This is a genomic window from Kistimonas scapharcae (assembly GCF_039540975.1).
In the GTDB taxonomy this organism is placed as follows: Bacteria; Pseudomonadota; Gammaproteobacteria; order Pseudomonadales; family Endozoicomonadaceae; genus Kistimonas; species Kistimonas scapharcae.
Genome location: NZ_BAABFL010000464.1, coordinates 1 through 46,758, shown reverse-complemented (window position 1 = coordinate 46,758; position 46,758 = coordinate 1). Strand labels below are relative to the sequence as shown.

The 46,758-nt window shown below is 52.7% G+C and carries 44 protein-coding genes and 1 tRNA gene; 28 read left to right on the top strand and 17 right to left on the bottom strand.

Annotated elements, in window-relative coordinates:
• The first annotated feature begins 729 nt into the window (after window positions 1-729).
• On the top strand, window positions 730-1,491 hold the full coding sequence (locus ABD892_RS22060) for a GNAT family N-acetyltransferase (RefSeq protein WP_345198340.1): 762 nt from the start codon (window positions 730-732) through the stop codon (window positions 1,489-1,491).
• A 58-nt stretch (window positions 1,492-1,549) separates the two neighbouring features.
• On the opposite strand, the gene ABD892_RS22055 is transcribed toward ABD892_RS22060, so the two are convergent.
• On the bottom strand, window positions 1,550-3,070 hold the full coding sequence (locus tag ABD892_RS22055; protein WP_345198338.1) for a fumarate hydratase: 1,521 nt from the start codon (window positions 3,068-3,070) through the stop codon (window positions 1,550-1,552).
• Between the two features lie 198 nt (window positions 3,071-3,268).
• Here ABD892_RS22055 and ABD892_RS22050 point away from each other — a divergent pair, with 198 nt between their 5' ends.
• Entirely contained in the window at window positions 3,269-4,207 is a 939-nt protein-coding gene (locus ABD892_RS22050; RefSeq protein ID WP_345198337.1) for a 2Fe-2S iron-sulfur cluster-binding protein, read from the top strand.
• Here the strand turns inward: ABD892_RS22050 and ABD892_RS22045 are convergent.
• Window positions 4,177-5,718 carry a PhoPQ-activated protein PqaA family protein gene (locus ABD892_RS22045; protein ID WP_345198336.1) on the bottom strand — a complete coding sequence of 514 codons (1,542 nt, stop codon included), beginning with the start codon at window positions 5,716-5,718 and terminating at the stop codon, window positions 4,177-4,179. The two genes, ABD892_RS22050 and ABD892_RS22045, sit on opposite strands and share 31 nt — an antisense overlap.
• 113 nt (window positions 5,719-5,831) lie before the next feature.
• Between ABD892_RS22045 and ABD892_RS22040 the strand changes: the two genes are divergently transcribed.
• Window positions 5,832-6,599: an enoyl-CoA hydratase gene (locus tag ABD892_RS22040; RefSeq protein WP_345198335.1), complete on the top strand. Its 768-nt coding sequence runs from the start codon at window positions 5,832-5,834 to the stop codon at window positions 6,597-6,599.
• A 51-nt stretch (window positions 6,600-6,650) separates the two neighbouring features.
• Here the strand turns inward: ABD892_RS22040 and ABD892_RS22035 are convergent, their stop codons facing one another.
• Both ABD892_RS22035 and ABD892_RS22030 read right to left on the bottom strand, forming a co-directional pair.
• Window positions 6,651-7,283 (bottom strand): DUF2846 domain-containing protein, encoded by a 633-nt coding sequence (locus ABD892_RS22035; protein WP_345198334.1) that lies wholly within the window; start codon window positions 7,281-7,283, stop codon window positions 6,651-6,653.
• Window positions 7,284-7,346: 63 nt separating this feature from the next.
• Window positions 7,347-7,955, bottom strand: coding sequence for a MarC family protein (locus ABD892_RS22030; RefSeq protein ID WP_345198333.1), 609 nt, complete (start codon window positions 7,953-7,955; stop codon window positions 7,347-7,349).
• A 231-nt stretch (window positions 7,956-8,186) separates the two neighbouring features.
• Between ABD892_RS22030 and ABD892_RS22025 the strand changes: the two genes are divergently transcribed.
• Window positions 8,187-9,557, top strand: coding sequence for an MBL fold metallo-hydrolase RNA specificity domain-containing protein (locus ABD892_RS22025; RefSeq protein ID WP_345198332.1), 1,371 nt, complete (start codon window positions 8,187-8,189; stop codon window positions 9,555-9,557).
• On the opposite strand, the gene ABD892_RS22020 is transcribed toward ABD892_RS22025, so the two are convergent.
• Entirely contained in the window at window positions 9,558-9,977 is a 420-nt protein-coding gene (locus ABD892_RS22020; RefSeq protein WP_345198331.1) for a desulfoferrodoxin family protein, read from the bottom strand. It lies immediately after the preceding gene.
• Between the two features lie 133 nt (window positions 9,978-10,110).
• Here ABD892_RS22020 and ABD892_RS22015 point away from each other — a divergent pair, with 133 nt between their 5' ends.
• Window positions 10,111-10,599: a hypothetical protein gene (locus ABD892_RS22015; RefSeq protein WP_345198330.1), complete on the top strand. Its 489-nt coding sequence runs from the start codon at window positions 10,111-10,113 to the stop codon at window positions 10,597-10,599.
• Between the two features lie 104 nt (window positions 10,600-10,703).
• Here the strand turns inward: ABD892_RS22015 and ABD892_RS22010 are convergent, their stop codons facing one another.
• A complete protein-coding gene (locus ABD892_RS22010; RefSeq protein WP_345198329.1) occupies window positions 10,704-10,892 on the bottom strand; it encodes a hypothetical protein in 189 nt (62 codons plus the stop codon).
• 255 nt (window positions 10,893-11,147) lie between these two features.
• Here ABD892_RS22010 and ABD892_RS22005 point away from each other — a divergent pair, with 255 nt between their 5' ends.
• The 3 genes from ABD892_RS22005 (at window position 11,148) to ABD892_RS21995 (ending at window position 13,472) form a co-directional block, all read left to right on the top strand.
• Window positions 11,148-11,720 (top strand): TetR/AcrR family transcriptional regulator, encoded by a 573-nt coding sequence (locus tag ABD892_RS22005; protein ID WP_345198327.1) that lies wholly within the window; start codon window positions 11,148-11,150, stop codon window positions 11,718-11,720.
• Between the two features lie 70 nt (window positions 11,721-11,790).
• Window positions 11,791-12,789 (top strand): nucleoid-associated protein YejK, encoded by a 999-nt coding sequence (gene yejK / locus ABD892_RS22000; RefSeq protein ID WP_345198326.1) that lies wholly within the window; start codon window positions 11,791-11,793, stop codon window positions 12,787-12,789.
• A gap of 38 nt (window positions 12,790-12,827) precedes the next feature.
• Window positions 12,828-13,472: a cytochrome b/b6 domain-containing protein gene (locus ABD892_RS21995; protein ID WP_345198324.1), complete on the top strand. Its 645-nt coding sequence runs from the start codon at window positions 12,828-12,830 to the stop codon at window positions 13,470-13,472.
• Between the two features lie 76 nt (window positions 13,473-13,548).
• Here ABD892_RS21995 and ABD892_RS21990 read toward each other — a convergent pair whose 3' ends face one another.
• Window positions 13,549-13,998, bottom strand: a complete 450-nt coding sequence (locus ABD892_RS21990) for a c-type cytochrome (RefSeq protein WP_345198323.1) — start codon at window positions 13,996-13,998, stop codon at window positions 13,549-13,551.
• Window positions 13,999-14,251: 253 nt separating this feature from the next.
• On the bottom strand, window positions 14,252-15,343 hold the full coding sequence (gene ychF / locus ABD892_RS21985; protein ID WP_345198322.1) for a redox-regulated ATPase YchF: 1,092 nt from the start codon (window positions 15,341-15,343) through the stop codon (window positions 14,252-14,254).
• A gap of 169 nt (window positions 15,344-15,512) precedes the next feature.
• Between ychF and ABD892_RS21980 the strand changes: the two genes are divergently transcribed.
• A complete protein-coding gene (locus tag ABD892_RS21980; RefSeq protein WP_345198320.1) occupies window positions 15,513-17,225 on the top strand; it encodes a DUF3500 domain-containing protein in 1,713 nt (570 codons plus the stop codon).
• Here ABD892_RS21980 and pth read toward each other — a convergent pair.
• The 6 genes from pth to ABD892_RS21950 form a co-directional block, all read right to left on the bottom strand.
• Window positions 17,205-17,807, bottom strand: coding sequence for an aminoacyl-tRNA hydrolase (pth, locus tag ABD892_RS21975; RefSeq protein ID WP_345198319.1), 603 nt, complete (start codon window positions 17,805-17,807; stop codon window positions 17,205-17,207). The genes ABD892_RS21980 and pth overlap by 21 nt on opposite strands.
• 26 nt (window positions 17,808-17,833) lie before the next feature.
• On the bottom strand, window positions 17,834-18,466 hold the full coding sequence (locus ABD892_RS21970) for a 50S ribosomal protein L25/general stress protein Ctc (protein WP_345198318.1): 633 nt from the start codon (window positions 18,464-18,466) through the stop codon (window positions 17,834-17,836).
• A 202-nt stretch (window positions 18,467-18,668) separates the two neighbouring features.
• Window positions 18,669-19,610, bottom strand: coding sequence for a ribose-phosphate pyrophosphokinase (locus ABD892_RS21965; protein ID WP_395184381.1), 942 nt, complete (start codon window positions 19,608-19,610; stop codon window positions 18,669-18,671).
• Window positions 19,611-19,689: 79 nt separating this feature from the next.
• Window positions 19,690-19,764 (bottom strand) — tRNA-Gln (locus ABD892_RS21960).
• Between the two features lie 192 nt (window positions 19,765-19,956).
• Complete coding sequence (gene lolB / locus ABD892_RS21955) at window positions 19,957-20,571, bottom strand: lipoprotein insertase outer membrane protein LolB (RefSeq protein WP_345198317.1); 615 nt, start codon at window positions 20,569-20,571, stop codon at window positions 19,957-19,959.
• A 96-nt stretch (window positions 20,572-20,667) separates the two neighbouring features.
• Window positions 20,668-22,506: a tetratricopeptide repeat protein gene (locus tag ABD892_RS21950; RefSeq protein WP_345198316.1), complete on the bottom strand. Its 1,839-nt coding sequence runs from the start codon at window positions 22,504-22,506 to the stop codon at window positions 20,668-20,670.
• A 258-nt stretch (window positions 22,507-22,764) separates the two neighbouring features.
• Between ABD892_RS21950 and hemA the strand changes: the two genes are divergently transcribed.
• The 7 genes from hemA to hemH all read left to right on the top strand — a co-directional run bounded on the left by hemA (window position 22,765) and on the right by hemH (window position 30,429).
• Window positions 22,765-24,135 (top strand): glutamyl-tRNA reductase, encoded by a 1,371-nt coding sequence (hemA, locus tag ABD892_RS21945; RefSeq protein WP_345198315.1) that lies wholly within the window; start codon window positions 22,765-22,767, stop codon window positions 24,133-24,135.
• 1 nt (window position 24,136) lies between these two features.
• On the top strand, window positions 24,137-25,225 hold the full coding sequence (gene prfA / locus ABD892_RS21940; protein WP_345198314.1) for a peptide chain release factor 1: 1,089 nt from the start codon (window positions 24,137-24,139) through the stop codon (window positions 25,223-25,225).
• Entirely contained in the window at window positions 25,225-26,058 is an 834-nt protein-coding gene (prmC, locus tag ABD892_RS21935) for a peptide chain release factor N(5)-glutamine methyltransferase (RefSeq protein WP_345198313.1), read from the top strand. Before prfA ends, prmC begins: the two co-directional genes overlap by 1 nt.
• Complete coding sequence (locus ABD892_RS21930; RefSeq protein WP_345198312.1) at window positions 26,024-26,806, top strand: HesA/MoeB/ThiF family protein; 783 nt, start codon at window positions 26,024-26,026, stop codon at window positions 26,804-26,806. Before prmC ends, ABD892_RS21930 begins: the two co-directional genes overlap by 35 nt.
• 86 nt (window positions 26,807-26,892) lie before the next feature.
• Entirely contained in the window at window positions 26,893-27,867 is a 975-nt protein-coding gene (locus ABD892_RS21925; RefSeq protein ID WP_345198311.1) for a polysaccharide deacetylase family protein, read from the top strand.
• 253 nt (window positions 27,868-28,120) lie between these two features.
• Window positions 28,121-29,308, top strand: a complete 1,188-nt coding sequence (nhaA, locus tag ABD892_RS21920; protein ID WP_345198310.1) for a Na+/H+ antiporter NhaA — start codon at window positions 28,121-28,123, stop codon at window positions 29,306-29,308.
• Between the two features lie 113 nt (window positions 29,309-29,421).
• On the top strand, window positions 29,422-30,429 hold the full coding sequence (hemH, locus tag ABD892_RS21915; RefSeq protein WP_345198309.1) for a ferrochelatase: 1,008 nt from the start codon (window positions 29,422-29,424) through the stop codon (window positions 30,427-30,429).
• Between the two features lie 27 nt (window positions 30,430-30,456).
• On the opposite strand, the gene ABD892_RS21910 is transcribed toward hemH, so the two are convergent.
• A complete protein-coding gene (locus ABD892_RS21910; protein WP_345198307.1) occupies window positions 30,457-31,035 on the bottom strand; it encodes a YajG family lipoprotein in 579 nt (192 codons plus the stop codon).
• 201 nt (window positions 31,036-31,236) lie between these two features.
• Here ABD892_RS21910 and ABD892_RS21905 point away from each other — a divergent pair, with 201 nt between their 5' ends.
• The 12 genes from ABD892_RS21905 (at window position 31,237) to dtpA (ending at window position 45,386) form a co-directional block, all read left to right on the top strand.
• Entirely contained in the window at window positions 31,237-31,821 is a 585-nt protein-coding gene (locus ABD892_RS21905) for a hypothetical protein (RefSeq protein ID WP_345198305.1), read from the top strand.
• Window positions 31,822-32,120: 299 nt separating this feature from the next.
• Complete coding sequence (locus ABD892_RS21900) at window positions 32,121-33,668, top strand: 2-isopropylmalate synthase (RefSeq protein ID WP_345198304.1); 1,548 nt, start codon at window positions 32,121-32,123, stop codon at window positions 33,666-33,668.
• 128 nt (window positions 33,669-33,796) lie between these two features.
• The gene (locus ABD892_RS21895; RefSeq protein ID WP_345198303.1) at window positions 33,797-34,591 is read left to right on the top strand and encodes a uracil-DNA glycosylase family protein; all 795 of its coding nucleotides are present in this window, start codon (window positions 33,797-33,799) and stop codon (window positions 34,589-34,591) included.
• A complete protein-coding gene (gene rimI / locus ABD892_RS21890; RefSeq protein ID WP_345198302.1) occupies window positions 34,588-35,076 on the top strand; it encodes a ribosomal protein S18-alanine N-acetyltransferase in 489 nt (162 codons plus the stop codon). The genes ABD892_RS21895 and rimI overlap by 4 nt, the downstream gene beginning before the upstream one ends.
• 90 nt (window positions 35,077-35,166) lie before the next feature.
• Entirely contained in the window at window positions 35,167-37,092 is a 1,926-nt protein-coding gene (locus ABD892_RS21885) for a bifunctional metallophosphatase/5'-nucleotidase (protein WP_345198301.1), read from the top strand.
• A gap of 164 nt (window positions 37,093-37,256) precedes the next feature.
• Window positions 37,257-37,895 (top strand): carbonic anhydrase, encoded by a 639-nt coding sequence (locus tag ABD892_RS21880; protein WP_345198300.1) that lies wholly within the window; start codon window positions 37,257-37,259, stop codon window positions 37,893-37,895.
• 121 nt (window positions 37,896-38,016) lie between these two features.
• On the top strand, window positions 38,017-38,787 hold the full coding sequence (locus ABD892_RS21875; RefSeq protein ID WP_345198299.1) for an outer membrane protein: 771 nt from the start codon (window positions 38,017-38,019) through the stop codon (window positions 38,785-38,787).
• A 191-nt stretch (window positions 38,788-38,978) separates the two neighbouring features.
• Window positions 38,979-40,475: a discoidin domain-containing protein gene (locus ABD892_RS21870; protein WP_345198298.1), complete on the top strand. Its 1,497-nt coding sequence runs from the start codon at window positions 38,979-38,981 to the stop codon at window positions 40,473-40,475.
• A 72-nt stretch (window positions 40,476-40,547) separates the two neighbouring features.
• Complete coding sequence (locus tag ABD892_RS21865) at window positions 40,548-41,582, top strand: HlyD family secretion protein (protein ID WP_345198297.1); 1,035 nt, start codon at window positions 40,548-40,550, stop codon at window positions 41,580-41,582.
• Entirely contained in the window at window positions 41,557-43,077 is a 1,521-nt protein-coding gene (locus tag ABD892_RS21860) for a DHA2 family efflux MFS transporter permease subunit (RefSeq protein WP_345198296.1), read from the top strand. The genes ABD892_RS21865 and ABD892_RS21860 overlap by 26 nt, the downstream gene beginning before the upstream one ends.
• Window positions 43,078-43,100: 23 nt before the next feature.
• Complete coding sequence (locus tag ABD892_RS21855; protein ID WP_345198294.1) at window positions 43,101-43,598, top strand: FUSC family protein; 498 nt, start codon at window positions 43,101-43,103, stop codon at window positions 43,596-43,598.
• A gap of 297 nt (window positions 43,599-43,895) precedes the next feature.
• Window positions 43,896-45,386, top strand: a complete 1,491-nt coding sequence (gene dtpA / locus ABD892_RS21850; RefSeq protein ID WP_345198293.1) for a dipeptide/tripeptide permease DtpA — start codon at window positions 43,896-43,898, stop codon at window positions 45,384-45,386.
• A gap of 66 nt (window positions 45,387-45,452) precedes the next feature.
• Here the strand turns inward: dtpA and ABD892_RS21845 are convergent, their stop codons facing one another.
• Both ABD892_RS21845 and ABD892_RS21840 read right to left on the bottom strand, forming a co-directional pair.
• Entirely contained in the window at window positions 45,453-45,953 is a 501-nt protein-coding gene (locus tag ABD892_RS21845) for a YbaK/EbsC family protein (RefSeq protein WP_345198292.1), read from the bottom strand.
• On the bottom strand, window positions 45,953-46,573 hold the full coding sequence (locus ABD892_RS21840) for a LysE/ArgO family amino acid transporter (RefSeq protein WP_345198290.1): 621 nt from the start codon (window positions 46,571-46,573) through the stop codon (window positions 45,953-45,955). The genes ABD892_RS21845 and ABD892_RS21840 overlap by 1 nt, the downstream gene beginning before the upstream one ends.
• Window positions 46,574-46,758: the final 185 nt, after the last annotated feature.

Sequence of the window (46,758 nt, the reverse complement as noted above, 5' to 3'; positions counted from 1 at the left end):
TTCTTTTCCGACATGCTCACACACCTTAATAGGGTTTCAAGATTACCCTTGTTTGTGTGTCCGGAAAACTATAACCACTTCACACCTTATTTAAAACCACCGACAACAAGCTGATCCGCAGAAACGCCCACTTCACTTTTTGATATACACTCAATCTATTATAAAACCAAAACATTCAACGTATTCTGCGCATATATGACAAATGCTAAAAATCCACTTATTATGCGCAAAGCATACTCTAACACCAAAAGAAAAAACATATAACTGTATTTACCGAACACACAGAGAAAATAAAAACCATATCACACTCAAACAAAAACAACATTACATCCATAACTAACAAAAACTGCCATTTACTTTTTCAAGATCGTATACCCAAGCACTATTAATCGCACGTTTTTTCTATTTACATCATAAAACCTACTTTGAATAGGTTAATATGAGAACAAACGTACATTAACCGAATGTCGGCGTCACACTGACGTTTGTATATAAAAATCACTATTTAACGGGCGTCTTTGAAGCAGAAGTCTATCCTTATATAACCTTGGCATTGTCCATGGTTAAACGTAATTTTTTGGGCTCTCCTTTAAACACTCGGAGAGAAAACCATGACTATCACTAACGAAACGGTACTGTGTGAATGGTAATAGTAATCAGGACAGCGTAATAAATCAGGTACTTTATATATTACTTCTGATGGCCATGACTAAAGACAGGTAGAACTCAATGCCGACGACAGTCAGAAAAAGCAGAAACAGCAATAGTACACCGTTTGAAGCCCGTATGGCTGTCACTCGTGATGACATGGAAGCCATCATGAGGCTACGGCACAGTGTTTTTAATCAGACCTTTGGCGCACGGTTTTCACATTGTGAAAACGGCATGGATTACGATAGCTTTGACCCCCTTTGCCGCCATCTTATTGTGAAGGATAGGAGTAACAACCAGACCATTGCCACAACCCGCCTGCTGACCGAACAGAAAGCCCAGTTAATTGGCTCTTTTTACAGTGAAAATGAGTTTATCTTACCGGGTCTTAAAGAATTACCAGATCCCATTCTTGAGCTGGGGCGAGTCTGTATTCATGAAGACTATCGCAATCGAAGTGCCATTCTCAGCCTTTGGCAGGCGCTTTCCAAGGTACTGACAACAACCGATACCGAGGTACGATTCCTCATTGGCTGTGCCAGCATCAGCATGGATGATGGAGGCATTCAGGCGGAAGCGATTATGCGTATACTTCGTGCAAACTATATGGATACCAGCCGCATCAAGGCAACGCCCCTTGTGCCATTACCGCAGGTGGATCTTCCCGACAATGTCGTCACATCTATCCCCCCCTTTCTCAAGTTTTGCCTTCGACTGGGCGCAAAAGTTTGCGGGGAACCCAGTTGGGATCGCGATTTTGGTGTCGCTGATGTGTTTACTCTTCTGGATCTGCATGAGCTTAATCGGCATACGCATCGTTACGTCAATCGGTTTCTCTGAAAGAAGAAGACATTAACTAAAAAAAGGGGGATTCCTCCCCCTTTTTTTAGTAACGTGATCAGCTGATTTTCACCGGCTCAAACTGTGCAATTTTGTCACGCCACTCTTCAGGCCCCGTCTGGTGAACAGATGTTCCTTTGCTATCAACAGCCACCGTTACTGGCATATCTTCTATATCGAATTCATAAATTGCTTCCATGCCAAGATCATCGAATGCTACCACCTTGGCCTGCTTAACTGCCTGCGCAACCAGATAAGCCGCACCACCGACCGCCATCAGGTACACCGCTTGATTATCGCGAATCGCCTCAATCGCAGCAGGGCCACGTTCAGCCTTACCGATCATGCCAATCAACCCCGTTTGCTCGAGCATGGTGCGGGTAAATTTATCCATTCTGGTTGAGGTCGTAGGACCGGCAGGTCCGACCACTTCATCGCGTACAGGATCAACTGGCCCAACGTAATAGATGAAACGGTTTTTCAGATCAACAGGCAATGTCTCACCGTTGGCAAGCATATCCACCATACGTTTGTGCGCAGCATCACGACCTGTAAGCATTTTTCCTGAAAGCAATACGGTTTCACCAGGCTGCCAGTCACGAATATCTTCTGCCGTTATCGTATTGAGATTGACTCGACGAACACTGTCTCCAACTTCCCAGGTAATATCCGGATAATCATCCATGGAAGGAGGTGTCAAAACGGCTGGACCGGAGCCATCCAGGGTAAAATGTGCATGTCGGGTAGCAGCACAATTCGGAATCATGGCCACAGGCTTAGAGGCTGCATGGGTTGGATAGTCCATGATTTTGACATCAAGAACAGTCGTTAAACCGCCTAATCCCTGCGCCCCGATACCAAGCTTGTTAACCGCCTCAAAGATTTCAAGACGAAGCTCTTCAACTCTGCTCTGAGGGCCTCGGTCACGGAGTTCATGAATATCAATGGGATCCATCAAGGACTGCTTAGCCAGTACGGCTGCCTTCTCTGCCGTCCCTCCAACGCCGATACCCAACATACCCGGCGGGCACCAACCAGCACCCATTGTAGGGACAGTCTTGACCACCCATTCAACAATATCATCTGACGGATTCAGCATGGCCAACTTGGATTTATTTTCAGATCCGCCGCCTTTGGCAGCCACCTGAACATCCACTATGTCACCGGGTACCAGACTAGTGTGAATAACAGCCGGCGTATTATCTTTGGTGTTTGTCCGTTTTCCCGCAGGATCGGCAAGAATGGAAGCACGCAGCACATTATCGGGGTGCATATAAGCACGCCGAACCCCTTCATTGACCAAGTCTTCTACCCCTTGCTTGGTATCAAAGCGAACATCCATGCCTATTTTAAGAAAAACCGTCACAATACCGGTATCCTGACAGATAGGACGTCGCCCCGTTGCACACATACGAGAGTTAATCAGAATTTGCGCCATGGCATCCTTGGCAGCCTGCGACTGTTCTTTCTCATAGGCATCGTGGACAGCCTTGATGAAGTCAACCGGGTGGTAATAGGAAATGAACTGTAAAGCGTCGGCAATGCTCTGTATAAAATCTTCTTCTCGTATAACAGTCATCGTTTTCCGGACTCCTTTGACTGGCGTATCCGCTCGCCTTCCGACGAACAAATCCATCGCCACGGCTGAACACGGTAATGCATTATTGTAAAGGTGTGGTCGGAGTATACCACTATCCATAAAGAGGGGGATTCTTTGTCCAACACAACTCGGTTACACTCGAAAAAATTTTAACAGACGGCTTCAATGAGAGAGGCGATGGTACAAATCGTTTTTGGTGATAGAGTTTTTCAAACAGCGCCAGGGAACTCACTCCTTGATACACTGCTGGAACAGCACTGCCGCATCCCATGGTCCTGCAGGGCCGGGCTATGCCACTCATGCCTGATGCAGACCACCCACGGCTCAGTACCTATAGAGGCCTGTTCCAACCTCTCACCAGACCAGGTAGAAAGTGGCTTTTTCCTAGCCTGCCAATGCTACCCCACCAGCGATATCACCGTTCGCTTACCTGAGCGCCACCTTCAACCACAACCAGCGGTGATCACCGGGAAAGACCTTCTCTCTCCAACATTGCTCGCGATTAGGCTGGCACCACGCCTCCCGCTGCAGTATCGCCCTGGACAGCACATCCTGCTGTGGCGTAATGCAACCGACAGCAGCCGTTACTGTCTTCTGTCACAACCCGAACAGGACAGCGAATTGCTGATTCATGTGGAACGGCGGGTCGGTGGCACATTCAGCCGATGGCTGTTTGATGAAGCGGCTTGCGGCACCCAAGTGACACTCAGTGAGTTGGCCGGCCAGTGTCATTACCAGCCAGACCGGGATGACAAACCCACCATCCTATTTGGCAGCGGCGTTGGTATTGGTGCCGCTATGGCGATCACCCGCGACACACTCTTGCACAATCCATCATCGATTCTTGTAACACTCTTGCACGCAGACACCGAATCACCCGAAACGTTTTACCTCCGCCATAACGATCTGCCTGAGTCACTGCTGCAGACGATCACTCTACAAGCGCCTATAGAGAAGATTGATGAACTCCTGGCAGAACGTCGCTTCCAAAATGCACAGATCAAGTTGATTGGTCAGAGTGACAGTGTGCTCACCTTAGAGCACACACTAAAAAAAAGAAGGTATCCAGACACCCAGCTCGTCACTCAACCCTTTGCCCCCATACTACCCGACTGATTATCGCCGGTATACGATGACCCTGGGTATAAATCAGGAATAACGGAAACACTGGATGTCACAACCATGTCGGGATACGGTGCATTATCAAAAGCCAGCTCAACAAACCACGCCGTCCACCCAGACTTGGGCGACTCAATATCAATGCTGAACTGGCAAGGTTCTACTCGCTCAATCTCCACGTTTTCGGGTTTATACTGCAACCCGTTCTGAGAAAGCGCTGTCATTCGAAAATCGCGAGCCTCAGGATTGGTCACCTGCCATAAAACAGCACGTTTTGGGCAAACCGGCATACTCGCAGCCAGCCGACCCACCCCTGGACGCCTCCAGTTCACATCCGGCAATGTCCGGTTTTCAACCCTTGCACCGAAAAACGCTTCAAATGTATCCGTAGCCCGCGCCAAGCCACCGGGATCCCTGAAAACATAATGTCGACTATTGGGAAACGTTCGTATCCACGTCGGCCCCACAAGTTCTTGCACGTAGAGCTTCGCTGAGTCTGGTGGAAAAAAATCATCACCTGACGCAGTCACAATATATTTGGGCATGTTCAGGCGATCACGGTAGCGATAGGGGTCCACCAACATCAGCAAACGATACATTTCAGGGGTATGAACATAAGAAAAGACATCATGTTCAGGTGCATAATAATCACTGAGTGCAGGTATCGGCCCCTGATGCGCTTTATAGACATGATCAATAAACGCCTCGCTTTTGAGGATATCAATCACGACAGGTATGAGAGAATCAGTTCGCTTATCAACAGCGGCAGTAAGCCATGCGGTCCATCCCCGCTTGGAAGCTCCCGCCAGCACAAAACGCTCAACATCAATGCCTTTATACGACAAAACGGCCTGAACAGTATCCATCGCCCGTACAGCGGACTTGACCATCGGAAACTGCAACAGCAATGCTGCACTTTCCTCAGAATCCTTGAGGTAGTGATACCAGGTCCAGGCAATAAGATCATCTTCCTTTCGCGGCTTACCATCAGCAAAGCGCAGATACTGATTCGGTACATCTTTCAGGTCCACAACGACCGCGCCGGTAGTGGCTGCAATTTTGGCGAAATCAACCTGATTGAATACATCGTATGTCACATCACCATGTTCAGGGTCTCGAGGGTATCGAGTCCCCCCATCGATGAACAAAAACGCCTTTTCTGAGCGAACAACCTCCGGGCGGTAAATCATCAGGCGATGACGCCAGACCGGCTCAGAAACACCATATTTCATCGCCGCAGACCAGGTCTGTGAGACCATACTGACCTGGTAAAGCTTTACTTTGGCGCTGGGAACATCGGCAACGTTTTGCCACGCTTCCCCTTCCAGCGTCCATTCCCAACTATTATCCGGTTGCTGAATATAGTCATCCAACGCAGTCCTGTGCACAGGGCTACCCCCATCCTTTCTCATCCCGCAGGCAGACAATACGGGCATCACCGCCAGTACGCCAGCAAGTACAAGCACCACTAACCGACCGCTGTTAAACATGAAACTTGCGCAAGCCATGCCATTATTCCTGGTTTATACCTTGTCAGAGTAGTCATATCGTGCCCCTACAGGGTATGACATAATGCCCCGGCCCACTGACAAAATGACGATAACAGGGCGGGTGCCTGAACATGACCGAATCCATACAAACAGAAGTCGTCGAACATATCCTGCAAATCCGGATTGTTCGTCCTGAACGAAAGAACGCCTTGACGCACACCATGTATGATGCCATGACAGCCGCATTGCAGCAGGCGGATGACAAGAGCGACATACGAGCGATATTCATCACCGGTACCGAGGACTGTTTTACCAGCGGGAATGATGTGCAGGACTTCCTGTCCCACCCTCCATCCGGGCCGGACAGCCCGGTATTTCGTTTCATGCGCACACTGCAGCAATGCCGCAAGCCGGTCATTGCCGCCGTGAACGGTGCAGCTGTCGGCATTGGCGCGACACTGCTACTGCATTGCGACCTCGTTTACCTGGGACCTGCCGCCAGACTCCAGATGCCCTTTGTCAAACTGGGGCTTTGCCCAGAATACGCTTCCAGCCTTTTACTACCTGCGCTGGTCGGTCATCGTCGGGCAACAGAACTGCTATTACTGGGTGAAACCATGAGTGCCGAGGAAGCCGTCAACACAGGCATCGCAAATGCCGTTTTTGATAAGGATTACCAGGAAAAAGCGCTGGACAAGGCACGAAGAATTGCCGCTTTACCACCGGCAGCCATCCGCATGGCTAAGCAGCTCATGAAAGAACCACTGGAAGAACAGGTCTCTCGACAAATAGCCCGGGAAGGCGCAGCCTTTGTGGAGCGCCTTTCGTCACCGGAGGCTCGGGAGGCGATGATGGCGTTTATGCAGAAACGTCCAGCAGACTTCAGTCCATTTGAGTAAACGTTTATCGTAAATGGGTCAGGCAGTATGCGCCGCCTGACCATTCAACAACTAGAACCACCACCAGGATTTATTTCCCACTACCTGAGGTGCTGTATCCTGAACCGGTATTGACAGCTTAACAACAGGATTCAATTGCCGGGTCTGCTCCAGCTCTGCTTTAGCCGATGCGTGAGAAACAAACTGCATGGGTCCATCGCCAAGCGGCATATCAACTGCTGCTGGATCCAGTCTTGGCGAGGTTAACTCTGCGTAACGCAGATAATAAGTCGCCCCTCCAGCCACATCCAGGGAAAAGCTGGCGATGCGATTGAAGTTGATAGGCTGCTCAGCTAGAAAGGAATCTTCCAGAAAAAACAGATCCAACCCAAAAAACGGACGTTTGAGCATAAACTGATATTGACCCGGTGTCAGCGCCAGCATTTGATAGCCATTACTGCTGATATTCACGACAGGCTCACCGTTAACATAAACCGTCGGCGCTTCCAGCTCTTCCTCGGCCCACTCACTGTAGGGGCGATAGATAATGACATGCGCATTATCAAGCTCAGGAACAGCCTGCGCCCTATACAACTCCCCTTCAACAGGTTTCAGGTAGGCCCCGAACGTCCTGTCCCAGGAGCTGCAGGCAGTCAGCAGATAAAGAGCACACAGCACAGCGCTGATTCGGCTGAGTAATTTCATTATTGTTATTCTCCACACAGTCGCGTGCTCATTCTGCCTGTTTTTTTCAGGCTGTGCTATGCATCAGGTAGTCATCCATGGCGCAACACCGATTGCGGTCATGATGAGTTCAACCGAAAGTGCCGCCAGTATCATGCCCATGATACGGACAATGATCGCTGAACCGTTATGACCAATCACCTTGAAAATACGGTCAGCCATCAGCATCAAACCACAGGTCACCAGCAATACCAGCATAAGAACCGCCGCCGTTGCCGTCTGTTCATAAAGCGTTTTTACATGATTATCCGTTAATGTAATGACGGCCATAATGGCCCCTGGACTCGCGATGGAAGGTACTGCCAATGGAAATACGGCAAGGTCATGCCCGGGTTCTGTTTCCCCGGATTCCTGAATATGCGTAGAAAAGATCATTTGCAGACCAAACAAAAACAGGATGACACCACCGGCCAGCTGTAACGAGATCAGCTTGATATCCATGGCTGTCAATATCAGCTGACCAAGAATCAATGCCGCAATAAGCACCATGCTCGCATACAGTGTCGCTTTGATCGCGGTTTTTCGTCGTTGCTGGGCAGACAATCGTGCGGTGAGTCCGGTGAACAGTGCCAGCGTTCCTACCGGGTCAATCGTCGACCACAACATCATGAAATCTTTAACTAAATTCTCCATTGGGTACCACCTGAGGTTATTCCGTTACTGTCGGCGCGTTATGTATCAGAAATCACTCATTACCACCAACCCCTTTATGTAGCGTATTGTTTGTAAAACGAAAATCTGGCAATGACCTTCTGACGGAAGTCCGCAGCCAACCGATACAGATCAATAATCGCCCATGCCAAGAGGCATACTATTAAGCGGGAAGAACACCCTGATCGTTTCCAAACGGGGGAAGTAATAAGCATGCAACTGTCATTTCTGGGGGCTGCCGGTACCGTCACCGGTTCGAAGTATCTGGTGACATTTAACGGTTTCCGGCTGTTGGTCGACTGCGGGCTTTACCAGGGACTAAAAGACTATCGTCGTCGAAACTGGCAACCCTTACCCATACCGGCAGAAGATATTGATGCCGTTGTCCTGACCCATGCACATATTGATCACAGTGGTTATCTGCCCGCCCTGGTCAGACAGGGCTATGATGGCCCTGTCTATTGCAGCCAGGGAACCAGAGACTTATGTCGTGTACTGCTCCCTGACGCCGGCTACCTTCAGGAAGAAGATGCCCGTTTTGCCAACAAACATGGTTTTTCCAGGCATAAGCCAGCACTGCCGCTCTACACCGAAGAAGACGCCCGCCGTGCATTGAAACTGTTTCGCCCCCTGTCTCTCGACAGCATCAACGATATCGGCAACGGTTTGACCTTAAGGCTCAGGCCAGCAGGCCATATTCTGGGCGCCTGTACACTGGAGGTGTTTAACGGACGACACCTGCTCGCTTTCAGCGGTGACCTTGGCCGTGCAGATGACCCCATCATGTACCCTCCCGATCCGATGCCCCGGGCCGATTACCTGGTACTGGAATCCACCTACGGTGATAGACTGCATACCGAAACCGATTCGCTGTCGACTCTGGAGCAAATCATCAACAAAACGGCCAAACGGGGCGGCATTGTCCTTATGCCCGCATTTGCGGTTGGCAGGGCACAACTGGCCTTGCACATGATCAGCCAGCTCAAGCGCCAGAACCGTATTCCCCGTGAATTACCGGTCTACCTGAACAGTCCCATGGCCATCAAGGCAACAGAGCTGTTCTACCAGCACCCGGAGAAACACCGGTTGACCCGTGAAGACTGCGAGCGCATTGATGCCGGCACTCTTTATGTACGCACCATGGAAGAATCCATGGCGCTGAACCGGCGCACGTTTCCTGCCATCATCATCTCCGCCAGTGGTATGGCCAGTGGTGGACGCGTCCTGCATCATCTGACCACCCTGGCACCCAATCACCGTAACAGTATCGTATTCATGGGATTCCAGGCGCCCGGCACTCGCGGTGAAAAAATGGTGAATGGCGCACGAGAGGTGAAAATCCACGGCCGGCAGGTGACGATCAATGCGGATGTTCATAACCTGGAAGGCTTGTCCGCCCATGCCGATTACCAGGGGATTCTCGACTGGCTCACAGCAGTACACCAGCCCCCCAGAAAAGTCTTGATCACCCACGGTGAACCCACGGCATCGGTGTCATTGGCAGAGCATATTCATACACGCTTTGGCTGGTCTGCTGAAGTACCGGAACTGGGCACAACGATTGAGATTCCTGATCCCGATTGATCAGACACTGAAACGTTTCATCCAGAGCCCGTGGAGATTGCAGTCACTCACCGCAAACAGGACACTGCCCGGCGGCAGGCGCAGCACAAACAGCCCTTCAGCCACTGACAGGGCGGCATGAAATGACATGCCGCACAGCTCCTGACGCTGATGATCATAAAGACGAATAGCGGAAATATGGTGCGCAACGGTCTGAACATGCCGAACCACAATGCCGATGCGCACCAGTTCCCCTTCCCGGCAGACCGTCACATCCGGAATGTGAGCATCACCACCCGCCCGGCTCTGCCAACCACCGGTCAGCGTAATCGGTTGTACAGCCTCTGCCAGGGTATCCCGTCCCAGCCCCAGCGCCATTGATGCCGTGCCAGCCATCAATCCGTAATGCAGGAACGTTCTTCTCATCATGCCTTCAGTCATTGCATCGCACCTCTACCTCCCGGGTCATGCTGCACAAGCCTAGCAATGAATGCACCTGAGAGAGTGGCCACGCCCCCACAGAGATGGCAGAATACATCGACAATCAATAACAACAATAATGATAAGAAAAGCCATGAAGTTGACCAGACAACTTTACCTCTTACTGCTTCTGCCCGGCGCCATCTTGCCTGTACACGCCGCCGACAACGAGACAACAGAGCCAGCCGGCCAGATTTACGATATGGGCGATGGCTACCATAATTATCCGCCCGGACACACCGAGCCGCCCGCAGACGCCCCCTTACGTTATGGCCGAACCACGTCCAGCACCTTCCCGCTGCCCAGCATGGCCAGTGAAGATATGGCCGATACCTCAGTCCCAGGCGCCCTTCAGGCAACTGCCGCAGGCCAGACTGACGATGATGAGCGGGAAAAACATAACGTCAATGTAGGGATCACGATCGACGAACTGGAAGATACCATTGATTTTGCACTGCCTGATGACAATCTGGCCAACCAGGGGCAACAACGGCCAACCACCATCAGCATTGACGTGACCTACAGTAATGACAGCTCAACGGATGTGCATGTTACGGCAACGACCACGTCGTACAATGAATAGCCTTAAATAAAACAGCGATATCAATTAGAGCAAAGCTTAAATATAAAAGAAAAAAATTAACAACATTTAAATAGCCTTATTAAGCATGACTTTAATAAGGCTATTTAATGAATGACCTTTTTCCCGGGTTCATCACTTTCCCGAAACCAGGCTTTTAATTGCTCCCTGACCGTTTTCGACTCCACAAGAAACTCAGGGTGTAGCGAGTGCCTGACCGATTTCACCTTACCATCCAACTCTTCAAGGCGTTCTATGGCAATATCGATATTATTCTCTTTAATGAAACGAACCATTTCAGAAGTTGGTCCACAAATCGCCTGCCGGTATTCCTTGTCCATAAAAACCCCCAATTTCAACGGAACAATAACAACGAGCAGCTCTAATTCGCCTTATTTGTGAATTTTTTTATATGAATTAAGCATTTTTACTAACTGTGTATATACTGGAAGCCTCACAGTCAGGAAGAGGACGTTCCCTGACTATATCGTCTACGGACGAAAAAGGTTTAACCGCCAGGGTTGGCATAAATAGAACGGCAGAAACCAGTAATGGGCAGGCATACAAGCTTTGAACTGACGGAAGTACTGAGTCAGGCGATGGATTTATTCTGGCGCCTTGGCTATGCCAGTACATCTATGCGTCATGTCGAGGAAGTTACGGGCTTAAATCCCGGCAGCCTCTACCACCATTTCAGCAGCAAGGAAGGCCTCTATAAAGCGGTTATAGAGCATTACTATACCGCCATACTTCAGCCCCGACTGTATCACTACCGCCATACCGCCCCCCCCAGAGAATGCCTTCGGCGCTTTTTCACGACCAGCTATCGCCATTTCCCGGCCAAAGAATACCGTGGACACTGTCTGTTGTTGCTGGCTGTAGTGGAAACCAAGCACCATGACGATCTAAGCCCACAGTTCCAGCAATATATTTCTGAGTTAAAACAGGACTTTACCGCTATTCTGACACAGGATACTGAACTGCAAGTCCCGGCGGTCAGCGCAGATTATCTCTTTGAATGCTATATTTCGCTGCAGTTCTATGCCTGCCTGAATCCCAGCAGGAAGTTCCTGGATAACAAGGTACGCATGTTCTTTGAAAGATTAGTCCTGCTGGATCGCTAGCTCACTGTAATTCACGGCTCCCTGTGCAATAATCCCGCTTCTGATCCGACATGTCTGAAGTGCAGTACTTATGGCCATTAGCAATATTATTGTTCACCATCTTGAGCGCAATCCGGATGCTGACAGCTCTACTGTTCATCCCCGGTCAACCCCGCTGCCGGTGACACCGGCGACAGAAGGCCTGCTGCAGGATCTGCTGCAAAGCTACAACCAGAAATCCGACAAGGCCCATGGCTGTTTCCCGGAGTCCGATGGTGAATCTGGGCTGCAGGACTGGCTCAAGGCCTACCTGGATGAACAGCTGCCCTTCGTCGACTTCAGCCTCAAGACCACAGAAAGCCTGAAAGAAACGCTCGATGCCGCCGGCATGTTTCCGGGTGGGTTTGTGCTGATTGCCCATTACCGCAGTGGACTGACCCAGTATCTGCTGATAACGCTGATCAGCCCGGCCAGCAGCGTCACGGTCACTGACCAACTGGATATTATTGATACTGCCTACCTGGATATGGGGCGTCTCAACCTGGCCGCCCGCATCAACATTACGGAGTGGCAGAACAACCCTCAGGCTCAACGCTACATTTCCTGGATCAAACCCCGTGGAGGACGCCGCCTCAGCGACTGCTTCAGGGATTTCCTGGGTGGCACCGAAACGGCCAATACCAAGAAAGATACCGATACCCTGATGAACGCCGTCGAAGCTTACTGCGATACCAGTGAAACACCGGCAGAACAGGGCGGCGTCAAGAAACGGGTCTATGAATACTGCAATGAGCAGCTCCAATCCAGCGAAGCGATTTCCCTGAACGAGTTATCAGCCTTCCTGAACGAGGCGGAACCTGACAACTTTGCCCGCTTCGTCAATACACGGGATTATGATGTTGCCCCGGAAATCACCCCCAGCAAAAGCCAACTGAAACGACTGGTTCGCTACTCCGGGCGCGCCAAGGGATTCAATATCGCCTTCGAGGCAGAGCTATTGGGCAGTCGCATCATCTATAACCGGGAAACCGATACCCTGACCATTCAGGGCATCCCCGACAACCTCAAGTCCCAACTTGAAAAAGCCTGAGAATCACTGACCGCCGCTTGTGCATGAGGACGTGACCTATGAAGTCGATCAGAATATGGGATATACCGACTCGTCTGTTCCACTGGTTTCTGGTGATGGCGATTGCCGGTCTCTGGTATACCGGTACCGAAGGGGATATGGACAGGCATCTGCCACTGGCCTATTTCACGCTGGCACTGCTGTTGTTTCGGTTGATCTGGGGATTTGTTGGTGGTTTCTATTCGCGATTCTCTGCGTTTCAGCTGTCGCCAATGAATGCGATTCGGTATATCCGCAGCGGTCTCAAGAGCGATTACCCTGGCCACAACCCACTGGGTAGCTGGAGTGTGGTGGCGCTACTTCTCTGCGTCGCTGTGCAGCTGACCACCGGACTGTTTGCCAATGACTCCATTCTCACTGAAGGACCTCTGGCACACTATGTATCCAGTGATCTCAGCGATCAAATGACCAGCTGGCATGCCCTGAATTTCAATATCCTGTTGGGACTCATCGCCCTGCATATTGCAGCTGTAGTGTTTTATACCGTCATCAAACGGGATGATATTCTGCCGGCAATGATTACCGGTAAACGCTCAGTGTCGGAAAATATGGACGAACCTGCCCGGAAAAACCCGGCCTATAGCCTGATTGCTATTGCTGTTTCCGCAAGTATCGCATGGTTAATCACGCAGTTAGGTTATTAAATATTCGACAGACTATTGATCAATAAAAAAGCAGCAATCGCACATTCCATTGCTGCTTTTTTATTAGCACAAGACCTTACTTGTACTTGTAGGGTTTATGGCAGCTACCACAAGTCTCTGCTGTAGCTTTAAACTGGGCTCGAACGTCTCCCATATCCCCTTTCGCGGCAACTTGTTGCAACTTCAGTGCTTGATCATGAAACGCTTTCATTTTCTGATCAAAATCGGCCTTTTTCTCCCAGATAGCGGGTTTTGACTTTGAATCCTCTGTCAAACGCTTTTCTGCAAACCCCTCATGTGACCAGCTACTCAGTGCAGCCAGTCGATCCGCATCCGCAGAGAAGCTTGTCGCATCATAAGGCAGCTTACCCTTGATCATGTCGCCCATCTCACCAAAATAGGTACCGATCAAGTGCATATGTGCCTTACGCAAAGCAACGGCATCTTCATCCTTATCAAAATTGACAGAATGTGCTGACACATTAAATGCTATTACCGCCAAACTCATCAAGGCTATCTTTTTCATCAGCTTATCGACTCTCTCGTTCTGTTGTTGTTCAGAGTAATCTCACGGTGACGCGTTGGCTCGTCATAAGCCAGGAAAGGGACCGTTATCATTAAATTACGCGCGAGAGTCTAGCATAGCCCCCTTGCCAGAACAGCGAAAAAGAGCCACGAGTCGCGTAAAGAAATGAAAATTATTTACATTTGCAGGAGGGATATGAAAAAGCAGAACACCTGCCACAATCGATACTCGTGACTGTGGCAGGTCTTATCAATCAGACGTTGAAGCGGAAGTGCAGAACGTCACCGTCCTGGACAATATACTCTTTACCTTCAACGCGCAGGCGACCGGCTTCCTTGGCGCCCTGTTCACCATTGTACTTGATGAAATCCTCATAGCTGGTCACTTCGGCACGAATGAAACCACGCTGGAAATCAGTGTGGATAACACCGGCCGCTTCCGGTGCGGTTGCGCCAACCTTCACAGTCCAGGCACGCACTTCCTTCACACCAGCCGTGAAGTAAGTCTGCAGACCAAGCAGCTCATAGCCCGCACGAATAACGCGATCCAGGCCCGGTTCTTCCATTCCCAGATCAGCCAGGAATTCACCTTTCTCTTCGTCATCCAGCTCGGCGATTTCAGCTTCCAGCTTGTTGCAGATCGGCACCACGATAGAACCTTCCGCTTCAGCCAGCGCATACACTTTGTCCAGGTGAGGATTATTCTCAAAGCCATCCTCATCCACATTGGCAATATACATGGTCGGCTTACTGGTAAGCATGTGGAACATTTTGACCAGCTTCCACTCTTCCGGCGTAAAGCTCAGGCTACGCACCGGACGCCCTTCTTCCAGGGCCGGAATCATTTTTTCCAGCAACGCCTTCTGGGCCAGCGCTTCCTTGTCACCTCCCTTGGCGGCACGGGAGATACGCTTCTCCTGCTTCTCCAGGCTGTCCAGGTCCGCCAGAGCCAGCTCGGTATTGATGATTTCAATATCAGAGATCGGATCAATCCGGTTGGCAACGTGAATGACATTGTCATTTTCGAAGCAACGCACGACGTGGGCGATGGCATCGGTTTCCCGGATATTGGCCAGGAACTGGTTACCCAGGCCTTCACCCTTGGAAGCACCTTCCACCAGACCAGCGATATCCACAAATTCCATGGTGGTTGGCAATACCCGCTGGGGCTTCACAATCGCAGCCAGCCTGTCCAGACGGGGATCCGGCATAGGCACTACGCCTGCATTCGGCTCGATAGTGCAGAAAGGGAAGTTTTCCGCATCAATACCCGCCTTGGTCAGGGCGTTGAAGAGAGTGGACTTACCAACATTGGGCAGCCCAACTATGCCGCATTTAAAACCCATGCTTGTCTACCTTATTCAGCAGAATAATCGTCAATAAAACCGGCGGATTATACGGGCTGGAAAGACGCTGCGCAAAAATGCTGAAAATCCATCCATTCTCCAGGTGAGCAGCGGGCATTTACACGCTAGATTTTTAACAGGGACTGCCGGAAAAGAGAGCCAAAACACCATGGATTACCGGGATTTGCGTCAGGGAATCATCACTCCGATGTTGATGGCATCGTTGTTGGGTGTGGCAGGCGTCAGTCCGGTGACGGCCAACCAGGAAGCCGAGGCAAAACAGGATATTCTGGATTTTGTCCAATCCCGCAACCAGCAGCACTATATGCAAACCCTGAATGCACGTGTCAAAGAACTGGTCACATTATTTTCCAGCAAATCATTACAGCAGCTTCAAAAAAATAATGACCGAACCATCCAGGGTAAACCGCTGACAGGGCTGGATTCAGACATCGGCATAGCACTTGATAAGCTCACCGATGATCAACGCACCTATCTCCACCAACTGCTCGCCACTGCGCTGGACACCGGTGGTTACCAGCGCCTGACCGCCATACTGAACCAGAAATTCCTGCACCAGGAAATGGCTGGCCATGACAGCGACCTGCTGACGGATCGCCTGCCCGGAGAACGACTCCTGCTGACCGGTAATCCGGGCAGCCACGAATGGGGTATCCGTCTTGGCGGTCCATGGCTCAACATTGATTTCTTTTTCGATATGGCCGAAGGACGAGGCCGTGTCAGCACCGGCCCACTGTTCATGGCCAGCTATCCGACCCAGGTGCCACCGGCCCCCACCATCGATCTCAGCCAGAATTCAACTGAAATCCACTATCCCTATCTGCGCTGGCATGAGCAGGCCGGTCAGACGGTACTCTGGCAGGCAGGCCATTTTGCCCGTACCACGGTTAAGGAACTCCGATCCGTTGTACGCTACAAAACCTGCCTGAATCGGCAGACGCTCACTGACGAATGCCAGATGATTCCCAAACTGCCAGACTCAGCGACATTCCTGGCACCGGCCATGCCCACCGTCCGAATTGACCAGCTGACGGTGGCGGAGCGCTATTACTTCAAACGTTTTGTGAAAACGGTTCTTGAAAACTGGCAGCCAGAGACCCGCGATCCATCCGATACCATGGAACAACTGAATCTGGCCAGACTGGCCTGGGCGGGTAACCCTGATGAACAGGATCAGGGGTTTTATCTCCGCATCCAGTCAGAATCCCTGCTGATTGAACTTTTACAGACACCCATGACGCTGACCACTGACACCATGGGCCTGCCCAATAATGCAACCTTTATGGTCTTCCGAGATCTCAGTTCACCGCATGATTTTGACCCACTCAGCAATACGCTCAAACTGCTGAATCAAGCCCGAAAGGAAGCAGCAGCCGAAAAATCATCAGCAATGACGCAAAACATGGAAGCAGTCAGCCCTGCACTGATGATGGGTGAATCGACTCAAAACCCTATGCGATCCAATGATGCCATTACCTGGCTCAGGGATTCTGCCTACCTGGAAGGGATTGAAATAAAAATTGGCTACGAAGGCGGCCAGGTCGCGACGGGTACACCGTTTTATCCTGTCGTACGGACACGTTTGAACGGCAGTTTACACAAAAACATGCGCGTCAGCGTGACACTACAGGATCAGCATGGTCAAGCCCTGATCGTCGGGCATCCGCTCAAATATGATAATGAAAGAGGGATCTATTCCAGCGTCTTAAACCTGCCGGAAACCCTGAGTGGAACCCCAGTGATTATCACCTATTCAGTACATCAACCGGGTAGTCAGTACGAAGGGATATACGACGCGACACTAAGGCCGGATATGCCGCTGGATAACGCGCCAGGCAGCTCAGGCCGAAAAGGTATGTAACGTCTGTACAGCCTTGGCCCATGAGCCATCCAACACCTCAGGCATCAGGCGAACCGACTCATCGATGACGGCACGGATTTTGTCATCATCCTGCCTTGAAGGCTTGTTCAGCACATAACCCACAACCTTGCTGCTGTCACCGGGATGCCCGACCCCGATTCGCAAACGCAGAAAGTCCCGGTTATTGCCCAGACGGCTGATGATATCCCGTAATCCATTATGACCACCATGGCCACCACCCTGCTTGAGCCTCGCGGTTCCGACCGGAATATCGAGCTCATCATGGGCGACAAGAATGGACTGGGGAGGAATACGGTAAAAGTTCGCAATTGCAGCCACGGCCTGGCCACTGCGATTCATGAACGTGGTGGGATAAAGCAACCGGATATCACGTCCGCCCAAGTAGATTTTGGCGGTTAAACCATGAAATTTCTTTTCCGGCTGAAGGCTGGCACCGCAGCTACGGGCCAGCGCTTCAAGAAACCAGACGCCGGCATTATGGCGGGTATCTTCATATTCTGCACCGGGATTACCCAGGCCAACAATCAGTTCGACAGCCTCATTCGGGGTTGTCTGCGCCACAATGTCGTCTCCGTCCGTGTCAGGGCTTACTCAGCGCTGCTTTCGCCTTCAGCGGCTTCATCCGCTGCGTCTTCCTTGGTTGCACGTACTGCCTGGACACCGGCTACCGGCAGGTCGTGGTCTTCACCGTGCATCAGGTGAACCAGCTTGACGCCTTCAGCAACCTTCAGCTCAGACAGGTGAACACTGCCACCCAGCTCAACGGCTGCCATGTCAACTTCGATGAACTCAGGCAGATCCTTCGGCAGGCAGCGAACTTCTACTTCTACCATGTTGTGGGTGATCGCACCACCCGCCTTTGCACCGGCACATACGTCTTCGTTGATGAAGTGCAGCGGTACGTTGGTGGTGACTTCAGTGGCCGCATCAACACGCAGGAAGTCCATGTGCATGGCGAATTCTTTGGCAGGATGACGCTGGATATCCTTCAGGATAGCCTGCTCGGTCTTGCCTTCAACGTTCAGGGTAACGATCTGAGCGTAGAACGCTTCGCTTTCCAGCGCTTTACGAACGTCCTTGGCCATCAGAGTGATCTGGGTGGCTTCAGCATTGGCACCGTAAATGATGGCAGGCAGTTTTTCTGCGTGACGCAGGCGGCGGCTCGCACCTTTCCCTACATCCTTACGCAGTTCAGCATTCAGAACGATTGCTTCAGACATGGTTTTCTCCAATAAAAATAAAAACCGTGACAGACGGCGACCAGCCTGCCACAGCGGATAACGAAGCGGCGTATCATACCTGCAACAGGGACTTTGTCAAAGCCGTTTCATCCGGAACATAACAGGATAGCTGTCGGTAGATATACAACCCATAAAAAAAGCAGCCACTAAAGGCTGCTTTTCTTTCAGAGCATCTCGCTAATCAGCGAAACATGGCGCTGATGGATTCAGCATTGCTGATACGACGCACGGATTCGGCAACCAGCGGAGACATATCCAGCTGACGGATACGATCCACGGCACGGGCAGCCGGGGTCAGCGGGATGGTGTTGGTCACAACCAGCTCATCCAGCTCAGAGTTGGCAACGTTTTCCAGTGCACGACCAGACAGCACCGGGTGAGTCGCATAGGCGAACACCTTGTTGGCACCCTTTTCTTTCAGAGCAATGGTAGCCTGGCACAGTGTCCCGGCAGTATCGACCATATCGTCAACCAGAATACAGGTACGGCCATTCACATCACCGATGATGTTCATGACTTCTGCCTTGTTGGCTTCCGGACGACGCTTGTCGATGATCGCCAGTTCAGCGTTCAGACGCTTGGCCACCGCACGGGCACGGACAACACCGCCATGGTCAGGCGAGACAATGACCATGTTGTCGAGATTTCTACGCTCGATATCATCCAGCAGGACCGGAGAGCCGTAGATGTTATCAACCGGAATATCAAAGAATCCCTGAATCTGGTCGGCATGCAAGTCAACAGTCAGCACACGGTCAACACCCACGCTTGCGATCATATCGGCAACGACTTTGGCACTGATGGCTACACGGGTTGAACGGGGACGACGATCCTGGCGGGCATAACCGAAATAAGGAATAACGGCGGTAACACGGGCAGCAGAGGAACGGCGCATGGCATCGGCCATGACCAGGAGTTCCATCAGGTTATCATTGGTCGGTGCACAGGTGGACTGGATGATGAAGACATCCTTGCCGCGCACATTTTCCTGGATTTCAACAGAGACCTCTCCGTCACTGAAGCGTCCCACACTGGCTTTTCCCAGTGGGATATGCAGGTGATCGACGACCTTCTGAACGAGTTCCGGGTTAGAATTACCGGCGAACACCATCATCTTCGACACAGTAGCACCTTGAGTCTCTTTGCAGTTTGGAAAGCGTTATCAAGTACGCGGGTACAATTGATGCCTATGCTTGAAAGTCTGGCTGGGGTGGCAGGATTCGAACCTACGAATGACGGGATCAAAACCCGTTGCCTTACCGCTTGGCGACACCCCAGTTACGGTCATCATTTTATAATCTACCCGGCTCCCTGCCAGCGTTGCGATTATCCCCGATGGCCGGATCTTTCGCAATATCATCAGCCTTCAGGGCTCGTTCACTGAGTCACCGTTTGAAGGCGGCGCTACTCTACAAAGTGACACAAAAACTGTCAAACGCGGAATATGCATACTTTATGCGGGATTTACGCTAACGCGACAACTGCCAGCGTCGAATCAGCAGCGTGACTTTAATGTCGCCTTTCTGCAATTTAAGTCGTCCTGGCAATTCGTAGCCAGACGTGACGCCAAACCGGTCGAATACGATCATCCATCCCGCCTGATTCAGTGATTGCAGCCGATTCATGTCGTTCAACTGCAAATCCGCATAGCTTCCCGGGGCAGGCACACCTTTGACCCAATACTGCAGCAAACGAAACGGTATCACCCAACCGGTCTGCTGATAAACCAACGTTTCGAGCGAAGGCCCCATAAGAACGCCTTCATCAGGCACGGTCATAACGACATGGCCCGGGGCTCCCTCAATACTGGCAAGACTCTGCCCAAAGGGGCCGGTCAAATAAACGGTATAACTGCCCGCCTGTTCTTCCCACTCCAGCGTGGCACTACCGGCTTCCGAGGCCGTTCTGACGCCCAGCTTTCCCGACAGTTGCCAGTGATCCAGCGCAGCCATCGCCTCAACATGCTCCTGCCAGGATCGCTGTTCCACATCCTGCGACAACGGGGCACGGCCAGCACATCCAGCAAGAACCAGCAGAAACAACAGACCGGCCCAATACCGGACAGCACCCAACAGACGACACATTTGCTGAACACCCTTCAATAAACAGGCCCGCACCAACAGGCACGGGCCAAGTCGAATATCAATAAAAACTTCACTTAACAAAATGAACGCAGAGACTTATTGTCCGCCCTGAAGACGTTCCATGGTTTCCTTGAGTATTTCACTATCAGGCTGCCTTTCCAGTGCCTGCTCCCAGAGCAGCGCAGCCTCCTTACGGCTGCCCTTGACCCAAAGAACCTCACCCAAGTGTGCCGCCACCTCTGCATCGGGCATTTTCTCATAAGCGGCACGTAGGTAGCGAAGCGCCTTCTCATAGTCCTGCTGCCGATAGGCTACCCAACCCATGCTGTCGATGATGGCCGGATCATCCGGCTTCAATTCATAAGCCTTGCCGACCAGCTCTTCCGCCTCATCAAACCGTTCGGTACGATCAGCCAGGGTATAACCCAGTGCATTCAATGCCGCCGCATTCTCGGCATCAATCGCCAGAATGCCTCGCAAATCTTTTTCCAGCAGTGCCAGGTCGCTCATTTTTTCAGCCAGCATCGCACGGGCATAGAGCAGGTTAATATTGTCGGGATAGGTTTTGATCGCCTTATTCAAAACCTCAGCGGCCTGCTCATAAGCCCGCTGCTCAATCAGCACATCCCCTTCCATCAGGTAAAACTGCGGCACAAACGCCGGATAAAGCTCACGGGCAGCCCGCAAGTCTTTTACCGCCTGGGGCCACATTTCGTGATCCGCCAGCATTTGCACCAGTGCAGCATAAGCCGGGATCAGCTGTTTGCCCACACCCACATTCAGATAGTGCTGACGCGCCAGCTGCCAGTCATCCTGCTGCTGAGCCAACCGTCCCAGGTAGAACTCAGCCAAGCTTTTGTGGCTATTAAATGCCGCCAAACGTTCAAAATAGCCCACTGCTTCTTCCGGCATATTATTTTCAAACGTGATTAATCCCAGCGATAGCAAAATATCCGGTTCATTCGGTGACTGGAGCAGAAGAATCTCAAACTGTTCCTGAGCCTGATCCAACTGCTGTGCATGCACAAGCACCCGTGCATAAAGGAGGCGTAAACGGGTGTTATCCGGTGCATCTTCGATATAATCCGCCAGGAAGCGACGGGCATCGTCGGGTCGCTCCATGGCCATTAACACCCGCCCCTTGAGCATAACGGCCTTGAGGTTGTCCTCACGCTTCAAAATACGGTCGCAGAGCTTAATCGCTTCGGCATTACGGCCGTTGTATTGCAGCAATATGGCTTTCCCCAACAACACCTGGCTATTGTTTGGATAACGTTTGAGGGCCTGATCAAAGGTCGCGATTAACATGTCGCGCTCTTCCTGCCCCTGATCAGCCGCACTGACAGCGACAAATTCAAAACTCGCATCGCCGGCCATTTCCAGCACCCGCAACATTTCGTCGGCTGCGACCTGGTACTCACCGGCACGGGCCAGTTCGATGGCACGGGCCTGGAGTGCTGCAGGGTTTTCTGCATCCACACTCGCCCACAATTCAGCCGCATCTCTGGAAGCCTGCCGTGCACCAATGTAGGCAGCAATTTGATAAGCGCGCTCCGCCAGACCAGGATCACCGGTCTTGTGGGCCTGCTGCAGGTAATTCCCCAGCGCCAGATCAAACCGCTGGTTATGTCCGGCCACTTCGGCCACCAGCAGATCGTAAAGGGTATCCGGTTCAAACGAGGCGACAGGCTCGCTGCTTTCCTCGACGGTTGCCTGCCCGTCGTCCGTCCCCGGGGGTGACATTGAGGCCAAATGGGCGCAACCGGCAAAGGCTACCGTCGCCAGAAGTAACGGAAGATAACGCAGGCGGGATCTGATCTTTAACAACGTGATATTCTTCTTTCCGGGAAACCGAGCCTGGTGCAATAATGACACAAGCGCTGTAACAAACACATCCCGCCCCAAACACAAGATTTGCAGTTGACGTATATCCATAGGAAAATTCTGCTTTCTCCATGCTTCCCTGTGAGGCTGTCATTCCCGGTGTGAATCGGTTATACGACGATAGGACAGGTGACAATCAGGGCTCAGTAATTTTAATACTAGCCTGAGTTACCGGAGAAGAGGGTGGCAATATCAGAAGTTTGCAGTACAGCGAAAAAAGCCATTCTGCAGACTAGGCTGGAAGGCTACTACCGTGAAGCTTTAGCCAGCTTGTGAGTAGAGACAAGAACAAGGTACCTGACGAATTTTATGGGATTCCTGGCAGTCGGCATCAATCATCAGACAGCACCCGTCGGCCTGAGGGAACAGATTGCGTTCTCGCCTGAGCAGCTGATTCCAGCCCTGCAGGATGCCTTGCAGCTGGAAACGGTCAGCGAGATCGCGATACTGTCAACCTGCAACCGCACAGAGTTGTACTGTTTCGGGGATGTCAAACCGGAACGGCTATACCTGTGGCTGTCTGACTTTCACCAGATTAACAGTCACACACTGGCACAATACGCCTATGCCCACACTGAAGAGGCGGCCATCCAGCACATTATGCGCGTGGCCTGCGGACTGGATTCTTTGGTTCTGGGTGAGCCCCAGATCCTGGGACAAATGAAATCTGCCTACGCAGTCGCTCGCGAGGCCGGGGCAACAGGCACACACCTGAGCCGTCTGTTCCAGGGCACCTTCACCACCGCCAAACAGGTACGCACACACACGGCGATTGGCGAAAACCCGGTATCGGTGGCTTACGCTGCCGTCACCCTGTCACGCCAGATATTTGCCGACCTGTCTGATAACACGGCCCTGCTGATCGGGGCCGGAGAAACCATTGAACTGGTGGCTCGTCACCTGAAGGAACAGGGCATTGGCAATGTCATTGTCGCCAACCGGACACTGGAGCGCGCTCTTAAACTGGCTGAGAGTGTCAACGGCCATGCTATTTTGCTGTCTGATATCCCTGAAGAACTGCACAAGGCCGATATCGTCATTGCCTCCACTGCCAGCCAGCTGCCCATCCTGGGCAAGGGTGCGGTAGAGCGAGCCCTGAAAAAACGTCGCCATGCGCCAATCTTCATGGTGGATATCGCCGTACCCCGGGACATTGAACCGGAAGTCGGCGACCTCGCCGATGTCTACCTCTACACCGTTGATGATCTGCGCGAAGTCGTGGAAGACAACCTCCGCAGCCGTCAGGAAGCGGCACAGGCCGCAGAAGAGATCATAGCCGCAGGGTGTGACGCCTTCCTGAAGCGCATCCGCGCCATGGACGTGGTGGATATTCTCAAGTCCTACAGGGAACAGGCAGAAATCATCCGCGACCACGAAATCAACAAGGCGCTCCGCCTGATCCAGAGTGGCCGTCCTGCCGATCAGGTTCTGACCCAGCTGGCCCGCGGCCTGACGAACAAACTGATTCATACGCCCTGCGTCCAGCTCCGCAAGGCCGGCAGCGAAGGGGACACCGCCTCCATCGCCTTAGCCAGGGATTTTTTTGATCTGCAGATTGCCGACACCCTGGAACCTACCCCTATCAAGCCTGCGCCACTACAATCACGCCAGGCGACTGTATGGGCCGTCGACCCAACGCCGTTGAGCGACGTCCGCCCTCCTAAGGTAAAGAACCACTGAAATGAAAGCTTCTATCAGTACCAAGCTTGATAACCTGCAAGACCGCTTTGAAGAACTGAGTGCACTGCTCAGCGACCCGGAAATCATTTCCGACCAGAACCGTTTCCGCAGTTTCTCCAAGGAGTACGCCGAGCTGGAACCGGTCGTAAAATGCTATCGCGAATACCGCCAGGTTCAGGACGACCTGGAAGAAGCCCGCACCATGCTGTCAGACGCGGATCCTGACCTGCGCGCCATGGCAGAAGAAGAAGTTGAAACCGCACAGGCCCTTACCGAGTCATTAAGCCAGGAGCTGCAGGTTCTGCTGCTCCCCAGGGACCCGGATGACGCCAACAACGTTTTCCTGGAAATCCGCGCCGGCACTGGCGGTGATGAAGCGGCCATTTTTGCCGGCGACCTGTTCCGGATGTATTCCCGCTATGCCGAAAGTCAGCGCTGGAAAATTGAAATCCTGAGCGAAAACCTCGGCGAACACGGTGGTTACAAAGAAATCATCACCCGGGTTGTCGGCCAGGATGTGTATGCCCAGCTCAAGTTCGAGTCCGGCGCCCACCGGGTGCAACGGGTACCGGCAACCGAATCACAGGGCAGAATTCATACATCAGCCTGCACCGTCGCCATCATGCCGGAGCCGGACGAACAGGAAGAGATCAACATCCGCAAGGAAGACCTGCGGATCGATACCTACCGCTCCTCTGGCGCAGGTGGCCAGCACGTCAACACAACCGATTCCGCCATCCGTATCACCCACCTCCCATCAGGCATCGTGGTCGAGTGCCAGGATGAACGTTCACAGCACAAGAACAAGGCCCGCGCCCTTTCCCTGCTGAACGCCCGTCTGAAAAACGCCCAGCAGGAAGCCCATGCCAAAGAGATGGCCGACCAACGGAAAAGCCTGGTTGGCAGCGGCGACCGCTCGGAGCGCATTCGCACCTACAACTATCCGCAGGGACGGGTGACTGATCACCGTATCAATCTGACGCTCTATAAGCTGCCGGAAATCATTGAAGGTGATCTGGCTCCGGTGATCGAACCGCTACGTCAGGAACACCAGGCTGAACTGCTGGCCTCACTGGCAGGCGAGAATTAATGCAGGTCAGGGATATTCTTCAGCGCGCCAGGGAATTAACCTCTTTGAGCAGCACGCCGGCACTGGATGTTGAACTCCTGCTCTGCCATGTACTGAACAAACCACGCAGCTGGCTGTTTACCTGGCCGGAATATGAGTTAACAGCAGATCAACTGGCTACAGTAAACCAATTGATTGATCAACGTCTGACTGGTCACCCTGTCGCGTATCTGATCGGCACTCGCGATTTCTGGAACCTGACACTGAACGTCAGCCCCGATACGCTCATACCACGTCCCGATACCGAGCTGTTGGTCGAACAGGCACTCGCCCGCCTCGACCCATCGCCCCACAAAGTGGCCGACCTGGGCACCGGCACCGGCGCCATTGCCCTGGCACTGGCGGCAGAACGGCCAAACTGGCAGGTGATAGGCACCGACCGGATTGAAGCCGCCGTCCAGCTTGCCCGGCACAATGCCGACATGAACGGGCTACGCCATGTGCAGTTCTACACTGGCACATGGTGTGATGCCTTACCTGACAAGGATTACGATCTAATTGTCAGCAATCCGCCCTATATCAGGGCAGATGATCCTCATTTACACCAGGGCGATGCTCGCTTTGAGCCCAGCTCAGCCTTGACATCAGGCATCGACGGTTTGGACGACATTCGAATCATTGCAAAGCAGGCATTGCAACACCTGAACCCCCGCGGATGGCTGATTCTGGAGCATGGCTATGACCAGGGGAATGATGTCAGAAACATCCTGAAGCAACAGCATTATACCGACATAGAAACCCTTCGTGATCTTGCCGGACATGAACGCATTACCCGGGGACGACGCCTTGACTGAAACACTCAGTGACCAGCAACTGTTACGCTACAGCCGCCAGATCATGCTGCCTGAACTGGATATCGCCGGTCAGGAAAAACTACTGAACAGCCGGGTGCTGGTGATTGGCGCAGGAGGCCTCGGCTGCCCGGTGGCCATGTATCTCTCTGCCGCCGGTGTCGGCACTCTCGTGATTGTGGATCATGACGAGGTGGATGAGAGCAATCTTCAGCGCCAGGTTGCCCACACGACACGTGACATTGGCAAACCCAAGGTTTTCTCCGTTACGGAATCACTTCATGCACTGAATCCCGATACGCGCGTGATGGCCATTGCCCGAAAACTCAGTGAGCCCGAATTGCTGGAAGAAGCCGGCGCCGCCGATGTCGTGCTGGACTGCACAGACAACTTTCAGACCCGCCACGCCATTAACGAGGCCTGTATCAGAACGGGGACCCCCCTGGTTTCCGGTGCGGCTATTGGTTTCAGTGGCCAGGTGGCAGTATTCGGCCTTGCCGATGGCCCCTGCTATCACTGCTTGTATCCTGACACGGACGACCATCAACAGACTTGCAGCGAATCCGGTATTTTGTCACCCGTAACCGGCGTGATCGGCTCCATTCAGGCGACAGAGACCATCAAACTTCTGACGAATGTCGGACAATCGCTGTCTGGACGACTCATGTTGTTTGATGCACTGAATATGGCCTGGCAGACATTGAGTCTATCTCGCAATGCCAGCTGCACAGTCTGCGGAACCTCTGCATAATCGTTTTATACAAAGACTCTTTTTTGCCAGAACAGGGACGTTAGGCTATATCTGAATGGCATTTCAGACCGTCGCGGTGCCGTTCGATGCAGGAAGATTACCCCCGCAATTTTACCGGCTATGGCGGACAACCGCCGAAGGTCCAGTGGCCCAACAATTGCCGTCTTGCCATTAGCTTTGTATTAAATTACGAAGAAGGCGCTGAGTCCTGTCGCCTGGATGGTGACCCTTCCTCCGAATCCTTTTTAACGGATTTACCGGGCACACGCCCCCTCTCATGTGCCAGACATTACAACTGTGAGTCTCTCTTTGCCTATGGTGCCTCCAGTGGCGCCTGGCGATTACTCAACCTGTTTGATGACTTTTCTCTGCCTGTCACCGTATTCGCCTGCGGTATGGCTCTTGAGCGCAATCTTCCTCTGGCACAGAAACTGGCCGAGTCCGACCATGAGATTGCAGGGCACGGTTATCGCTGGATTGATTACCGGGTGATCCCGATAGCCATTGAGAAAAGCCATATTCGCAAGACTCTGGAGGTCATCGAAAACCTGACCCACAAGGAGGTCGTTGGCTGGTACACCGGGCGACACAGTGAAAACACCCGTCGACTGATACAGGAGATGGGGTTGCTATACGACTCTGACGCTTACAATAATGACCTGCCTTACTATATTGATGTCGCCGGTCAGGCTCACCTGATTGTTCCCTATAATCTGGTCACCAATGATTTTCGTTATTCCACATCACCCGGCTGGAATAGTCCGGAGGACTGCCTTCAGAATCTGCGAGCAGCCTTTGACTGCCTTTACCGTGAGGGTGAGGAAAGCCCGAAAATGCTGTCGATAGGGCTACGTGGACGCCTGTCCGGGCAGCCTGGCCGAACAGAAGCTCTCCGTCGTTTTCTGGACTATGCGCTGAGCCACGAGGATGTCTGGGTTTGTCGCCGTATGGATATCGCCCGACACTGGCTTTCACACCATTCCAGCCATCACGATCAGGATGCTGGCGGCAATGAGCAGTTGCCTCAGTCAAATGCGCTTGACCTATCGATCACCGAATAAACGACAGAATCACCTTTATCGCTTTCCGGAGACAGCCCCTCTCCTGATGCCTATAATGCCCATCGGTTATGGGAAGCACTCAAACGGCAAACCGACAGAAAACGACGCTATCCGCCATCTTTGGCTTGAATCCTGCGTATAAGTACTATTCAGGAATTACAAAAGTTGAAAGATTCCAATATAGTTCACTTTTTTTATCAACTTTAGGGGCGTTCGTGTCATGATACATGGCACGGCAATTACTGGAGGCTGCATGGTCGAAGCCATTCGCCGATTTTTGAAGCACGAAACATCTGTTGGCATTCTGTTGATCGTGGCCGCCACGCTGGCGATGATCGCAGCCAATACACCACTGAATGTCTATTACGACCTGCTTCTGTCCGTTCCGATTACCGTGGCTGTCGGCTCTCTGGCCATTGCCAAGCCTATCCTGCTGTGGATTAACGACGGTCTGATGGCATTGTTCTTCCTGCTGATCGGCCTTGAAGTCAAACGTGAATTCCTGGTCGGTGAGTTATCAAGCCGTTCCCAGGTGATACTGCCTGCGATGGCAGCACTGGGCGGCATGGCGATACCCGCACTTTGTTATGCGGCGCTGAATTATGATGATCCCATCGGCATCAAGGGGTGGGCAATTCCTGCCGCCACCGACATTGCTTTCTCCCTGGGGGTTCTGGCCCTGCTGGGTAAGCGCGTGCCGCCTTCACTGAAGATTTTCCTGCTGGCACTGGCCATCATTGATGACCTTGGCGCTATCGTCATCATCGCACTGTTCTACACCACAGACCTGGCCATTGAGTCCATCGTTCTGGCGTCTATCTGTTTGACATTGTTGATTGCCTTTAACCGCTTTGGCGTATCAAAACTCGGCCCCTATATTGTTGTTGGTGTCATCATGTGGGCTTGTGTCCTTAAGTCCGGCGTACACGCCACACTGGCGGGTGTAGCCCTGGCATTTACCATTCCGATCCAGACCCGGAATGAATATGGCCGTTCCCTGCTGATCGACCTCGAACACAAACTGCATGGCAGCGTGAATTACTGGATACTACCGATCTTTGCCTTCGCCAACGCCGGTGTAGGCCTGAGCGTCGCCCAATTCCAGAGCCTGCTGAACCCGAGTCCCCTCGGCGTCATTATCGGACTGTTTATTGGTAAGCAACTGGGTGTCTTCGGATTTACCTGGCTGACCATCAAGGCCGGCATTGCCAAGTTGCCAACAGGAACCTCCTGGTCGCACATCTATGGCATGTCGATCCTGTGCGGTATCGGTTTCACCATGAGTCTGTTCATTGGCACGCTGGCCTTTGAAGAAACCGGCCCTGAATATTTGATCGCCGACCGTGTCGGGATTCTGGTGGGTTCGTTCCTTTCTGCTATTGTGGGCTATATCGTCCTGCGTTATTTCACGCCCAAGCCCGCAAGTAATCAGAGCAATTAACATCAATCCCCTACCTGAAGCTGGTCCGCCAGTTTCAGGTGAAACAATGACTGGCTCAATTCAGCCGACGCCTTATAATCCCCACCAACAATAAACTGTCTTCGGAGAGAAGCATGCAAGGCCGCGCGGTATTACTGGTCAACCTGGGATCACCCGACTCCCCAGAAGTCAGCGATGTCAGGCGTTATCTCAACGAATTCCTGATGGACAAGTATGTTATCGATCTGCCCTGGCCCCTTCGTCGTCTGATTGTCAGCGCCTTCGTGTTACCGAGCCGACCGAAACAGTCTGCTGAGGCCTACCAGTCAGTCTGGTTGCCGGAAGGCTCACCGCTAAAAGTCATCAGTGAAAAGGTCAGGAAAAAACTGCAGGCACAAACCGACATTCCGATTCGACTGGCAATGCGTTATGGCTCACCTTCTATTGAGCAAGAGCTACTAGCACTGGCAGGTCAGGCAGAGGTTAAAGAGATACTGCTGCTGCCCATGTATCCGCACTATGCCATGTCTACCGTAAAGACATGCATCGAAGAAGCACAGCGGATCATGCAAAAGCATGGCATCCGAAAAACATTAAATATCCATCCGGTTTTCTATAACCAGCCGGATTATATTCATGCACTGGTAGAAAGCGCCCGCCCTTGGCTGGAACAGGAATTTGATCATCTGTTGTTCAGCTATCACGGTGTACCGGAACGGCATATCCGCAAGGATGACACCACCGGCAACCACTGCCTGACACCTGACTGCTGCCAGAAACCTTCAACGGCTCACGCAACCTGTTATCGCCATCAGCTGTATGAGACCACTGCCGAGTTTGTGCGTGCTGCCGGTATTCCTGGCAACCGCTACTCCGTTGCCTTTCAATCAAGACTGGGCAAAGCCAAATGGCTGGAACCCTATACCGACAAGACCGTTGAGCAACTGGCCCGCCAAGGGGTGAAACGTCTGCTGGTGATGTGTCCGGCTTTCACGGCGGATTGCCTGGAAACCCTTGAAGAAATCGCCATGCAAGGACAGGAAATCTTCGAGGCTGCCGGTGGAGAGACATTAACGCTGATTCCCTGCCTGAACGACCATCCGGTCTGGATCAGTACGCTCAAGCAGTGGATTGAAGCGTAAGCCCAACAACATGACAACACCGGCTCATCAGGAGCCGGTTGTACCACTCAGGAAATTCAGCAGCGTCTGATCATCCATTGCACGTGCCAACACCTTGTTAATGATGGCATTCACCATTTCCTCATTCTGGCTATCGGATGGCGCCTTGATGGTACGGTAATGATCTTCTGAGACATAGCGTCCCGCATAACGCCGACCATCCTTCAGGATTTCAACCCGTATGGCCGCTTTCAGGTCAACGCCGGAGATATAATCCCCGTATGGCACCGCGTATGACAACTCGTCCATATAAACCTGCACCTGAGGAACTTCGGTGCTACTGACAGGCTCCATTCCCATGGATCGCAAGGCATTATCAACGGCAACTTTGATTGACTGGGCAAAATGCTCATCCAGGTAAATGAAATTGGTTGTTTTATAAATCCCACCTCGCGTACCGAGCTGCGGTGTCGTCCGCTCATCGTAGACGGTGACCGCCACAGGTCCGCTCAACTGAGCCGTACGCTCTGCAACCTTAATATCGGGAACAACCTCAACCGTCTGAGGTCCCAGGATACAGCCACCCAAGAGTACCGTCAGACTCAGGGGTAATAACCATTTTTTCATAAACTTTCCTTCAGCAATTCCATATTCACCTGATCGGTACATGAAATAAGTCGACGAATGTTCTGTGCAGAAAGGCTGTCAGAGTCCAGCATGGGCCAATATCGTAAAGCAATAAGGCTCTCGCTATCTATAACCTCTTTACAATTAGTCCGATATCAACTGCTTTATACTTCAATAAGTAGCGTTTTTCAGGGACAGAAAATGGATTTACGGATTTCCAACACCCCCAGTTCACCATCGAACAGGGGAGTCAATCAATCCTCACGCGCGGTGAGAACCAATGACGGCCGAATGCTAAAAAGTGCACATGTTACCGCGATGATGCCTAAACAACGGGGGAACACGGTTGCTGTCAAACCACTTAACGAGTGGCAGATTAATACAACACATGAACTCAACGCATTGATACGTCAAAACCAGCAAAAATCAAAGCCCTCCGTATTCAATGAACTGGCCTCCATAGGGCGTAGTATTGATCCCAAAAGGGCAGATGCTCTGGCACTTATCAAAGGTCTGGATGATGCCATTCGGAAACAATATTCCAAAAAGACCATCACACTTGAACAGACATTTCAAATACGCAGCATTATGACCGGAAAACTACTGCTTATTGCCAAAAATCCAGACAAAGTCAGTGAACTTAGCAAACCGCTTGTCACTAAACTGATTGGCCCTGAGCGAGCTAAAGACGTGATCAAGGCCATGGAGAAAACCATCGACAGGAATCTTGAAGCCCGCCTTATAAATCTGAAAATGCCTGATGTCCCCAATCACAAGCCCAAATAACAACTTTTGCTAAAAATCACAGGGTTGGAAAACACAACAATGGACGTTATATTACGCCAAACAGCCATCAACATACGTAGAAAACACTAATGGCATCACCAAGGCACAACAATCCGCCCACAGGGATCAGCAAAAAGACCTTCTTCGCTCCCGCACGCCTGCTTCTCCTACGGCCTTAGGGCAGCATAATTTTCTTCACCCCGGCCCCGCTGAGGCGCATCCAGAAGCATCGGACGCCTGAAACAGCACACAACACAGACCTGTATTCCAAATTCCAATAATTGTCTGGAGTGTTTGCGATGAGTGAGAATCGCGTTGTAATTTTCGACACCACCCTCAGGGATGGCGAGCAAAGCCCTGGCGCATCAATGACCCGAGATGAAAAACTGCGCATTGCCCGTTCCCTGGAAAAAATGCGGGTGGATGTCATCGAAGCAGGATTTGCCATGGCCAGCCTGGGGGACTTTGAGTCTGTCAAAGCCATTGCCGAAACCATCCGGGAAAGCACTATCTGCAGCCTGTCCCGGGCACTGGACAAGGATATCGATCGCGCTGCCGAAGCTCTGAAACCGGCCTCCCGTGGACGAATCCATACCTTTATCGCCACCTCGCCCATCCATATGAAATACAAGCTTCAGATGGAACCTGAGCAGGTGATTGAACAGGCCGTCCATGCGGTCAAGCGCGCCAGGAATCTGGTGGAGGATGTTGAGTTCTCCTGTGAAGACGCTGGCCGTTCCGAGCTGGATTTCCTCTGCCGGATTATCGAGAAAGCCATTGATGCCGGTGCACGCACCATCAACATCCCGGATACCGTCGGCTATGCGCTGCCCCACCAGTTCGGGGAAACTATCCGGCAGCTGATCGAGCGTATCCCTAATTCCGACAAAGCCATTTTCTCCGTGCATTGCCACAATGACCTCGGACTTGCTGTGGCCAACTCACTGGCAGCCGTCGTAAACGGCGCCCGACAGGTAGAGTGCACCATTAACGGTCTGGGTGAGCGGGCAGGTAATGCCTCACTGGAAGAGATCGTCATGGCGATTCGCACACGCAGTGATTGCCTGCAGGTCGATACCGCTATCGATACTCGCCAGATTGTGCCTGCCTCTCGCCTGGTGTCCGGTATCACCGGTTTCCCGGTGCAGCCCAACAAAGCCATCGTTGGAATCAACGCTTTTGCCCATGAAGCCGGCATCCATCAGGACGGCGTACTCAAGCACCGGGAAACCTATGAAATCATGAAGGCCGAGGACGTCGGCTGGAATGCCAATCGGATGGTATTGGGCAAACATTCCGGCCGGAATGCGTTCAAGAGTCGCCTGCAGGAACTCAACATCACGATCGCGGATGACGAAGCGCTCAACAAGGCCTTCATGCAGTTCAAGGCGCTGGCGGACAAGAAACACGAAATCTATGACGAAGACCTTCAGGCCCTGGTCACCGATGCCAGAAACCAGGACATTGCCGAGAAGTACAGCCTGTTGCAGATGGAGGCCAGCTCGCGGATGGGCATCACCCCAGAAGCTCGCCTGACCATGACAGTGGATGGCAAGGAAAAACAAATCACCAGCGAAGGCGATGGCCCGGTGGATGCGATCTTCAAGGCCATCGAAACCGTGGCAGAGTCCGGTGCCAAGCTCGAGCTTTACTCCGTCAACGCGATCACGGAAGGTACCGACTCCCAGGGTGAAGTCACCGTCCGCCTCGCCAAGGACGGACAGATTGTCAACGGTAATGGCGCTGACACAGATATCCTGGTGGCATCCGCCAAGGCCTATATCAATGCGTTGAACCTGCTGACATCAGGCATTCGCAAGGCAAACCCGCAGACAGGCAGCGTCTGACCAACGTCCGTCAATCCAAAACGGGCAGTAACCATTCTGTTACTGCCCGTTTTGCTTATCCGCGGTTTTGCATACAATAGGAAGGTGCCAGTCAACAGCCCCTCCGGGGCGGGAGCCACCGGAGCCGCATGAACGAACAGCAACGCCAGCAATACCTTGACGCCATGGGCATCCAGCCTTGGTATCCCCGCTATATCCTGCCGGAAGCCAAACCCTCGACGACCTGTGAATGGGACTGGGAAGCCTGGGAGGCAGAACATCCACCAGCAGCCGTAGCAGAACAACCCCAGCACAGCGCTGAGCAGGCAGTCACACCTGCCCCCTTTAAGCCTGCCGGTAAACCGGTTATGCGACCTGCGGATATTCTGGGTGAAACACCGGAACAAGCCGTTGAAACGACTACTGAAACGCCAGCAGAAAACGTTACCGTCCAGAGCAAACCCGTCAAACCTGCTGAGCGGTTTCGTCTGGTCACGCTTTCAGTTGACGACGATTGCCTTGTGGTTTCCGAATTGCCCAGCACGGGTATGAACCAGTTCACCCGATTCCATGAAAGGCTCTTAAGGAATCTTCTCTTTTCCGTTGGCATTCCTATTGCTCCAGCATTACAACCCGCACTGTTTGACTGGCCCATCGCCGGCAATCGGGCTGATCAGGATGAGCAGGCAGCCCACGACGCCGTGCACGGTTACCTGACCAACCAGTTTGGCCTGCGACGCAGGAAAACGCTCTTTCTACTGGGTCGTAACTGCGTACGTTATGCCTTGGGCCCGGAGACCGATTTTGATGAAGTCCGGGGTATACAAGACAAAGACCAACAAATCACTGTGATAACCCACAGCCTGGATGCACTGATGAAACTGCCCGCCATCAAGGCTGACACCTGGCGCGATATTTCTCCTCTGTTAACCCGTAACTCATGATCACGTCTGAAACATTTTCCGAGCTTTCCCCGATTGTGCAACGCGCCATGACGCTTGAGGACCTGGAGTCCGTATTTGCCATCGAATGCCTTGCACATTCCCACCCCTGGTCCATTGGCAACCTCAGAGACTGTATTACCTCCGGCTATCACTGCCAGGTACTGGAACAGGACGGCGATATTGTCGCCTTTGGCGTTATCTCCGCGGCCATCGGCGAATCACACCTGCTGAACCTGGTCGTATCACCCAACCACCAGCGCCAGGGGCTAGGCCAACGATTACTCAACCAGCTTCTCAAAGCCGCTGTCACCCTGGATGCCGAGGTTATGTTCCTGGAAGTCCGCGCCTCGAACCAGGGTGCCATTACGCTTTATCTGGAAAACGGTTTTTCGGAAATCGGCCGCCGCAAGGATTACTATCCCGCCAAACAGGGACGAGAAGAAGCCATCGTCATGGTCATGGATCTCACCTTTCTTGACGATTGATATCACCTTCTGTCAATCGCTCCCTTCACATGCGTGGCGCAGGCCGATAGACTGCGGCCACGCCAACAACAACGATGACAGGCTTTGCCCATGGCCACACTGCTCCGAGCATGCTTCACGCTATTGCTGTTACTGCCCCCCCTGATTGCACAGGCAGATGATAAGCACTTCACCCTGCTGCATACCAATGACTGGCAGTCCCGCCTGCTGGGTTTCGGTCCCAACCTTGAGTACACCCCCCAAACGACCCACGATGACAAAACCACCGGTGGCATCGCCCGTCTCGCCACCAAGATCAAGACGATCCGCGCGCAACAAGCCGCTGGTGAACCGCTGATGCTGCTTGATGGTGGCGACTTCAGCATGGGTACCCTATTTCACACCATCACCCGGGAAACCGGCGCCGAACTGCAGCTGATGCAGAAACTGGGCTATGACGCCATCACCCTGGGCAATCATGAATTTGATTTCCGTCCGGATGGGCTGGCACAGATGATCCGTTCTGCGCATCAGGCACAAGGTGCCATTCCGCCCATCGTGATCTCCAACCTGTTTTTCTCTGAATCAGGTAAGGGCGATGCATCGCTGAAAGCGGTATACGATGACCAGCTGATCCGTCGCAAGCTCGTGCTGGTTAAAGACGGCATCCGGTTTGGTTTCTTTGGCCTGATCGGTGTCGATGCCCGCAATTCAGCCCCGAATGCCAAGCCTGTGCGGATTGACCGTCAGATCGACGTGGCAAAATCCATGGTGACTGAACTGAAGCAGCAGGATAAGGTGGATGTCGTTATCCTGCTCTCCCACAGCGGCGTGGTGCAAAACAGTGATGGTCTCTGGACAGGCGAGGAGGTCGAATATGCCCGCCAGGTGCCGGGTATCGATATCATCATCGGCGGCCACAGCCATACCCCGATTTTTGAACCCATCATGATCAACGGTACGCCGATTGTGCAGGCCGGTTCGGATGGCCAATACCTCGGAGAAATGTCGGCCAGGCTGACCGACAACGGTATTCGCATGACCGGCTATAAACTGCACCCGATCAATGACAAGATTCCCGGGGATCCGGAAATCAGCAAAATGATTGCCGGTTTCAAGGCACAGGTCAGCGAAAAAATGCTCACGCCCAGGGGATATCACTTCGATCAGCCACTGGTGAAAACGCCTGCAGACCTGGGTCGCGATTACGATGATCCCCGGCTCGGCAACCTGGTCACCGATGCCATCCGCAAAGCCACCGGCGCCGATATCGGCCTGACGGGTAATGGAACGCTGCGTGACGATATCCTGCAGGGCGAAACCGGCGTACAGGCTGTCTCTGATATCTTCCGGATTCAGCCTCTTGGCATCGGCGAACACGATGATGAACCTGGCTACCCACTGATGAAAGCCTGGCTGACCGGCCCTGAGGTCAAGAGCCTGCTGGAAGTACTGTTACTTGGTTACCAGACACGTAGTGACGCCTATTACCCCCGTCTGTCCGGCATTCGTTTTACCTATAACAACTTCCGTCCCCCGTTTGACCGGGTGACCAGGGTGGAGCTGGGCGATCCCGTCAATGGCTACACCATGATGGATCTCAGTGATAAAAGCGATCGCCTTTACAGCATTGGCGGAACCAGCTACGTCGGCAGCTTTACCTGGATTATTCCCGATATCAGCCATGGTCTGCTGAGCGTCACCCCGAAATACGCCAACGGTCAGCCCATTGCCAATATCCGTGACGCTATCCTGGATATCAGCCCGGAAACCCCCGGCATTCAGGAAATGAAAATCTGGCAGGCCATGCTGGATTACCTGGGATCACTGCCGGACCTGGATAGCGATGGTCTGTCCGACATCCCGCTGGACAGCACGACCACCGAGCAGCGCATGATTGCAGATCATAGCCTCAATCCAGCCAAACTCTTCAGCAACAGCACCTGGATTCTGTGGACGACACTCGGCCTGCTGATTATCCTGATCAGCCTGCTGGGATGGTTACTGACCGCTGTGGGACGGCGATTACGGCGTTAATACGCGTCATCAAGCGGTATGACTTGCGAATGCGAGCATACCGCGCCTTTCTCTCCTCCAAGCCTTGCTGCAAACTACACTTAGTACAACAGATTGCATGTGTCTGCCGGTAATCGACAGACGCTATGTTCTCTTAAACGATGACCTGAAACGCTAAAGATTCAATGGATTCCTTAAAACCACTACTGACCAACAATCGCACCTGGGCACAGGAAAACAAGACGCAGGATCCTGACTTCTTCAGCCGCCTGAGCGCCGGGCAGTCGCCCCAGTATCTCTGGATCGGTTGCTGTGACAGCCGGGTGCCTGCCGAAATGCTCACCGGCGCCCAGCCGGGTGACCTGCTGGTACACCGGAATGTTGCCAACATGGTGCTGCATGACGACACGAACTGTCTCTCCGTACTGCAGTTTGCGGTGGAAGCGCTGAAAATCAAGCATATCGTGGTGGCTGGCCATTACGACTGTGGTGGCGTGAAAGCGGCACTTAACGGTGGGGTTTCCGGAAAGTTAGGCTGCTGGCTTCATCACCTTGAAGACATTTACCAGCAACATAAAGCGCAGTTTGATTTACTGACCGATGAAGAAGAACGTATCAATCTGCTCTGCGAGCTCAATGTGGCTCACCAGGTCGTCAATGTCGCCAACACCACGACCGTTCGAAAGGCATGGCAAAATCACTTCCCCCTGACCATTCACGGCTGCATTTACGATATTGGCGATGGCTTGCTGAAAGAGATCGGCGTCTCGGTTAACGGTCCGGATGCCATACCCGCGCAATTTCAGAGTGCTGACCACGGCTAGCGGTTGTACGCGACGATCGCCGTCAACTTCCCGACTGATTCTGACGGGAATTATATTGACTATCATTGCTTAGTAACAAGCGTGCGGTTTTAGTTGTCGCTTTTCAATCAAACCTCAAACCATGGAATGGTACGTGATGATTAAAGTCCGCAATGCATTGCTGGCAGGTATGATCTTTTGCCTGCCCGCGACCAGTCAGGCTGTCGATATGTATGCCTTTGCCCGCGGGGGAATGGCCTCAACCCAAATTACCAATACCGACGCAACCAATCCGATTTTAGTATTAGGTGATCCTGGATACCCTTCCGTGTCTCAAAACGGTAGCTTGGGTATCGTCAATGAAAATAACAGCGATGACGCATCAACAGCAGCCTTAGGCATAGGGTTCGTTCTGAACAAACATTTCAGGCTAGAGCTGGAAGGTTCGCTGCAACGTGAATCAGATTTTCAAATTGATCTGCAAATTGGTGGAGATCAATTTGGAACCGGAATCACTCAGCCCCTTGGAACCGGCTTCAATAAAATCAGCATAGAATCCGAGATTTACCTGCTCAAAGCCTATTTTGATATGCCTATCAATGAGACCGTGGTCCCTTATTTCATGGCAGGTATCGGCTATGCGCGCAATAAGGCATCCGGTGTGCAGACATTTTCCGCCAACCCCAGCTGGAATGAAAAATGGGATGACACCACCAGCAACGATACTGCCTGGACCCTCGGCATCGGCCTGTCCTACCAGTTCGACCAGAACCTGACGTTCGACTTTGGCCTCGAACACCGAAACCTGGGCAACTGGGAACTGGACAATCTGCCGGCTACCGGTGATGAATCCTTCAAGGGCGACCTCGAATCCACCACACTGCTGTTTGGGGTACGCTATCTCTTTCATTGATGCACCTGTAACCCCACTGCACTGGTGACACCCAGTCCCAGTGCAGTCTTTCAGTAATACTGCGCCTGCCGGGAAAATCTTGCGAACAGAGAGGCCTGTGCTAACTTCCATAGGCGGATTGTTACTATCCCATCCGCATAATCGCCAGTACACCTGCCTTGATACCATTCCCAGTCACTGAGTCTGCCCGCATGAAACCCTGCCGCGCCCTGCTGTTCCTGACCACTCTGTGGTGCTCTTTCTCTTTCGCCACCTCGCTGCCAGCCCCCAGGCTCAACAACAATCCCCAGTGGGACATGGTGCTCACCAATCCCCAACCGGTCCTGACGTTCTCATTGGCCGGTTCCGATCCGTCCTGGGTCTACGAGCTGCAGATGGCCAAAGATGCCAAGTTTCGACAGACCGTGGCCACCTATAGCGACATCAGGCCATTTAACCAGTACTACGCCCAGATGCGGATTCCTGCTCGTGATGCCCTGTCGGACGGACGCTATTACTGGCGTGTGCGCACCCTCACCCCAAAGGGGATGAGCAGTGACTGGGTCGTCAGCCGGTTCACTCTTGATGTCGCAGGCTCACGCACATTCAGCGGTTATGTACGGGCACCGGTCAAACAGGTACTGGCGTCCTCCGGTGAAAATCCAAACAATATCATCGACTGGGATGATCAGGGGCAGCTGACGTATTGGAACAGCGCACCACTCGGAGTGGGGGACAAAGACAACTGGATCGTTCTGGACATGGGGAAGCGTACTACGCTAAGCCGTTTCTGGATGTTGTCAACCCGCAGCATCACACCGGCACCCGGCTGGCTGGTCGATTTTTACTGGCAAAGCAGCGATGACCTGAACCAATGGAAAACCATTGAGGATACCCGCGTCACGGGCAACGATACCTACCGCAACATTATTGATTTCAAGCCAGTCACGGCACGGTTCTTCCGCCTGATGATCAACAAGCAAAATGCTCTGCAGGCCCAGATCAACGCCATCATTCCCTATAGCCGTGGCAAACCCGCCATTCCTGACGTTCCGGATGGTCGTTATGTCCTGCTGGTCGGCAACCAGATGGATGGTTACACCTATACTCACCTCAAACGTTTTGTGGAAAGCAAAGGCTACAAGACGGTACTAATCCCCCACTATGATTTCTCATTGGATGTCCTGCGTCGCTTGAAACACCGCCCCATGGCGATTATGTTCAGTGGCAATAATGCCGACTGGCAATACCTGCCCATGTTCGAGTACTACGGCGAATATGAGGTCATGCGCGATGTCGATAACATCCCCATGATGGGAATGTGCGCCGGTAACGAATTCTTTGCCATGGCCCATGGCATCAGCTTTGCCCACTGGATGGAATGGTTTGATGACTCCATCTTCAGGCGATACATGGGCTTACCGGTGGATAAGGTCGAGATCCTGCCCCAGTTTTCCAGTGACCCACTCTTTGACAAGGTACCCAACCCCTTTCAGGCCGTTGAAATTCACAGCTGGGCCGTCAGTCAGGAGTTCATCAAGGAACATCAGGATTTTGCGGTCATGGCCCGGTCATCCTATATCCAGGTTATGCGCAACATGAACCGCCCTGTCTATTCCACCCAGTTCCATCCCGCCGCCGTGGTGCCTTACAACCAGTCTGAGCCCATCATGGCCAATTTTCTTGAACTGTCATCACGCTGGCACTGATCCCATCCCCCGGCAACAACAGGCGTACCCCGGCCTTTGCAGGGAACAGTTTCACACTTCCAGGTCAATGCTATGCAGGAAAACGGAACCCATGAACACATACGACGCAACTGGCTGATCACCCTGGCCATCGTCGTATTACTGGTGGCTGCCGGATACCTCTATCTGCAACACCAGAAAAAATACCCGGATACCGATGATGCCTACATCCATGCCAGCATTATTTACATTGCCTCCCAGGTCGCGGGCAAGGTAAACCGTGTCAATGTCGTAGATTATGAAGCTGTCGACAAAGGCGACCTGCTGGTTCAGATTGACCCGGCCCCTTATGAGGCGGCACTCGACAAAGCGCGGGCCGTCTATGAAAACGCTACCCAGCAGAACCGTGCTGCCGGGGAAGCCATTCTCGCCGCCAGTGCCGATGTTCGCAGCAGTAATGCCAAACTGACCGACGTACAAACCCATTACTCCCGCACCATGGCCCTTGTGGCGGAAGGTGTATTGCCCAAACAATCCGCCGATGACGCCAGGGCCGACCTCTCCGCGGCACAAAACGTCCTGGATGCGGCTCGGGCAACCCTCTCTCAACTGGTAGCTGAGCAAGGCGCAGATGGCAGCAAAGCACCTTCGGTGAAGGAAGCCGCGGCCGCATTGACCCAGGCCAGCCTAAACCTGTCATATACCAACATTACGGCGCCAACTTCCGGCCTGTTGGGAAAAGTCAGCATCCATCCCGGGAGTATCGTTGCTGTAGGTCAGGCCATGACGCCGCTGGTTGTCGACGGCAGCTTCTGGATGCAGGCCAATTTCAAAGAAGACGACCTTGGTCGTATTCGTCCCGGCATGCCGGTGGATATTGATCTGGACATGTACCCAGACACCACCTTCTCCGGCCGGGTAGAAGCCATTTCGCCCGCCAGCGGCTCCGCCTTTTCTCTGCTTCCCCCGGAAAATGCAACGGGCAACTGGGTCAAAATCCCCCAGCGCTTTCCGGTCAAGATCAGTATTGTGCAACAGGCCGGACAGCCACCTCTGCGGGTCGGCGCCAGTGGTACGGTGACAGTGGATACGGTTGCCCACAATGACACATCAGACGGCAGCCCGTAACATGAACCGGACGACGGTCACCCTGGCGATCATGCTCTCCGCCATTATGGTGCTGCTGGACATGACGATCGCCAATGTCTCCCTGCCCCATATGATGGGTTCGTTGGGCGTCACCTCCGAACAAATCACTTGGGTGCTGACCGCCTATACCATGGCAGAGGCGATTTGTATTCCACTGGCCAGTTACCTGACGCTGCGCTTCGGGGAACGCAACCTTCTGTTGATTTCAATTACCGGGTTTGTCACCACCTCAGCCCTCTGCGGACAGGCTGACACACTCGCGGAAATGATCACCTTCCGGATTATTCAGGGCGCCTTTGGCGCTTCGGTGATTCCACTGGCACAGTCCATCCTTGTGCAGATTTATCCGAAAGAAGAAAGAGGCAAGGCAATGGCCCTGTTCAGCGTGGGTATCCTGCTGGGTCCCATCCTTGGCCCGACGGTTGGCGGCATCATCACCGAACACCTGGACTGGCGCTGGATTTTCTATGTCAACCTGCCGGTGGGCATTCTCTGCCTTGGCCTGCTGTGGCGGTATGTGCATATCAGTAACCGTGGAAGCACCAGCGTCGACTGGATGCTGGTTATCAATATGGCCATCGGTATCGGGCTGCTGCAGATGGTGTTGTCGCGGGGCAACGAGGAAAACTGGTTCAGCTCCAACCTGATCCTGTTTGCCAGCGTTATCAGTGCCGTCACCCTGCTCCTGTTTATCATCCGCTCCTTTATGACCCGGGGAGATATTGCCCCCATATGGTTGCTGAAAGACCGTAATCTGGCCGCGTCATGCCTGATCATGAGCTGTTTCGCACTGGGCATGTTTGGCATTACCCAGCTGCAACCCATGATGCTGGAACAGTTGCTGAATTACCCGGTCGAAACCACCGGCTTTGTCATGGCACCACGGGGAATAGCATCTGCTGTCGTCTTGATAGCGATAGCCCGTTCTATGGATCGACTGGATGGCCGCATGCTGGTCGTCATCGGTTTACTGCTCAATGCACTGGGCACCTGGCTGATGACCCATTACTCCCTGAATATTGATCTCTTCTGGATTATTTTCCCCAGCCTGATCCAGGGGGCGGGCATGGGGCTGGTCTTTGCCCCCCTATCACAAATGGCCTTTATGACACTCAGCCCACAACAGGCGACCGGCGGCGCCGTTGTCTACAACCTCTGCCGCACCATCGGCAGTTCATTCGGCATTGCCATTGTGAACACCTATTTTTCCCGTGTACAACAGTCTGAATGGCACAGCCTGGGAGGTGCCCTGTCACCGGATAACATCACCCTGCAACACTATGCGGCCGCGCAAAACACATCCCTGGTCAACCCGGATTTCATGGCCAGCATCGCCCACATGCTTCAGCAACAGTCATCACTACTGGCCTTTGTTTATACCTTTGTCTTTATCATGGTGACCTACCTGGTACTGATACCGTTGGTGCTGATGTTCAGGAAAACATCAGCACCAACGGTAGCCCAAAACACCTGACGCTGTGGAGGCCGTTCAGCACCATGGACAGAATGGCTATTCGTTCGACAATCCGCTTCACCTGCATTGCGTTTATTGCGTACATTGCCGGCTACAGCTTCACTTGGCTGTGGCATGAACCCACGGCCATGATCGGTGGGCTGTGGGCCGTTATCTCCGGTTTGATTGTGTCGGAGCCCGCCACCGTCAAGGAAAGCATTGCCACCGCCAGAACACGGGTTACCGGCTCAGCCATCGGCTGCTTTTTCGGCGCGATTTATCTGCTGCTCATCGCGTTTGACCCTTTCACCTATGCACTGTTTATTGGCATCAGCTCATTGCTCTGCTACTTGCTGAACTACGGCCAGCACGTAAAACTGGCTGCGATCACTATGTCCGTGGTCATTGTGGTTTCATCCGTCTCCGATATTAATCCGGTCAAAAATGCCATCCTTCGACTGCTGGAATCCTGCATAGGCGTCGGTGTTGGCGTACTGGTTTCCTGGCTGCTGGATAAGGTGAACCACCACTTTGAACAATAAATAAACGAAAAGCACACAGGAAATAGAAGTACTAACGCACCAAAATCATTGAATAATTCGACAAAACATCGCACACAACATTTTTTACAACCAACCAAAAAAGAAATAACGCCTTTTTTCTGGTTAAAAACTCTTTTTCAGAGGTTTTTCCTGACAACCTCTGAAAAAAGTGACATAAGTCACAACTACAGACATTCATCGCATTGTAGGGTGTCGTTTAGCTGACTGCCCTGTGTCCCTGTCTAGAAACACTCGCGCCTGTTATTGCTCCCTTATCGTCACATGTCTGGAGTCTTGATGTCTCAGTCGACCAATGTCTTACGACAGCCGAAACCGTTTTACATGATTTTCTTCCTGGAACTCTGGGAACGATTTGGTTACTACGGCCTTCAGGCGCTGCTTGCCGTCTATTTCGTCAAACAGCTTGGTATGGACGACACCACCTCCTTCACCACCTTCGGCGCCTTTAGTGCCCTGGTGTTTGGTCTTGTAGCCATCGGAGGTTTCATTGGTGACCGGGTAATCGGCACCAAACGCACCATGGTGCTCGGCGCACTGGTTCTGGCCAGCGGCTACCTGCTGATGGGAATGGCGGATCATGACCATCACCTGGTCTACCTGGCATTGGGCTGTATTGCCGTCGGAAACGGCCTGTTCAAGGCTAATCCTTCCAGCCTGTTGTCCAAATGCTATGAAGAAGGCGACAAGCGCCTGGATGGTGCGTTTACCATGTACTACATGGCCATCAACATCGGCTCCTTCATCTCCATGGTTCTGGTGCCTGAACTGACCGATCGCTTTGGCTGGAGTGTCGGTTTCTTCACCTGCACACTGGGCATGATCCTTTCAGTCGGCAGCTACTGGTTCCTGCGCAGCTGGGTAAACGGCATTGGTTCTGCACCTGACCTTGCCCCTGTCGATATGAAAAAGATGGTTCTGGTGCTGGCGGGCACTGTCGCGGCGATCTTCCTCAGCGCCTGGATGCTCCAGAACCTGACCGTTGCCCACGTTCTGTTGGCGGCCGTCAGTAGCCTGGTTGTCGTGATATTCCTGAAAGAGATCATTGCCAGCAAAGGTACAGAACAGAAAAAGATGATCGCCGCATTGATCATGATGCTTCAGGCAGTGGTCTTCTTCGTGCTCTACATGCAGATGCCGACATCTCTTAACTTCTTTGCCATCAATAACGTTGAACACAACATCCTGGGCATTGCGATCAACCCGGTCACGTTCCAGTCCCTGAACCCGTTCTGGATCATGCTGGCCAGCCCCGTACTCGCTTACCTCTACAACCGGATGGGCAATAGCGGCCGAGACCTTTCCATGCCCATGAAGTTTGCGATTGGCATGACCCTGTGCGCCACCAGCTTCCTGATCCTGCCGCTGGGCGCCCAGTTCGCCAACGCCATGGGCATTGTCTCTTCCGGCTGGATTATCGCCAGCTATTTCTTCCAGGCGATCGGTGAACTGCTGATCAGTGGCCTGGGACTGGCCATGGTGGCTCAGCTGGTTCCCCAACGTCTGACCGGTTTCATCATGGGCGCCTGGTTCCTGACCTCTGCGGCAGCCTCTGTCATCGGCGGTTTTATCGCCTCAATGACCACGGTACCGAGCAGCAATGGTGCGGTGGACGCCCTGCAGACACTGCCGGTTTACGCCAAGGTCTTCCTGGAGATTGGCCTGGCAGCGGCTGTGATGGCCGGTCTGATGCTGTTGACTGCACCGCTGCTGGCCCGCATGATCAACGGCGATGAAACCATCGCAGAACAAGCGGCGACAGCCCACTAATACGCATTTATATAGACGAAAAAAGCCCCAATTTATCGGGGCTTTTTTTGCAGTTTTCAACAGCTATTAGGCTGACTCTTCCTCCAGCCAGAACACTGGATTAGGCAAAACGGATAACACCGCATCCAGATCTTTGACCGCGATCGCCACCGTCATTTCCGGCAGTCCGGGTGTGAACATGATCTCCTTACAGCCTTTCAGGCGGGAATCCACCACCATGACAATGTCAGCATTCTGACCCAAAGGACACACGGCACCAGGCAAACAGCCGGTCACTTCCTGCATGGTTTCCGGGCTACAGACAGATGGGCGACTACCCAGCAACTGCCGAACAGCCTTGCTATCCAGTCGCGCATCCCGATGGGTGAGATAAATACAGTAGCGGCCATCCTTCAGGTGGAGAAACAAGCTTTTGCTCGGTTCAGCCGTCCACCCCAGCGCCTCCGTGATCCGGGCATCGGTTTCGAAATCCAGAATGGGTTCATGCTCCCAACACTGCCAGTCGACGCCCGCCTCATTCAACTGGGAGAGTGTTCTCTGGTAAATCTGTTCCAACCGTTCACGCATTACATCACTACCCGTTTCAACAATGAAAACGCAATAACCCACATCATCAGCCAGATGACACCGTCAATCCAGCGCCGGACTTTGGGTCGACCGAGTACCGGCGACAATCTTGCCGCCCCAATGGAGAGGGCAAAAAACCAGGCAAACGACGCTATCATGGTACCTGCCGCAAAGGTGACACGATCACCGCCCTCAAACTGCCCGCCTATACCGCCCAGGATCATCACGGTATCCAGGTAAACATGGGGATTCAGCAAAGTGACCGCCAGTGTGCCTGCAATCACCGCACGGCGACTCGTACCGGTCACCTGCGCGTCTGCCACTTCATCCGTCGCACGAAGCGCACTTTTCAGTGACAGAAAACCGTACCAGAACAGGAAAGCGGCGCCACCGCTGGATACAGCCAACAATAGCGTTGGATGACTGGCAAACAACGTCCCGCCGCCAAACACACCCAGCGCTATGAGAAGCATATCGCAGATGGCACAGACGGATGCCGTCAACAGGTGGTGCTGACGTCGAATCCCCTGGTTCAGCACATAAGCATTCTGTGCCCCAATGGGAATAATCATGGTCGCTCCCAGGCCAAAGCCCCGGAGTAATGGCCAGACAGATAACATGGTCAGTGCTCTTTCCCCCGGGAGGTTCAATCAAACATGCGGCGCATCATGCCAGCAAACCGAAAAAATCCGCATAACATAAAGTGATAGTAAATCTAACCAAAACATTAGGGGCTGTTGACGTTTCATTGAAAGCCTTGAACCAAGCCTGAAAATCCGCAGTATGTTGCTACCGCTCATGCTTT

What these genes read in the sequence shown, in the direction of transcription:
- ABD892_RS22060 (WP_345198340.1), top strand. Translation starts at nt 730, where the DNA reads ATGCCGACGACAGTCAGAAAAAGCAGAAACAGCAATAGTACACCGTTT.
- ABD892_RS22055 (WP_345198338.1), bottom strand. Translation starts at nt 3,070, where the DNA reads ATGACTGTTATACGAGAAGAAGATTTTATACAGAGCATTGCCGACGCT.
- ABD892_RS22050 (WP_345198337.1), top strand. Translation starts at nt 3,269, where the DNA reads ATGGTACAAATCGTTTTTGGTGATAGAGTTTTTCAAACAGCGCCAGGG.
- ABD892_RS22045 (WP_345198336.1), bottom strand. Translation starts at nt 5,718, where the DNA reads ATGGCTTGCGCAAGTTTCATGTTTAACAGCGGTCGGTTAGTGGTGCTT.
- ABD892_RS22040 (WP_345198335.1), top strand. Translation starts at nt 5,832, where the DNA reads ATGACCGAATCCATACAAACAGAAGTCGTCGAACATATCCTGCAAATC.
- ABD892_RS22035 (WP_345198334.1), bottom strand. Translation starts at nt 7,283, where the DNA reads ATGAAATTACTCAGCCGAATCAGCGCTGTGCTGTGTGCTCTTTATCTG.
- ABD892_RS22030 (WP_345198333.1), bottom strand. Translation starts at nt 7,955, where the DNA reads ATGGAGAATTTAGTTAAAGATTTCATGATGTTGTGGTCGACGATTGAC.
- ABD892_RS22025 (WP_345198332.1), top strand. Translation starts at nt 8,187, where the DNA reads ATGCAACTGTCATTTCTGGGGGCTGCCGGTACCGTCACCGGTTCGAAG.
- ABD892_RS22020 (WP_345198331.1), bottom strand. Translation starts at nt 9,977, where the DNA reads ATGACTGAAGGCATGATGAGAAGAACGTTCCTGCATTACGGATTGATG.
- ABD892_RS22015 (WP_345198330.1), top strand. Translation starts at nt 10,111, where the DNA reads ATGAAGTTGACCAGACAACTTTACCTCTTACTGCTTCTGCCCGGCGCC.
- ABD892_RS22010 (WP_345198329.1), bottom strand. Translation starts at nt 10,892, where the DNA reads ATGGTTCGTTTCATTAAAGAGAATAATATCGATATTGCCATAGAACGC.
- ABD892_RS22005 (WP_345198327.1), top strand. Translation starts at nt 11,148, where the DNA reads ATGGGCAGGCATACAAGCTTTGAACTGACGGAAGTACTGAGTCAGGCG.
- yejK (WP_345198326.1), top strand. Translation starts at nt 11,791, where the DNA reads ATGGCCATTAGCAATATTATTGTTCACCATCTTGAGCGCAATCCGGAT.
- ABD892_RS21995 (WP_345198324.1), top strand. Translation starts at nt 12,828, where the DNA reads ATGAAGTCGATCAGAATATGGGATATACCGACTCGTCTGTTCCACTGG.
- ABD892_RS21990 (WP_345198323.1), bottom strand. Translation starts at nt 13,998, where the DNA reads ATGAAAAAGATAGCCTTGATGAGTTTGGCGGTAATAGCATTTAATGTG.
- ychF (WP_345198322.1), bottom strand. Translation starts at nt 15,343, where the DNA reads ATGGGTTTTAAATGCGGCATAGTTGGGCTGCCCAATGTTGGTAAGTCC.
- ABD892_RS21980 (WP_345198320.1), top strand. Translation starts at nt 15,513, where the DNA reads ATGGATTACCGGGATTTGCGTCAGGGAATCATCACTCCGATGTTGATG.
- ABD892_RS21970 (WP_345198318.1), bottom strand. Translation starts at nt 18,466, where the DNA reads ATGTCTGAAGCAATCGTTCTGAATGCTGAACTGCGTAAGGATGTAGGG.
- lolB (WP_345198317.1), bottom strand. Translation starts at nt 20,571, where the DNA reads ATGTGTCGTCTGTTGGGTGCTGTCCGGTATTGGGCCGGTCTGTTGTTT.
- ABD892_RS21950 (WP_345198316.1), bottom strand. Translation starts at nt 22,506, where the DNA reads ATGGATATACGTCAACTGCAAATCTTGTGTTTGGGGCGGGATGTGTTT.
- hemA (WP_345198315.1), top strand. Translation starts at nt 22,765, where the DNA reads ATGGGATTCCTGGCAGTCGGCATCAATCATCAGACAGCACCCGTCGGC.
- prfA (WP_345198314.1), top strand. Translation starts at nt 24,137, where the DNA reads ATGAAAGCTTCTATCAGTACCAAGCTTGATAACCTGCAAGACCGCTTT.
- prmC (WP_345198313.1), top strand. Translation starts at nt 25,225, where the DNA reads ATGCAGGTCAGGGATATTCTTCAGCGCGCCAGGGAATTAACCTCTTTG.
- ABD892_RS21930 (WP_345198312.1), top strand. Translation starts at nt 26,024, where the DNA reads ATGAACGCATTACCCGGGGACGACGCCTTGACTGAAACACTCAGTGAC.
- ABD892_RS21925 (WP_345198311.1), top strand. Translation starts at nt 26,893, where the DNA reads ATGCAGGAAGATTACCCCCGCAATTTTACCGGCTATGGCGGACAACCG.
- nhaA (WP_345198310.1), top strand. Translation starts at nt 28,121, where the DNA reads ATGGTCGAAGCCATTCGCCGATTTTTGAAGCACGAAACATCTGTTGGC.
- hemH (WP_345198309.1), top strand. Translation starts at nt 29,422, where the DNA reads ATGCAAGGCCGCGCGGTATTACTGGTCAACCTGGGATCACCCGACTCC.
- ABD892_RS21910 (WP_345198307.1), bottom strand. Translation starts at nt 31,035, where the DNA reads ATGAAAAAATGGTTATTACCCCTGAGTCTGACGGTACTCTTGGGTGGC.
- ABD892_RS21905 (WP_345198305.1), top strand. Translation starts at nt 31,237, where the DNA reads ATGGATTTACGGATTTCCAACACCCCCAGTTCACCATCGAACAGGGGA.
- ABD892_RS21900 (WP_345198304.1), top strand. Translation starts at nt 32,121, where the DNA reads ATGAGTGAGAATCGCGTTGTAATTTTCGACACCACCCTCAGGGATGGC.
- ABD892_RS21895 (WP_345198303.1), top strand. Translation starts at nt 33,797, where the DNA reads ATGAACGAACAGCAACGCCAGCAATACCTTGACGCCATGGGCATCCAG.
- rimI (WP_345198302.1), top strand. Translation starts at nt 34,588, where the DNA reads ATGATCACGTCTGAAACATTTTCCGAGCTTTCCCCGATTGTGCAACGC.
- ABD892_RS21885 (WP_345198301.1), top strand. Translation starts at nt 35,167, where the DNA reads ATGGCCACACTGCTCCGAGCATGCTTCACGCTATTGCTGTTACTGCCC.
- ABD892_RS21880 (WP_345198300.1), top strand. Translation starts at nt 37,257, where the DNA reads ATGGATTCCTTAAAACCACTACTGACCAACAATCGCACCTGGGCACAG.
- ABD892_RS21875 (WP_345198299.1), top strand. Translation starts at nt 38,017, where the DNA reads ATGGAATGGTACGTGATGATTAAAGTCCGCAATGCATTGCTGGCAGGT.
- ABD892_RS21870 (WP_345198298.1), top strand. Translation starts at nt 38,979, where the DNA reads ATGAAACCCTGCCGCGCCCTGCTGTTCCTGACCACTCTGTGGTGCTCT.
- ABD892_RS21865 (WP_345198297.1), top strand. Translation starts at nt 40,548, where the DNA reads ATGCAGGAAAACGGAACCCATGAACACATACGACGCAACTGGCTGATC.
- ABD892_RS21860 (WP_345198296.1), top strand. Translation starts at nt 41,557, where the DNA reads ATGACACATCAGACGGCAGCCCGTAACATGAACCGGACGACGGTCACC.
- ABD892_RS21855 (WP_345198294.1), top strand. Translation starts at nt 43,101, where the DNA reads ATGGACAGAATGGCTATTCGTTCGACAATCCGCTTCACCTGCATTGCG.
- dtpA (WP_345198293.1), top strand. Translation starts at nt 43,896, where the DNA reads ATGTCTCAGTCGACCAATGTCTTACGACAGCCGAAACCGTTTTACATG.
- ABD892_RS21845 (WP_345198292.1), bottom strand. Translation starts at nt 45,953, where the DNA reads ATGCGTGAACGGTTGGAACAGATTTACCAGAGAACACTCTCCCAGTTG.
- ABD892_RS21840 (WP_345198290.1), bottom strand. Translation starts at nt 46,573, where the DNA reads ATGTTATCTGTCTGGCCATTACTCCGGGGCTTTGGCCTGGGAGCGACC.